Source organism: Bacteroidia bacterium, from assembly GCA_041391665.1.
Taxonomy (GTDB): domain Bacteria; phylum Bacteroidota; class Bacteroidia; order J057; family J057; genus JAGQVA01.
Window position 1 is genome coordinate 57,672 of the sequence record JAWKNO010000001.1, and the last position, 57,671, is coordinate 115,342.

The 57,671-nt window shown below is 45.2% G+C and carries 55 protein-coding genes; 32 read left to right on the forward strand and 23 right to left on the reverse strand.

What is annotated here, in order from left to right; translation table 11 throughout:
* Positions 1-31 precede the first annotated feature (31 nt).
* Positions 32-1,513, forward strand: coding sequence for a hypothetical protein (locus R3D00_00255; GenBank protein ID MEZ4771576.1), 1,482 nt, complete (start codon positions 32-34; stop codon positions 1,511-1,513).
* A gap of 8 nt (positions 1,514-1,521) precedes the next feature.
* On the opposite strand, the gene R3D00_00260 is transcribed toward R3D00_00255, so the two are convergent.
* The 5 genes from R3D00_00260 to R3D00_00280 all read right to left on the reverse strand — a co-directional run bounded on the left by R3D00_00260 (position 1,522) and on the right by R3D00_00280 (position 10,342).
* On the reverse strand, positions 1,522-3,675 hold the full coding sequence (locus R3D00_00260) for an FN3 associated domain-containing protein (GenBank protein MEZ4771577.1): 2,154 nt from the start codon (positions 3,673-3,675) through the stop codon (positions 1,522-1,524).
* Positions 3,675-5,129 carry a DUF1501 domain-containing protein gene (locus R3D00_00265; GenBank protein MEZ4771578.1) on the reverse strand — a complete coding sequence of 485 codons (1,455 nt, stop codon included), beginning with the start codon at positions 5,127-5,129 and terminating at the stop codon, positions 3,675-3,677. The genes R3D00_00260 and R3D00_00265 overlap by 1 nt, the downstream gene beginning before the upstream one ends.
* A gap of 26 nt (positions 5,130-5,155) precedes the next feature.
* Positions 5,156-7,510, reverse strand: a complete 2,355-nt coding sequence (locus R3D00_00270; GenBank protein MEZ4771579.1) for a PSD1 and planctomycete cytochrome C domain-containing protein — start codon at positions 7,508-7,510, stop codon at positions 5,156-5,158.
* Between the two features lie 80 nt (positions 7,511-7,590).
* The gene (locus R3D00_00275) at positions 7,591-8,079 is read right to left on the reverse strand and encodes a M23 family metallopeptidase (protein ID MEZ4771580.1); all 489 of its coding nucleotides are present in this window, start codon (positions 8,077-8,079) and stop codon (positions 7,591-7,593) included.
* Positions 8,080-8,143: 64 nt separating this feature from the next.
* The gene (locus tag R3D00_00280; protein MEZ4771581.1) at positions 8,144-10,342 is read right to left on the reverse strand and encodes a T9SS type A sorting domain-containing protein; all 2,199 of its coding nucleotides are present in this window, start codon (positions 10,340-10,342) and stop codon (positions 8,144-8,146) included.
* Positions 10,343-10,594: 252 nt separating this feature from the next.
* Between R3D00_00280 and R3D00_00285 the strand changes: the two genes are divergently transcribed.
* From R3D00_00285 to R3D00_00300, 4 genes are all read left to right on the forward strand, one after another.
* Positions 10,595-11,185: a helix-turn-helix domain-containing protein gene (locus R3D00_00285; GenBank protein ID MEZ4771582.1), complete on the forward strand. Its 591-nt coding sequence runs from the start codon at positions 10,595-10,597 to the stop codon at positions 11,183-11,185.
* 23 nt (positions 11,186-11,208) lie between these two features.
* Positions 11,209-11,748, forward strand: a complete 540-nt coding sequence (locus tag R3D00_00290; protein ID MEZ4771583.1) for an AraC family transcriptional regulator — start codon at positions 11,209-11,211, stop codon at positions 11,746-11,748.
* A gap of 122 nt (positions 11,749-11,870) precedes the next feature.
* The gene (locus R3D00_00295; GenBank protein MEZ4771584.1) at positions 11,871-12,191 is read left to right on the forward strand and encodes a hypothetical protein; all 321 of its coding nucleotides are present in this window, start codon (positions 11,871-11,873) and stop codon (positions 12,189-12,191) included.
* A 69-nt stretch (positions 12,192-12,260) separates the two neighbouring features.
* Positions 12,261-12,473 carry a hypothetical protein gene (locus R3D00_00300; protein MEZ4771585.1) on the forward strand — a complete coding sequence of 71 codons (213 nt, stop codon included), beginning with the start codon at positions 12,261-12,263 and terminating at the stop codon, positions 12,471-12,473.
* Positions 12,474-12,577: 104 nt separating this feature from the next.
* On the opposite strand, the gene R3D00_00305 is transcribed toward R3D00_00300, so the two are convergent.
* Entirely contained in the window at positions 12,578-13,249 is a 672-nt protein-coding gene (locus R3D00_00305) for a porin family protein (GenBank protein MEZ4771586.1), read from the reverse strand.
* A gap of 78 nt (positions 13,250-13,327) precedes the next feature.
* Entirely contained in the window at positions 13,328-13,990 is a 663-nt protein-coding gene (locus tag R3D00_00310) for an OmpA family protein (GenBank protein ID MEZ4771587.1), read from the reverse strand.
* A gap of 323 nt (positions 13,991-14,313) precedes the next feature.
* On the opposite strand from R3D00_00310, the gene R3D00_00315 reads away from it, so the two are divergent.
* The 11 genes from R3D00_00315 (at position 14,314) to R3D00_00365 (ending at position 20,224) form a co-directional block, all read left to right on the forward strand.
* On the forward strand, positions 14,314-14,499 hold the full coding sequence (locus R3D00_00315; GenBank protein ID MEZ4771588.1) for a Thivi_2564 family membrane protein: 186 nt from the start codon (positions 14,314-14,316) through the stop codon (positions 14,497-14,499).
* 177 nt (positions 14,500-14,676) lie between these two features.
* Positions 14,677-14,832 carry a lmo0937 family membrane protein gene (locus tag R3D00_00320; protein ID MEZ4771589.1) on the forward strand — a complete coding sequence of 52 codons (156 nt, stop codon included), beginning with the start codon at positions 14,677-14,679 and terminating at the stop codon, positions 14,830-14,832.
* A 64-nt stretch (positions 14,833-14,896) separates the two neighbouring features.
* Positions 14,897-15,172, forward strand: a complete 276-nt coding sequence (locus R3D00_00325) for a YtxH domain-containing protein (GenBank protein ID MEZ4771590.1) — start codon at positions 14,897-14,899, stop codon at positions 15,170-15,172.
* A 105-nt stretch (positions 15,173-15,277) separates the two neighbouring features.
* Positions 15,278-15,616, forward strand: coding sequence for a hypothetical protein (locus tag R3D00_00330; protein ID MEZ4771591.1), 339 nt, complete (start codon positions 15,278-15,280; stop codon positions 15,614-15,616).
* Positions 15,617-15,628: 12 nt separating this feature from the next.
* Entirely contained in the window at positions 15,629-16,057 is a 429-nt protein-coding gene (locus R3D00_00335) for a hypothetical protein (protein MEZ4771592.1), read from the forward strand.
* A gap of 7 nt (positions 16,058-16,064) precedes the next feature.
* Positions 16,065-17,168, forward strand: coding sequence for an AI-2E family transporter (locus R3D00_00340; protein MEZ4771593.1), 1,104 nt, complete (start codon positions 16,065-16,067; stop codon positions 17,166-17,168).
* A gap of 224 nt (positions 17,169-17,392) precedes the next feature.
* Entirely contained in the window at positions 17,393-17,740 is a 348-nt protein-coding gene (locus tag R3D00_00345) for a cupin domain-containing protein (protein ID MEZ4771594.1), read from the forward strand.
* Positions 17,741-17,856: 116 nt separating this feature from the next.
* Positions 17,857-18,666 carry a DUF4065 domain-containing protein gene (locus tag R3D00_00350; GenBank protein MEZ4771595.1) on the forward strand — a complete coding sequence of 270 codons (810 nt, stop codon included), beginning with the start codon at positions 17,857-17,859 and terminating at the stop codon, positions 18,664-18,666.
* Entirely contained in the window at positions 18,647-18,997 is a 351-nt protein-coding gene (locus R3D00_00355) for a hypothetical protein (GenBank protein ID MEZ4771596.1), read from the forward strand. The genes R3D00_00350 and R3D00_00355 overlap by 20 nt, the downstream gene beginning before the upstream one ends.
* Positions 18,998-19,075: 78 nt before the next feature.
* Positions 19,076-19,876 (forward strand): DUF4065 domain-containing protein, encoded by an 801-nt coding sequence (locus R3D00_00360; protein MEZ4771597.1) that lies wholly within the window; start codon positions 19,076-19,078, stop codon positions 19,874-19,876.
* A 3-nt stretch (positions 19,877-19,879) separates the two neighbouring features.
* Positions 19,880-20,224, forward strand: a complete 345-nt coding sequence (locus R3D00_00365) for a hypothetical protein (protein MEZ4771598.1) — start codon at positions 19,880-19,882, stop codon at positions 20,222-20,224.
* 15 nt (positions 20,225-20,239) lie between these two features.
* Here the strand turns inward: R3D00_00365 and R3D00_00370 are convergent, their stop codons facing one another.
* Together R3D00_00370 and R3D00_00375 are read right to left on the reverse strand one after the other, a co-directional pair.
* Positions 20,240-21,010, reverse strand: coding sequence for an HNH endonuclease (locus tag R3D00_00370; protein MEZ4771599.1), 771 nt, complete (start codon positions 21,008-21,010; stop codon positions 20,240-20,242).
* Between the two features lie 14 nt (positions 21,011-21,024).
* Positions 21,025-22,056, reverse strand: a complete 1,032-nt coding sequence (locus tag R3D00_00375; protein MEZ4771600.1) for a hypothetical protein — start codon at positions 22,054-22,056, stop codon at positions 21,025-21,027.
* 246 nt (positions 22,057-22,302) lie between these two features.
* Here R3D00_00375 and R3D00_00380 point away from each other — a divergent pair, with 246 nt between their 5' ends.
* The gene (locus tag R3D00_00380) at positions 22,303-24,603 is read left to right on the forward strand and encodes a gliding motility-associated C-terminal domain-containing protein (GenBank protein ID MEZ4771601.1); all 2,301 of its coding nucleotides are present in this window, start codon (positions 22,303-22,305) and stop codon (positions 24,601-24,603) included.
* Here R3D00_00380 and R3D00_00385 read toward each other — a convergent pair.
* Entirely contained in the window at positions 24,587-26,188 is a 1,602-nt protein-coding gene (locus R3D00_00385; GenBank protein ID MEZ4771602.1) for a peptidoglycan-binding domain-containing protein, read from the reverse strand. The two genes, R3D00_00380 and R3D00_00385, sit on opposite strands and share 17 nt — an antisense overlap.
* Before the next feature lie 102 nt (positions 26,189-26,290).
* Between R3D00_00385 and R3D00_00390 the strand changes: the two genes are divergently transcribed.
* The 4 genes from R3D00_00390 to R3D00_00405 are packed head-to-tail and all read left to right on the forward strand — an operon-like array spanning position 26,291 to position 32,768.
* Complete coding sequence (locus R3D00_00390; protein ID MEZ4771603.1) at positions 26,291-29,056, forward strand: TonB-dependent receptor; 2,766 nt, start codon at positions 26,291-26,293, stop codon at positions 29,054-29,056.
* Complete coding sequence (locus tag R3D00_00395) at positions 29,053-30,234, forward strand: DUF4249 domain-containing protein (GenBank protein MEZ4771604.1); 1,182 nt, start codon at positions 29,053-29,055, stop codon at positions 30,232-30,234. Before R3D00_00390 ends, R3D00_00395 begins: the two co-directional genes overlap by 4 nt.
* Positions 30,235-30,243: 9 nt before the next feature.
* Positions 30,244-32,031 carry a hypothetical protein gene (locus tag R3D00_00400; protein ID MEZ4771605.1) on the forward strand — a complete coding sequence of 596 codons (1,788 nt, stop codon included), beginning with the start codon at positions 30,244-30,246 and terminating at the stop codon, positions 32,029-32,031.
* A gap of 11 nt (positions 32,032-32,042) precedes the next feature.
* Positions 32,043-32,768, forward strand: coding sequence for a hypothetical protein (locus R3D00_00405; protein ID MEZ4771606.1), 726 nt, complete (start codon positions 32,043-32,045; stop codon positions 32,766-32,768).
* Here the strand turns inward: R3D00_00405 and R3D00_00410 are convergent, their stop codons facing one another.
* From R3D00_00410 to R3D00_00440, 7 genes are all read right to left on the reverse strand, one after another.
* Entirely contained in the window at positions 32,769-33,998 is a 1,230-nt protein-coding gene (locus R3D00_00410) for an aldo/keto reductase (GenBank protein ID MEZ4771607.1), read from the reverse strand. It abuts the gene before it with no gap.
* 47 nt (positions 33,999-34,045) lie between these two features.
* The gene (locus tag R3D00_00415) at positions 34,046-34,459 is read right to left on the reverse strand and encodes a hypothetical protein (protein ID MEZ4771608.1); all 414 of its coding nucleotides are present in this window, start codon (positions 34,457-34,459) and stop codon (positions 34,046-34,048) included.
* Positions 34,460-34,471: 12 nt separating this feature from the next.
* The gene (locus R3D00_00420; GenBank protein ID MEZ4771609.1) at positions 34,472-36,928 is read right to left on the reverse strand and encodes a penicillin acylase family protein; all 2,457 of its coding nucleotides are present in this window, start codon (positions 36,926-36,928) and stop codon (positions 34,472-34,474) included.
* Positions 36,929-37,060: 132 nt separating this feature from the next.
* Positions 37,061-37,657, reverse strand: a complete 597-nt coding sequence (locus tag R3D00_00425) for a YdcF family protein (GenBank protein ID MEZ4771610.1) — start codon at positions 37,655-37,657, stop codon at positions 37,061-37,063.
* Positions 37,658-37,914: 257 nt separating this feature from the next.
* Positions 37,915-38,241 (reverse strand): iron-sulfur cluster assembly accessory protein, encoded by a 327-nt coding sequence (locus tag R3D00_00430; protein MEZ4771611.1) that lies wholly within the window; start codon positions 38,239-38,241, stop codon positions 37,915-37,917.
* Positions 38,242-38,342: 101 nt separating this feature from the next.
* Positions 38,343-39,383 carry a phosphotriesterase gene (locus R3D00_00435; GenBank protein MEZ4771612.1) on the reverse strand — a complete coding sequence of 347 codons (1,041 nt, stop codon included), beginning with the start codon at positions 39,381-39,383 and terminating at the stop codon, positions 38,343-38,345.
* Positions 39,384-39,405: 22 nt separating this feature from the next.
* Positions 39,406-40,143, reverse strand: coding sequence for a carbohydrate-binding family 9-like protein (locus R3D00_00440; protein MEZ4771613.1), 738 nt, complete (start codon positions 40,141-40,143; stop codon positions 39,406-39,408).
* A gap of 426 nt (positions 40,144-40,569) precedes the next feature.
* Here R3D00_00440 and R3D00_00445 point away from each other — a divergent pair, with 426 nt between their 5' ends.
* The 3 genes from R3D00_00445 (at position 40,570) to R3D00_00455 (ending at position 42,896) form a co-directional block, all read left to right on the forward strand.
* Entirely contained in the window at positions 40,570-41,331 is a 762-nt protein-coding gene (locus R3D00_00445) for a class I SAM-dependent methyltransferase (GenBank protein ID MEZ4771614.1), read from the forward strand.
* Between the two features lie 113 nt (positions 41,332-41,444).
* Positions 41,445-42,518, forward strand: a complete 1,074-nt coding sequence (locus tag R3D00_00450; protein ID MEZ4771615.1) for an adenylate/guanylate cyclase domain-containing protein — start codon at positions 41,445-41,447, stop codon at positions 42,516-42,518.
* Positions 42,519-42,548: 30 nt separating this feature from the next.
* Positions 42,549-42,896 (forward strand): hypothetical protein, encoded by a 348-nt coding sequence (locus R3D00_00455; protein MEZ4771616.1) that lies wholly within the window; start codon positions 42,549-42,551, stop codon positions 42,894-42,896.
* Positions 42,897-42,910: 14 nt separating this feature from the next.
* On the opposite strand, the gene R3D00_00460 is transcribed toward R3D00_00455, so the two are convergent.
* From R3D00_00460 to R3D00_00470, 3 genes are all read right to left on the reverse strand, one after another.
* Entirely contained in the window at positions 42,911-43,783 is an 873-nt protein-coding gene (locus tag R3D00_00460) for a DUF1080 domain-containing protein (GenBank protein MEZ4771617.1), read from the reverse strand.
* Positions 43,784-43,828: 45 nt separating this feature from the next.
* The gene (locus R3D00_00465) at positions 43,829-44,425 is read right to left on the reverse strand and encodes a hypothetical protein (GenBank protein ID MEZ4771618.1); all 597 of its coding nucleotides are present in this window, start codon (positions 44,423-44,425) and stop codon (positions 43,829-43,831) included.
* Positions 44,426-44,513: 88 nt separating this feature from the next.
* The gene (locus tag R3D00_00470; protein ID MEZ4771619.1) at positions 44,514-45,098 is read right to left on the reverse strand and encodes a Uma2 family endonuclease; all 585 of its coding nucleotides are present in this window, start codon (positions 45,096-45,098) and stop codon (positions 44,514-44,516) included.
* Between the two features lie 117 nt (positions 45,099-45,215).
* On the opposite strand from R3D00_00470, the gene R3D00_00475 reads away from it, so the two are divergent.
* From R3D00_00475 to R3D00_00485, 3 genes are read left to right on the forward strand one after another with little or no spacing between them, the layout of a single operon-like run.
* A complete protein-coding gene (locus R3D00_00475; protein ID MEZ4771620.1) occupies positions 45,216-47,417 on the forward strand; it encodes a glycoside hydrolase family 3 C-terminal domain-containing protein in 2,202 nt (733 codons plus the stop codon).
* Between the two features lie 7 nt (positions 47,418-47,424).
* Positions 47,425-48,660 carry a serine hydrolase gene (locus R3D00_00480; protein MEZ4771621.1) on the forward strand — a complete coding sequence of 412 codons (1,236 nt, stop codon included), beginning with the start codon at positions 47,425-47,427 and terminating at the stop codon, positions 48,658-48,660.
* Between the two features lie 53 nt (positions 48,661-48,713).
* Positions 48,714-49,409: a hypothetical protein gene (locus R3D00_00485; GenBank protein MEZ4771622.1), complete on the forward strand. Its 696-nt coding sequence runs from the start codon at positions 48,714-48,716 to the stop codon at positions 49,407-49,409.
* A gap of 15 nt (positions 49,410-49,424) precedes the next feature.
* Here R3D00_00485 and R3D00_00490 read toward each other — a convergent pair whose 3' ends face one another.
* Together R3D00_00490 and R3D00_00495 are read right to left on the reverse strand one after the other, a co-directional pair.
* Positions 49,425-49,997, reverse strand: coding sequence for a leucine-rich repeat domain-containing protein (locus R3D00_00490; GenBank protein MEZ4771623.1), 573 nt, complete (start codon positions 49,995-49,997; stop codon positions 49,425-49,427).
* 49 nt (positions 49,998-50,046) lie between these two features.
* The gene (locus R3D00_00495) at positions 50,047-50,928 is read right to left on the reverse strand and encodes a TIGR01777 family oxidoreductase (protein MEZ4771624.1); all 882 of its coding nucleotides are present in this window, start codon (positions 50,926-50,928) and stop codon (positions 50,047-50,049) included.
* A 52-nt stretch (positions 50,929-50,980) separates the two neighbouring features.
* Here R3D00_00495 and R3D00_00500 point away from each other — a divergent pair, with 52 nt between their 5' ends.
* Positions 50,981-52,051, forward strand: coding sequence for an alanine--glyoxylate aminotransferase family protein (locus R3D00_00500; GenBank protein MEZ4771625.1), 1,071 nt, complete (start codon positions 50,981-50,983; stop codon positions 52,049-52,051).
* Here the strand turns inward: R3D00_00500 and R3D00_00505 are convergent.
* On the reverse strand, positions 52,043-53,488 hold the full coding sequence (locus R3D00_00505; GenBank protein ID MEZ4771626.1) for a hypothetical protein: 1,446 nt from the start codon (positions 53,486-53,488) through the stop codon (positions 52,043-52,045). The two genes, R3D00_00500 and R3D00_00505, sit on opposite strands and share 9 nt — an antisense overlap.
* Positions 53,489-53,681: 193 nt before the next feature.
* On the opposite strand from R3D00_00505, the gene R3D00_00510 reads away from it, so the two are divergent.
* The 4 genes from R3D00_00510 (at position 53,682) to R3D00_00525 (ending at position 57,471) form a co-directional block, all read left to right on the forward strand.
* A complete protein-coding gene (locus tag R3D00_00510; GenBank protein MEZ4771627.1) occupies positions 53,682-56,093 on the forward strand; it encodes a T9SS type A sorting domain-containing protein in 2,412 nt (803 codons plus the stop codon).
* 496 nt (positions 56,094-56,589) lie between these two features.
* Complete coding sequence (locus R3D00_00515; protein MEZ4771628.1) at positions 56,590-56,931, forward strand: RHS repeat-associated core domain-containing protein; 342 nt, start codon at positions 56,590-56,592, stop codon at positions 56,929-56,931.
* A 140-nt stretch (positions 56,932-57,071) separates the two neighbouring features.
* Entirely contained in the window at positions 57,072-57,263 is a 192-nt protein-coding gene (locus R3D00_00520) for a hypothetical protein (GenBank protein MEZ4771629.1), read from the forward strand.
* A 1-nt stretch (position 57,264) separates the two neighbouring features.
* Positions 57,265-57,471: a hypothetical protein gene (locus R3D00_00525; GenBank protein ID MEZ4771630.1), complete on the forward strand. Its 207-nt coding sequence runs from the start codon at positions 57,265-57,267 to the stop codon at positions 57,469-57,471.
* Positions 57,472-57,671 lie beyond the last annotated feature (200 nt).

Here is a 57,671-nt window from a genome sequence, read left to right on the forward strand (position 1 = left end):
TCACGATATTTATCCAAACATACCCAATAGTATGTGGAAATTTCTGGTAATTACGCTCCTGACTTCCCCTCTGCTATCTTTTGCCCTCCCGGCTGATGATGCAGCAACTCGTGCCCGGATTGAAAATAATCTGGAATTGTTTCATCTTGATGAAGCTGCTGCTCTGATTCCCAATCTGCAACATCCTGGTTACAGATCTTTCTACGAAAATACCATCCTGGTATATCGATACTTCGCAGATCAGGATATCGCCTATCTGCAAAAGATTCGTGCTGACTGGAAAACAACAACAGATAATCTTGAATCCCTTCCCGAAAGTGATTCGCTCCGCCTGGTCATGCTCTCGGAAATCCAGTGCAAACGGGCTATGCTTGAGTTTGTCGATCAAAATTACCTGACGGCTATTCGCCATGCCCGCCTCAGCAGGAACCTGATCAAAGAAAACCAAAGTCTGTTTCCCAAAAATATCAATCAGAAAAAGGTTCTCGGTCTCTTTAATGTGGTTTTTGGTGCAGTACCCTCCAAATATCAATGGATTACAAATTCTTTGGGCTATAAGGGTAATATTCAGACAGGAATCGCACAGCTGGAAGAATGTTCCAGATCGGGAACGCTCCTGCGACTGGAATCTACACTCCTCCTATACAATATAGAGCGAAATATGCTCAACCAGGATGTGAGAGCCTCTGAAAGACTGGAAAAGGAGCGAAAACGATTCGAAAAAAATATCGTCCTCGACTTATTTATGGCCTCCGGCTACCAAAGTATCAAGCAGAATGATAAATCGCTGCAGATTCTCACCCAAAGAGAACAGTACAACGACGGGAAAGTATGTTTCTTGAATTTTTGGGACTACTTACTGGGAAGAGCTTATTATTTTAAGTCCAATAATAGGGAAGCGCAGCGTTATTTTTCGCGGTTTTTAAAGGCGCACAAAGGAAATATTTTTCGATCAGACGCGCTTTTCCGGCTGGGAATGGCACTGACACTTGATGGCAGCTACCCCATAGGCCGCCATTTTTTTCAACTTGTGACCAAAGAAAAAGCCTCCGGCTTTGATGAAGATGAGTATGCCATCTATATGGCCGAAAAATTTATGGCAGCAGCGCCTTCCGAAGATCTGAAAGCACTTTTCAGGGCCAGAAATTTCTTCGATGGGGGATACCTCGAAGAATCGGTCGCGATTCTCAACAAACTGGAACCAAGGGCTTCCTTACTTTCTCCTGCCGAAAGAACCGAACTATACTACCGTTTTGGCAGAATCTATCATTCGATGGGAAAAGGTCCGGAAGCGCTGGCAGGATATCAAAAATGTATTGCCCAGCCCGCCAGCGACCAGCTGTGGATGCAGGTATATGCTTTTTACTATCAGGCCGAAATCGCCAAAGCTTTCAGTGACTTCCCGCTTGCAAGAAATCACTATCAAAAAGCGCTCTCCTTTAATGATTATTTCTACCAGGCAGGCCTCGAAAGCCGCTGTAAAGCCGCACTGGATGAGATTAAAGGAAAATAGCCTTTCTTCTAGTACCAGAAAATTTCATCGACAAATATCCATCCCTTATCGCCTGATCCACGGTGCCAGGAAGGCATTCGCTGAACAGACTGCGCGATGATCTTGTAATAGCGGTATTTGGTGGCATCAAACGCCAGATCAAGTCCTTTTTCAGAAACAGGCTCATACCCGGTAACAGGCTTTGGATCTATTCGTGCCAGCTTTTTCAGCGAATTTTCATCATCTCCTCCCCATACTTCCACATAAACCGGTGGCATAATATATGAGTCAATATTGCGCGCATAACTCATTGTCATATGCGAGATCTCAGGAGGTGTATCGCCAAAATCAAATAGTGCGATTAACGGACGATCTTTGTATCCCAGCCAAAGTGGAGATCGGAATGTGCTGGCTTTGCCCTTTTCGCCATCCATTAGTGTGCGCCCCCCGTTTCCGATATATTCGTCATTGGGTCGGGTCATCAGCGAAACATTTTCGGGATAATGTCCTTCCTTAAAAAAAGTATAAGAAACGATCCTGCTTGCCAGCCAGTTGGGATTATATGCCAGGGCCCGCACTTCCGTAAACTGATCTACAGGAAATGGCTGGGTATATGCCTCAGATGTAAGGCTGTCGGGATCTGTGCTGTCTATGGTATACCGAATAGTCACTCCGGGAAAATTGTGCTTAAGTACAACTTTTTCCCCCTCAGCCAATACGTTTGATTCATTGACCAATACCGGCGGAGTGAGGGAAAGCCGAATAGAATCCTCCGGAATATATCCATACTCAAACACCATATCCGGAAATTTCTTCGATAATTCGGAGAGATCCTTTTCTTCGACATCTGTGCTCCAAAGAAATACCGATTCCACACCGGGCAGATTACCCAGATTTTTCAGTATATTCTCTGTATTCACATCTGTATTGGAGAAAGCCAGTGCCTTTAGGTTTTTGCATCCGGAGAGATCGGAAAAAGTTGCACCCGTGATATCTGTTCCGTTCAGAATGAGTTTTTCCAGATTTTCAAACTGACCGATAGTCTTCAAATCTTCATCCTTTACCGGCATATTGGTCAGATTGAGGGTGACCAACTGGGTTTTTATAGCCAGCAATTCTGCCAGTCTTGCCGAAGTAAAAGATTCCCGTACAAAAAACTGCACGTGCAAGTCAGGAGAATGAAGCGTAGGTTGTACCACACTGCGAAAAGGATCATTGAGCTTCGCAACGGTTTTCTCATCGGCAGGAGGAAAAGCATACTTAATAGCAGGTTCTTTTTCCGAAGTTTTTAATGCCTGGGCAACCATCATTTGAAGCGTATCGCCGGGAACCAGTTCTGCAATTTTGATTTTGGCATCAGCGCCTTTGCGTATCCATGTTTCAAGCAAACTGATTTGTTCTTCTGTAAGCTGGGGTTTACCATCCGGAGGCATATGATCTTCATCGCTTACGGGAAGGTGAATCCGTTGAATCATATGACTTTCAGCCAAATCGCCAGATTTCCACGCAGGTCCATTTTTTCCTCCGGCCAGTAAGGTTTCCAGCGTGGTCATATCCAGTTCGCCTTTTTTCTTGGAACCGTTATGGCAGGAAGTACATTTATCTTCAAGAATGGGCATAATCGCCGCCGAAAAAACGGTGCTTTCTTCCGAAATTTCTACTTTTTTATCCATCATCGGCGCCCACAGGAAATCTTCGCCATGCGTGATTCCCGCACCAAAATGGCCTGCAAGGATCATAAAAGCCATACAAGCTGCCAGCAAACCATTAAACAACTTGGCGGAGTGGTCTGGATTCTGATACAGAATCAACAATCCGTAAGCCATAAAACTCAAAGCGACGCCTGTCCACTTGTGGAAATCCATCAATCTGGATTCATATCCTCCTTCACGGGAAAGGAAAAAGCCCATAAGCGCAGTCAGAGAGGTGAAAACAACCGTCAGGTATAAAGTAAACCGTTGGATTTTTTCGAAACCTTCCCCTTCAAAGTTTTTCCTGAGAAACTGGGTCAACGCCAGAATAATCAGAAAACCAATGGGCAAATGAAGAATCAAAGGATGCATTCTTCCGAGCGGCTGAAGCCAGACGGGAAGCGCCACTTTTGCCTCAAAGGCAAGCAGAAATACCAACAGAATCTGTATGGCAAATACTGTATTGGAGATAATAGACTCGAATTTTTTCATCAGGCGATAATATCCTTTACAAGTTTTCCGGCAACATCGGTCAGGCGGTATCTTCTGCCCAAATGTTTGTAGGTAAGTCTTTCGTGATCAAGTCCCAGCAAGTGAAGGAAGGTAGCGTGGAAATCATTGATATGGACAGGGTCTTTCACAATATTATAGCCCAATTCGTCCGTTTCTCCATACACAATTCCGGGTTTCACCCCGCCTCCTGCCATCCAGATTGAATAGCATCTGGGGTGGTGATCCCGTCCATAATTGTCGCGGGTGAGTGTGCCCTGGCAGTAGTTTGTGCGGCCAAATTCTCCGCCCCAGATTACCAGTGTTTCATCGAGCAGCCCACGCTGTTTGAGGTCTTTGACCAATGCGGCAGAAGCTCTGTCAACGTCTTCAGCCTGAAGTGGCATTTCAGATGGAAGCTGGCCATGCTGATCCCAGCCCTGGTGATACAACTGCACAAATCGTACGCCCGATTCGGAGAGTTTACGGGCAAGGAGACAATTGGCGGCAAATGTACCGGGTACGAGGCAGTCAGGGCCGTACATCTGAATAATATGTTCGGGCTCTCTTTTCAGGTCTGTAATTTCCGGTACGGCTGTTTGCATCCGGTAGGCCATTTCATATTGCTGGACTTTGGTTTTAATCTCGGGATCTCCCAGTTCGTCAAATTCCATCTGATTGAGCTCGGCCAGCTTGTCCAGCATTTTTCTGCGGCTCTGCTTGTCTGTGCCGTCAGGGTTTTTCAAAAACAATACAGGGTCTTCGCTATTGCTAAACTGCACGCCCTGATGTACACTATCCAGAAATCCATTGGTCCACAATTTAGCATATACACCTTGTCCGTTTCCCCTGCCTCTGGACAACAAGACACAGAATGCGGGAAGATTTTTGTTTTCACTTCCCAGACCATAGCTTGCCCACGCGCCCATGCTTGGCCGGTTTCCCTGCTGTGCGCCGGTCTGCATAAAAGTAAGCGCAGGGTCATGATTAATCGCCTCCGTGTGCATCGTGCGAATGATACACAGGTCATCGGCTATGCTGCCAATATTGGGGAGAAGGTCGCTGATCCATGCTCCCGATTTTCCGTATTGTTTGAAGTCAAAATAAGACCCGACCAGTGGAAATTTGGTTTGATTGGATGTCATACCGGTAAGTCTTTGTCCCATCCTGATGGAATCCGGCAGATCCTCCCCATGCATCTTGCGCAACATGGGTTTGTAGTCAAATGTTTCCAATTGAGAAGGCGCGCCATTCTGAAAGAGGTAAATGACTCTTTTAGCTTTGGGTGCAAAATGGGTGAACCCCAGTGACATTGCGTCTGTGGCAGCATCTCCTCCGCTGAAAAGATCAGGGATCAACAGAGAGCCCAGTGCTACACTACCGATTCCAAGGCCAAGTTTTCCCAGAAAATGGCGGCGGTTTACGTTCAATCGGCTTTCGAGAAATTCGTTTGACATGATATATTCAGGTTTGGGGTTGGGGTTCAGGATTTTGTAATGGCTTCTTCCATATTGTAGATCGTGTGAATCACCTGCATAAGTGCTGCAAGAGAGGCTTTATCTTCTACTGGTGCATGGGGATACTCTCCTACGGCCAGCGATTTTTCTGCATTGGATTCATCTTCAGCAAAAGCTATTTTTTCTTCAGAAAGATAATTGGTCAACAAATCCAGCTCTTCCTTTTTAGGTTCCCGGCAAATGATGAGGCGAAAGGCCGTTTCGACCATCTGAGCGGGAGCAATATTCTTCTGGATCAGCTTTTCTGCCAGAACGCGGGAAGCTTCGAGCACCTGCGGGTCGTTGAGCATGACAAGTGCTTGCAGCGGCGTATTTGTCGCGATACGGCGCACTTCACACTGATCCCGGTTTGATGCATCAAACATCAGCATGACAGGCGGGGGAACGGTCCGTTTGATAAACACATACATTCCCCTGCGGTAAAGATCTTCATTGTGATCCTGTACATAGTTCATGAGAAGTCCCCGGCCAGAGGTGGCGGCCTCCCATAAGCCCTTGGGCTGATAGGGTTTTATACTCGGTCCGCCGATGGTTGGCGTAAGCAGTCCGCTGCTGGCGAGTACATGATCTCTGACGATTTCTGAGGCAAAACGAATCCTCGGAGCCCGGGCCAGATACAGATTTTCCGGATCTTTGTCAAGCATTTCGCGGCTGACCTCTGAAGACTGGCGATAAGTAGCGGACATAACGATCATCTTCATCAGCCGTTTGATATCCCAGCCATTTTCCCGAAAATCTACAGCCAGCCAATCCAGTAGTTCAGGATGTGTGGGGAGATCGCCCTGCATACCAAAATCACCAACTGTTTTGACGATTCCCCGGCCAAATACTTCCTGCCAGATGCGATTGACAAAAACTCTTGATGCGAGCGGATTTTCAGGAGCAAACAACCATTTTGTCAGTCCCAGCCGGTTTTTTTCAAAACGGGTGGTGTCAAAAGGCATGATCGTTTGGGGTGTGGCAAAACTCACCTCATCAGCAGGTGCATCGTAATTGCCGCGGTTTAGGATATGCGTGGAGCGAATGCCTACCGAATCCTTCATAATCATGACCATCACTGGCGCCGTATCTTTTTTATTAATGAAACTGAGATAATCAGCAACATCGGCTTCGGTGATCTTCATATTTGGCGGGTCTGCAAAAGATGCATCAATCGTACCTACCAGGCCTTTTTCCGGCACCTGATTGAAGAAAGAAAAAGTGCTGTAATAGTCTTTCTGAGAGATAGGGTCATACTTATGATCATGGCATTTGGCACATTCAAAAGAAAGGCCCAACATAGCTTTGCCAAAGGTATTGGTGCGGTCGGTCACATATTCAATCCGGTATTCTTCATCAATCACTCCGCCTTCCTGAGTGATTTTGTGGTTGCGGTTAAACCCTGTGGCGAGCAGCATTTCTTTGGAAGGTTGGGGGAGAAGGTCGCCGGCCAACTGCCAGGTAACAAATTTATCGTAGGGATAATTTTCATTAAAAGCGTGAATCACCCAGTCGCGCCAGGGCCACATGGTGCGGAGTCCGTCGTCCTGATACCCGTGAGAATCAGCGTAGCGTGCAACATCCAGCCATTGAATCGCCATTTTTTCTCCGTATGATTTGCTTGCGAGCAGTTCGTCAACCATTTTCTCGTATGCATCGGGAGAATTGTCGGCGAGAAAACGGTCTTGCATTTCAATCGTAGGTGGCAGGCCGGTGAGATCCATGGACACCCGTTTGAGCAGCCTTTCTTTGTCAGCTTCAGCATTAGGTTTAAGGCCAATTTCCTCAAGGTGCGCGAGCACAAATGCATCTATTTCATTTTTTACCCACTTTTTATTCTTCAATTTTGGGAGTGGTGCTTTTTCAGGGGGGATAAATGCCCAGTGCGGCTTGTATTCAGCGCCTTGTTCAATCCATTTTTTTATGAGGAGGATATCTCTTTCCGAGAGTTTCAGTTTGGATTCAGGGGGAGGCATTCGTTCGGTAGTGTCTGTCGCCACGATGCGGTGAAAAACCGCAGATGCATCAGGGTTGCCGGCAACAAGGGCAAACTGATCGGGCGTTTCTTCCAAAGCGGCGAAGGCGCCTTCTGGCGTATCAAGCCGGAGGCCGGCTTTTCGCTGTTTGGCATCAGGGCCGTGGCATTTAAAACATTTATCGGAAAGAATCGGCCGTATATGCCGGTTGAAATCCACTTTTTCCGGGAGTGAATTTCCGGAAGAAATGAAAGTGTGTGCATTCAGCGTAAACAGTAGTACACAACCAACGATACCCGCAACTCCGGCAATGAGCCACCTGGTACGCTTCTGTAAAGCTTTGAGGACTGATAGTAGGTTAGACATGTTAGTAGTATCCTGGGTAAATCAGCAAATCTTGTCCTAATTTAAAAAAATTCCCCACAAAAACGCGTTCATCCACAAGATCAATCCACAGAAACTCCTGCTTCTTCGACTTTTACGTCTTCGGGCAAATAGATCATTGGATCGACTTTTTCTTTGTCATGGATGACTTCGTAGTGCAGGTGCGGCCCGGTGGACAGTCCGGTATTTCCAGAATAGCCAATCAATTGGCCGGCGATCACCACTTCTCCTGCGGTAACAACCATTTTTGACAGATGGGCATATCTGCTTACGTACGAATTGTCATGGTGAATATCGATCATCATCCCATAACTGCCTGAGGTTTCGACTGCTTCAAGTACAATACCCGAGCCTGCGGCATACACTGCGGTGCCTTCCTTCGCTCTGAAATCCACCCCCTGATGCATTCTTGATTCCTGCAAAACCGGGTGCATACGCATACCAAAACCCGACACGACCAATCCATTTTTTACCGGAGAGAGGTAGGGCATATAGAGGTTTGAGGAAGCAGGAGTAAAAGACAGATACACGGTGCCCAGTACCAGGGCCATTAACCAGGTACTTTCATGCAAAAAATTATTGCTGCTACCTCGTTTACTCATCACACAACGGCTATCACAAGACCTGAATTTTATGCGCATTGGAGAAGGTATCTCCCGTAATGCGGATAATATATGTACCGGGAGAAGTTTCATTTGGAATATCGAGTATCCATTCAAATCCCGATTTCAAGAATTTAACTTCGATCTGTCGACCCGCAAGGTCAAACATTTGTATATCTATCATATCGGTAAGCACATTTACCCTTACTGTCATGTTCTCAGTCGCATAAAGCGGGTTGGGGAAAAGTTGTGTTGCTGGTGGTTCGGGCGCATTCGGCGCATTCCCGGTGAAATATTTTTCTGCTAAATTAAAGGCTTCCACCCCGATTTCCATTCCCATAAACCTGCCGGGAATATCATCCATCGGCGGATGGATTCCGCCCCAGATACGCGAGAGGCTCGTCTGATCGGAAGCATCGCGATAAGTTGCCCATTGGAGAATCACATCCATACTGGGACCTTCTTCAAACACCAGAAACTCATTTTTCTTTGCCACAAATCCGCTCATTCCTCCTGGAAAATACTCATCGCCCGTAAGCATTGTCATCACCTCCGCGGCAGCCCGTGAGTAGGTAGAATGGCCCGAAACATACCCGGCAAAAGGGGGTGTCACAAATGTAGGGCGCTGATAGGGCCACCAGTTTTCGGCCAGAATCCAGTCCACACCGGCTTCATCGGTTTCCGGATCAAAGATAAAATCCGGGCCTTTCCACGCAAACAGTTTGATCTTACCTACATTTTTATTGCCGGCTCCCGCCAGCGGGTCTCCGGCTTCCACAAGTTCGACAAAACCAGGAACCAGAGGGATTCCCGCGACATGATAATTGGGCAGTGTAGGATCGGAGCTTTGGCCCCGGTCGGCCATATAGCGAATGGCCGATACCGGGCGGGTATAATCGTACCACCCTTTGACCCCCCAGGCAGAAATGGCGACATCGTGCATGGCCCCTCCCATCAGCAGGTAAGCTTTGACATCCCATTCCAGATCATCGAGTACGTTTCCCTGGCCTTTAAATCGTTTTTGAAGGGCGGGGTGATCATTGACATAGTTGAGGATGGTAAACCAATGCCCGGGAGGCGTTTCAGATGCCGGACCATCGGCCCAGAACTCAGCAAGTACACGGGCATAGTCTGCCCGGGGCACATATTGTGGTTCGTAGGGCTGACCGGTATAGGGGTTTATTTCCCTTCCCCGGCTGGCATCACCACCATTTATCAGATCATAAAACGCAGGATAATCTTTAGCACTGGTGGGATAACTTTCAATATTACCGATAGAAGCAGGAGAAATATCCCACATCACACTATCGCGGGGGTCGAGGTGTCCTGACCATACCGCTACCAGGTTAAATCCCCACATATATTCAGCCGATCCATCGCCACCATTTTCCGGATCGATATAAGACGGTGGGCCCGGATCGTGATAGACCCAGTATTCATTTCCATCCCGCTCGTAAATGGTAAGATCCTCTTCTGTGAGAGAGAAAGGCGTCACTCTTCCCCATTCGGGGCTGAGAAAGGGTTGTGTACGACCGGGAATAGGGTTTCCTGACTGATCGATAAAAACCTCCAGAGAAATAGGCTGCCAGCGATTGGGATCCTGAATATAGGGGTTGCCGGGAATGTCGGGGGCAATGGCAGGATTTACAGGTTCGTAGAAACGGTTGGCATATTGATTTTTTTCATTGGAGCCATCCTGAAGGCCAAAGTCAATGATTCTTTCGGCGATATAGTTTCCCAGTGCGGCCGGGTTGCCGGTATTGTAATTAATACTGGTGAAGGTCGGGTCATAACCCAAAGCCTGGAACAACGAGTCACATTCATCGATAATTTTCGCGGCGCTGGGAGATTTGGCAAACCGATGGCGCAGTACACGGTAAACCGCGTAGCTGATCGCCTCTTCCTGCGCGGCTTTCACATTGGCCGGAGCGGGTACCCCTGTAAAGGAGCAGGTATAATTGCCGACCGTTTTTCCCAGAAAAAAAGTCTCCGCCACGGGGTCATACACCGCCCAGGCATCGTACATGGCGAGCGAAGTATGAAACAGGTTTCGGGCATGAACGGTAGGTCTTGCAAAATCGCCCCGTATCGCATCCAGAAGTACTTCATTCCACTGCCGGGCGACAGAATGCGGTTGTGCAAAAGAAGACGGGAGCAACCCGTACATCAGAAAAAATACAACAAAATACGATGGGTAAAGTAGTTTTTTCATTTGGTTGAGTGGTTAGGCGCGAAGGAACGAAATGAAGGGACTCTCAATCTCAAATTTACTAAAATATCGGCGGATGTTAATAATCCGGAGATAAAATTTGAACTTACCGCCAGAGGCATTTAGAATAAAAATGAGGATTATATTGAAGTATTGACAATTTTAGCCGACCTTACACCTACACCCCTCTAAGACAACAGCATCAACCAATTTTTACCCCCCATAAAAAAGATCTGAGCGCTTCAATAAACGAATATGGTACTATACATAAAATACATGGTCAGTCTGCGCTGCAAAATGATTATCAAGGAAGAATTGACAAAACTGAAACTGTCCTATACACTGATTGACAATGGTAAAGTTGAAATCCGGGAAGCGATCACGACTATACAGCGCGAGCAGCTTAAAAAGAGCCTCCTGAAATCAGGGATGCAATTGCTCAATGACGCGGATAGTATGCTTATAGAAAAGATAAAAAATGTGCTGAAGGATATGATTTATAATTCCAACGAAATAGATGAAAAACATTATGCCGACCACCTTAGTGATAAATTAAACTGCGATTATCACTACCTCTCCAGCCTGTTTTCAGAAATAAAAGGCCTTTCCATCGAACATTATATCGCCATGCATAAAATTGAAAGAGTAAAGGAGCTTTTACTATATGAAGACCTGAACCTGACTCAAATTTGCAATAAACTACACTACAAAAATGTAGAAAACTTATCCTACCAGTTCAAAAAAATTACAGGTTTGACGCCTTCCTTTTACAGACAAGTAAAACAGAAGCGTATGAACGTCCGCCATCAATATGAGACTATTCCCAAACCACCAACGCCTCGATAATATTGAAGTTATACATCAAATATATGGTTAGCCATCGCTGTAAGATGATCGTGGCGGAAGAACTGGTAAAACTGGGGATTCGCTATTTCAGTATTGACCTTGGCATGGTTGAACTTTTTGAAGATATTACAAAAAAACAGCACGAGGAGCTGAAAAAAAATCTCATGGCAGACGGTTTGGAGTTGTTGGAAAGTAAAAAGAGCATTCTTGTTGAAAAAATAAAACATGTGGTCATAGAGATGATTCATTATATGGACGAATTGCCAAATGTGAATTACTCAGATTATATCAGTGAAAAGCTGGGCTTCGATTATACCTATTTATCCAATATATTTTCAGAGGTGAAGGGTATCACCCTGCAGCAGTATATCATCATCCACAAAATTGAAAAGGTCAAAGAATTGCTGTTATATGACGAGTTGAATCTGACCGAGATTTCCTATAAAATGCATTACAGCAGCGTAGCACATTTGTCCAACCAGTTTAAGAAAGTCACAGGCCTGTCTCCTTCCTTCTTCAAAAAGCTAAAACATAAGCGAGAAGTCAACCTGGAAGACCTGTGATATATGTAAAACTCCCTTATAAGTATGTAACGATTGACGTAGACAGAGTACAGATATTTGTACTGTGAGAGTTCCTCATAACCTGACCCGCCAGCTTTCGGGAAGATAAAATATTAAACCAAATGAAAAAATTATCTGTAATCGCAGCAGCATTGCTGTTGTTCGCATCTGTCCCCCTATCCTTGTCCGCTTCTACTGAAGCAACCGCTATTTCGCTGCCTTCGGATAAACCAAAACCGGTTGAATCACCCGAAAATACAGCTTTAATCAACCGTTTAGACGAAATTAAAGCAATGGATAAATCAGAGATGACTTCGGCGGAAAAGAAAGAATTGCGAAATGAAGCAAAAGAGACTAAAAAGAATCTCAGACTGGGAGGAGGGGTATACCTTTCAGCCGGCGCATTGGTGCTAATCATTGTTTTACTGATTGTCCTTCTCTAAATGTATCAATAAAATGGCAGTTTTCAGAAGTCATTCCATGACTGATTTAGAACCACCCAAAGACAGGCAATGAAAAAAATAGGCATCATCATTTTTGCAATCGGTTTACTGATTACCATTTACACCGGATTCAATTTTGTAACAAAAAAGAAAATCGTGGATGTAGGTGAAATACAAATCACCCAAGACAAAAACCATACAGTAACCTGGTCACCCTTAGTCGGTGTTGCAGTGATGGTTGTGGGGGGAGGTATGTTTTTAGTCGGGCAAAAAAAATCATGACAGAAGTAAGTAAGAGAGATTCATCATCAATCTTATTAACTTAAAAAATCCGCCACATTTTATCCAGACTTATATAAGTCTGGATAAAATGTGGCGAAACCTTATTATAGACGGTACCCAAGGGAAAGTCCAAAGCCGGTGTTTTTTACAGATGTTTTATCACTGCCGGTTATTCGGTTGTCTTCAGGGTTAATTTTAATCATCCCCAGTTGTGTATTCAGTTGGAAAAATATCCCGTTTGCCAACTCATATCCGGCAAAAACGTTTCCGCCTACATCCAGGGGTTTAAAATATACTACGGTAAGGGGATCCGTTACTTCCACAACGTTTTGGAATTTAACCGGAGTATCAAGCGTGATCGGTCCACCTTCCGTTTTTACCTTACCTCCGATACCATAACCAACGTACGGTCCGAATCCCACCATAACATATCCGGAACCCAGCAAACCTTTGTAAACTAAATTCAAAGGCAATTCCAGATAAGAAAGATGGTAAGTACTTGTTAGTAACGCATTTGTACTTTTCGCCCCTTTTGTGGAAAACAGTAAGCCAGGTTGAAAATAAAATTCCGGAGCAATGGGTATCTGAACATTGATACCTGCGTGGAAGCCTACAATCAAATCATTTTCAAGGGTACTTTCATCCACATCTTTTCCATTCAAATTCTGAAGATTCACACCGCCAAGAACGGCAAAAGCGGTTTTTGTACTTTGTGCATTTGCCATTGGGGCGAAAAACATAAGTATTCCTATAAAAACATATAGTTTGGTATTCATTGTGATTTGTGTTTAAGTGATTGTATAATATTTGATTTTGATGTACCGATTTGATTCGATACCATCGGTGAATCTGTTTTATTTAAGGGCTTCTTTTTCAGCCTCAGCTTTCATCTTTTCATTTGCGGTGATCAGAAACTCAGCCCGGCGGTTTTGTGTGCGTCCTTCTGCGGTCTCATTGTTATACTTGGGCTCTGTTTCCCCAAATCCTTTGATATCAAGCCGACTGGCCTTTACACCTTTGGCCTTCAGATAATCGGATACATTTGTAGCCCTTCTTTCCGATAAGGATTTGTTATAGCTTACACTTCCTTTACTGTCAGTATGTCCCTGTATTTCAATGTTGGTATCGGGGTAATCGTTCAGAACAAGAACCAGTTTATCAAGAGTATTTTGAGAATTATTTGACAAATTAGATTGATCAAATCCAAATAGCACGTCGCTGCTAAATTCTACCACGATGCCTTCACCTACTCGTTCAACCTTTGCATCGGGAACCGTAGTTTTTATTTTGTCAGCCTGCTTGTCCATCTGACGGCCAATCACCGCACCGGTAGCACCGCCGGCTGCTGCACCGATAATTGCCCCCAAAGCTGTATTGCCGGAAGCCTTACCAATCACTGCGCCCATTGCGCCACCTGCTACTGTTCCACCTGCTGCCCCTTTCTGGGTTTTGGTTAAGGCACAACTGGAAAATAGCAACACTATGCCTATCATTAGAATCCAATTAAAATTTTTCATACTCTGTCTGTAGTTTAAGAATGGCCAGCACTTGCGCTGGTTGTAACTAGTTTATTTTAGTTCCTGTAAAGGTAGATGGGTTCGTGCCGGGAAGTATTGCATAACTCCGATGGAAGTTTACATCATTCACACATTTTATTTTCTTAATAATTATCAGTGTATAAATTTTATCATTCGATTTTTTTTAGCGGCTACCGGAAATCTGTGAATTATGTAATCTTCTCATATTATTCTGTAACACTTCCGGTAGTCAAATTATTCATCTTTGCTGAGTAAAGATGAATCGTCAATACGTCCATAAATTCTAATCACAGAATATTATTATGCCTTTATTAAATCTTTTAATCGTACTGATTGTAGTAGGAGTTTTACTCTGGTTAGTAAACGCCTATATACCCATGGATGGTAAAATCAAAAAAATCCTCAATGTAGTTGTACTGATTGTGGTTGTCATTTGGTTGCTCCAGGCATTTGGAATTTTGGATTCTGTAAAAAGTATCCGCATTTAAGCGTTCAGTGGGGAAATACCGCCGGGTAACACCGACCGGGATACGCCCCAATTTCCTCACTAGCGTACGAATATGTGATATCTATAAGAACTTCCTATAGATATGTAACACTTTGACTGTTGAATACAGCCACCTTTACAGGATAAGTATTAAGATTAATATTCAAATTAAATTATTATGGGAAATCTGCTTTATGTTATAGCTGTCGTTCTGCTCATTGCATGGGCAGTAGGATTTATTGGTTACAGTGCAGGTGGGTTGATACATATTCTGCTGGTGATTGCAATTGTAGCTGTCCTCCTTAGAGTTATTCAAGGAAGAAAAATTCTTTAAATCTGACGATTGCACTCGGCATTGTTGCATGAATAAAAACCACTTTATTAAAATTATACCAATCATGAGTACAGGAAAAGTAGTATTAGGTGTGTTGGCCGGGGTTGCCGTAGGAGCTTCATTGGGAATATTATTCGCTCCTGATAAAGGTTCGTCTACACGAAAAAAAATCTCAAACAAAAGTGATGAATACGTAGGAGAATTAGGCGAAAAATTTAATGGCCTTATTGACACACTCACCAGGAAGTTTGAAGCGATGAGTGAAGAAGCCATTCGCCTGGCCGAAAAAGGAAAAGTGAAAACGGAAATGCCCGTTGCCACAAACGAAAAACCGCGATAAACACAGCTAGTCTTCAATCTGCAAAATGCAATAAACATCAGACTTCGATCTGATGTTTATTGCGTCCTGCAGATCCAATCCTTCCCATGCTAAAAATCCCCAAATATGGAAACCCCGGTAAGTTTAATTGAAACCTTATTTGAAAAAACGGAGGCATATAGCAAAACAACTTACGAGCTTTCCAAACTCAAATTATTGGAGACAACGACGGTCGTCGCCACCTCTCTCATATCCCGTCTGAGCGTAATCATCGCGATTTCGTTGTTTGCGATTACTTTCAACACAGGCCTTGCACTGCTATTGGGTGAGGTATTGGGTAAATCTTATTACGGGTTTTTTATTGTTGCAACGTTTTACCTTTTAGCAGGGATCGTATTGCATTTTTTCCTCTATAAATGGATTAAAAAACCCGTTAGTGAACTAATTATTGACCAATCGCTTTAATAAAAAGGTATTATGCAAAAGATACATTCGGAAGTTGATCTCAGATCGGTGATTGAGCAATTGGAAAATAAGCAGGCCGAAGAAGGGAAAATGCTTAAGCAACAGTTTAATCTCGCATACGAAAGCATTCAACCCATCAATCTCATCAAAAGTACGCTTCAGGAAACCGCCAAATCGTTAGAGATACGGGAATATATATTTAATACATCCGTTGGTTTGGCTGCTGGTTATCTGTCTAATCTATTATTTGTCCGTGTATCTAAAAATCCGTTTAAAAAGCTTCTGGGAGCCGCATTGATGTTTGGTGTAACAAACGTGGTAACACATAATCCAAAAGTAATTAAATCACTGGGAGCAGAATTGTTAAAAATGATCATAAACAGGCCGAAGCTCGGTGAGATTGAAGTTGAGCATAAAGCAATCCATGAAACCATTTCCTGAATTTATTATGAAAACACGTGTTCAACTCCCTCTATATGCAAAAGCCTCTATTCTTATTGTCGGATTATATTTCTTAGTCAGTATTTTGGCTATCGCACGGGATCTTATTCTTCCCTTTATTTATGGCACGATCTCCGCAGTTTTGCTAAGTCCTACGGTGGATTTTATGGTGAGAAAAAGAATAAATCGAGTCATATCTGTTGTTATAGTTTTATCCATCACCCTTCTAATACTACTCGCGATTATTGGCTTATTATCCTCACAAGCCAGTAGATTGATGGATGCATTGCCCCAGCTGATGCAAAAATTTCAGGACCTGGTCCACGCTACCGTTACCTGGACTTCAGGCTATTTTAATATCAGTACACGGGAGATCAATACATGGATTTCCAATTCCATGAGTGAATTTATAAACAACAGCAGCAGCAGAATCGGCATTACCCTCTCAACCATGGGAGGAGTATTGGCAACCGTTTTTATAACTCCGGTTTATATCTTTATGATCTTACTTTACCAACCACACCTGGTCAAGTTTGTCCATAAACTTTTTGGGGTCGGGAATGATACTGAAATAAGCGAAATCCTTGTTGAAACAAAGGGAATTATTCAAAGTTACCTGGTCGGTCTTTTTATAGAATTTGCCATTATCGCCCTCTTAAATTCGGTAGGACTTTTGATAATCGGAATAGATTACGCGATTCTGCTTGGCATTACCGGAGCACTCCTGAATGTGATTCCCTACCTGGGAGCAATGATCGCAGTGTCGATCTATATGGTGATCGCCTTAGTCACCAAAACCCCCGTTTACTTATTTTATATTCTGATACTTTATGGCTTTGTCCAGTTTATAGACAACAACTTCATTGTTCCCAAAATCATCGGATCAAAGGTGAAACTCAATGCGCTTATTTCCCTTATGGCTGTGATCTTCGGAGCCGCTTTATGGGGCATACCAGGCATGTTTCTTTCGATTCCTGCCGTAGCCATCATCAAACTCGTTTTTGACCGCATAGAGCCGCTAAAAGCCTGGGGATTTTTGCTGGGAGAAATTTTATCCCCAAAACTAAAAAAAGATGAATTCCCGATCCCCCCCCCTATTCAAAATCTGTGAATCATGTAATTTTTTACCCGAGTTATGTAATACTTCCCTGCTTGTGATCAGGTACCTTCATTCATCAACCAAACTCTTAGCACAAACATTCACAAGGTCCCGGCCCGGGCAACTACAGTAATTCCGCCTGTATCGAACCTCTTTATTAACCTAATTTTACCCCAAAAGGGCAGAAGTCCAAACCTTCTGCCCTTTCTTCTAATCCCTTTAACTATCACTCCGAAATGGAAAATACTGAACTTGAAAAATCGAAAGTCTTTATCATTGTTGAGATCATTGAATACATTTCGAACTCGGTAGTGATTAAAACAATCATCAGAAAAACAACCGGAAATGTGAGCGCAGTCTCTTTTGACTCAGGAGAGGCCTTAACAGAGAGAAGCTCCGCCTACGACAATTTCATCCATGTGATTGACGGAAAAGCTGAAATATTAATAGATGGAACATCTCATTTACTTGAAACCGGGGATTCAATCATCATACCTGCCAATCACCGCAATACCATAAAGGCTAACGTACGATTCAAAATGCTCTCAACGATTATCAAAAGCGGATACGAAGATGTGAGCTGAGCGGGATATATTAGAAATTTATAAACATAAAATTGTTTTAAAATAGAACAATTTTATGTTTCATATTCAAACATTTTATATATTTGTTGGATAGAAAACAAACCGATCATCCAACAATGAATCAGCCTCTCTCCCCCCAACAAATCGGTCAGCGAATCGCCCGTCTCCGCAAGAAAAGGGGATTTTCGCAGGAAGACCTGGCGCGTGAAATGAAAATTTCACGGCCCTCGCTCGCACAGATCGAGCGGGGCAATCGCAACCTGACCGTTGTCGAATTGCAAACGCTGTCGTTTATCCTGCGGTTTTCACTGAATGAATTTGTGGCGGAGGAAAGCAAAACCGAAACGGAGAATATTTTGCAGGAACCTGTCGCAGTCTATGCGTTAAAAGAGCGGATTTCCACACCTCAACTGAATGAGGTTAAGTTTAAAAACGTACTGCTTTACCTGCTGGAACGCTGCGCAGGCAAACCCAACCTGGACGAAACCGTCCTCGCCCGGCTACTCTATTTCTGCGACTTCAACCATTACGAAATGTATGAAGAGCAACTGACCGGAGCTACGTACCGCAAAGTACCTTACGGCCCCGTGCCCGAAGAAATGGATACGATCATCGGGCAGATGATCGCCGCCGCACAAATACAAAAACTCAAAACCACCTATCAGGGGCGCACCCTGACCCGGTACATTCCGCTGGAAAAAGCCGACCTCACTACCCTGAAAGCCAGCGAGGCGGATATCATAGACAAAATCATTCTGCAAATGGGGGACTGGCCCATCCATCGCATCCACGATTATTTGCAGGCAGATAAACCCTGGAAAGCCAGCGCAGATTATGAGCCTGTCGATTATGAATTAGTTTTTTACAGAAAGCCGCCTTATACCGTGAGAACTTATCCGGAAGAAAATGAACAGGATATTATTTGAGGAAGTTCCGGAATTCAGGAAAGACCTGAAACATCTACTGAAAAAGTACCGGACACTGGAGGAGGATTTGGCAGTAGTAAAAAAAGTCCTGAATGACGAACCCGAAGAGAACCCTCCTTTCAGCTTCCGGATCAATGGTCTGGGCACAGAAACCTGCGTGATCAAAGTAAAAAAAATCGCCTGCAAAGCCCTGAAGGGCAAAGGCGTCAACAGCGGCCTTCGGTTGATCTATGCGTGGTTTCCGGAGGAGGAGCGCATCGTTTTCATCGAAATTTACCACAAAAGCGAAAAGGAGCGCGAAGATCGGGGGAGGATATTGGGGTGGGGATAAAAATGTTCTTTTTTAAACCATTATTTTGTGATAAATTAGAACATTTTGCATATTTAAGACTCACTGACAACCCTTTCTATGAATACCCTCTCCCTCCAACAAATCGGTCAGCGGATTACAAATCTCCGTAAACAAAGGGGATTTTCGCAGGAAGAACTGGCACGTGAAATGAAAATTTCACGGCCCTCTCTCGCCAAAATCGAACGGGGCAATCGCAACCTGACCGTTGTCGAGTTGCAGACCCTGTCGTTGATCCTGCGGTTTTCTCTGGATGAATTTGTAGCGGAGCAAAGCAAAACCGAAACGGAGAATATTTTACAGGAGCCTGTCGCAGTCTATGCGGCAAAAGAGCGGATTTCCACACCTCAACTGAATGAGGTTAAGTTTAAAAACGTACTGCTTTACCTGCTGGAACGCTGCGCAGGCAAACCCAATGTGGACGAAACCGTCCTCGCGCGGCTACTCTATTTCTGCGACTTCAACCATTACGAAATGTATGAAGAGCAACTGACCGGGGCTACCTATCGCAAAGTACCGTACGGCCCCGTGCCCGAAGAAATGGATACGATCATCGGGCAGATGATCGCCGCCGCACAAATTCAAAAACTCAAAACCACCTATCAGGGGCGCACTCTGACCCGGTACATTCCGCTGGAAAAAGCCGACCTCACCACCATGAAAGCCAGCGAGGCGGATATCATAGACCAGGTCATCAATCGGATGAGCGAATGTACCGCCGAGTCGATCACTTCGTATGCGCAGGGGGATTTACCCTGGGAAGTAACTGAGAATGGGCAAGAAATAAAATACAACCTCGCTTTTTACCGGGAAACCCCATATGCAATCAGGGTTTATGACGAAGATACAACCGAAGATTGAGTTATGAGGTTTGAAACACTCCCAGGGTTTGACAAAGATTTTAAAAGACTTCAAAAAAAATATCGAAGCCTGGAGTCTGATATAGAGACCATGAAAATCCTACTCAAATCCAGGCCCAATGCCCGTCCGCCATTTAGCTTTAGAGTTGATAATCTGGGCATTGATACTCCTATTATCAAAGTGAAAAAAATCGCCAGCGACAGCCTGAAAGGCAAAGGCGTCAACAGCGGCCTCCGCCTGATCTACGCGTGGTTTCCCGAAGAGGAGCGCATCGTTTTCATCGAAATTTACCACAAAAGCGAAAAGGAGCGCGAAGATCAGGGGAGGATATTGGGGTGGTTGGGGTAGTGGGATTTACAGAAATTATCCCCTAAAAATACAATCCCTATGATATTCCAAGAACTCCTTTTTAGGATTATATTTCTGTGGACTCATTATTCTAGTACCAGCGAGATGAGAAAAATATCTTGAATAATAGTCCTTGTTTTCTTTTTCCTTAAGCACGGAAGAAGTTAGTATTTCAAACTTGTCATTGATACCAATATACCCTTTGTCAAAGGCCTTATCATACAAAGCTGATAAACAGATACCGTTTTCAGGGTTTAGGCGTTCCTCTTCATTTTTTGACCAGGGTACAATATGACTCGCGACAAGTAAGTCAGGAATGTCAATTCCGGAAATAGCACATTTACCGGAATAATTTACAACCACGACCTGACGGAAAAAGCTTTGATTGACTCTGACTTTCACTTCCCGGAGTCTCGTTTCACCCTTTAAATTTTTGAGATCGCTAAGTATTGGTTCAAATTTAGCTTCTAAAGTTTGATTCTCCATTTCGGCTAAAATTCTTTCGCTTTCAAAAACTAATTTCTCCTTGTCATCGATAAATTCATTCCATATAGGCTCAACTTGTTTTCTTCCACCAGACATCCCATGTATGCCTCTTTTCTGATGATAAGGGTCAACATGTGCGAAGTTTGCCAAGCGTATTGCCACAGCGTTTGATGTCCGTCCCAGAATACTAGCCAATTTTATTACTTCTGGGGTACGCCTATCCAGTTTTCCAAAAGGAAGCTTCATATAAAGATTAAAGGCGAGGATGAGTTCATTGCGTGTCCAAAGGTTTGTTGCCATATAACCTGCTTCAATCAATTTGCCAAATACGCTTCTTCGCGGTTTCGGACACTCATTTTATTTACAATTCTTGTATCCCATTCCTGGTTAACCTGTATCGCAGTTATCTTAACTATCACGTCAATTGGCTCCATAACATTGTCATTAATCAGTCCAATATATATCTTTCCAGTAAGGGGGGATTTCATTTGTGAGGCATCATTAACGACATCTCCTTGTTTATACTGGTAATAAGTATTTCCTGATTTGAAAAGTAAAACATTCTCCCAGTCTGTAATAAAACGGTATTTTACATTATCTTCTCCTTGCACTTTACTAAAGACGTTTAAACCATAAAGTGCCAGCGCTGCCATTGTTCCATAGCCCGGTATCTTCATAGCAGAAGCTGCCGCCGAATTCATGAATTTATCCTTCGCATCTTCGTAAGCTTTTTTGCCTTCAGTGCCGACACCTATATAAAATGCCCAACTGACTGTTCTTTCAGGTAATACACAATCAACAATGTTAATATTAGTATTTCCATTTAGTGCATTTCGGGAAGAGATTTTAGCAACTTGATCTACTACCGTAATCACGACGGTATCACTTTTAACGAGATACTTTTCCTCAACCGGAGTATAAGTTGTATCTGAAATTGTTCTCCATAACACACTTGGGTTAAAATTTACAGTATTCTCACTCGCAGGTATTCTTTGAATTTTGAATTTACATACTCGTCCTCCTACAGCTGAGTTGGAAAAGCGAAATTTATAAATGCCTGTTCGCTGAATATTAATTGACTTATTTTCAATTTTATTCGTTTTATAGTCCATAAACTTGGAGGAGGAAGGCAATTCTGTAATTTCAATCTCTTTTAATTCTTTTCCGTTAAGTTCTTCAAAATTGAAGATGAGTTGATCGCCCTCTGCGAATCCATAATAAAAAACCTCTTCGCCAAGACCTCCTACCTTAAGGGTCGATTCTGCTACATCAATGGGAGTTTGTCCAAAAATTTGTATTGTGCGAATTGTAATTAGGACAAGAGACCCTAAAATTGACTTTTTCATACTTATTAAGTTTTGTGGTTGCGATTTATCAAAAGATCTTTTCAAACAATCTTCAGATACTAATTACAAATTCTATCTGAGATTTGCGACTTCTTGGCAGATTTTATTCAGTATAACCCAAAATACGATATATCCCCTCCCCACAATCGTTTCCTCCATTCGGTAGAATTCGATTTTTAGGAGTATCTTCATTTGTTTTATATTTGGGATAATAGGTTGATACAGGAGAGTCTAATTTAATGCCTTATGTTATATAATACGCTGCTCCGCTCTCCCTTTCGTTGGTTGTTTTGCCTGGCCTTTTTTTTCGGGTCCGGGCAAATGATGCTCCACGCTCAATCCAACGAAGGTACCGAGTTCTGGTTTGGGTTTATGGAGCACCGCGATATCGGGGCGAATACGCGCGTGGCTATGCTTACTTCGCGCTTTGATACACAAGGAACCATCAGCATTCCGCGATACAACTGGTCTCAGTCCTTTTCTATCCCGGCCAATGATGTTACCATCATTTCGCTGCCTCCCTATACCGAAACACTTGGCTCCGAATCGACCTCCGTCAACGGCATAAAGGTGGTCTCCGATCTGCCGATATCGGTCTATATTCACCAGTATTTTTCCCGCAGATCGGAAGCAACGGTCGTTCTCCCAACCGTTTCGCTGGGCCAGGAATACCGTGTGATGACTTATACCGGGTATGCTGCCCAAAATCAGGTTTACCCGGCTCAATTTTTACTTGTCGGCACCCAGGACAACACGCAGATCACCGTAACGCTCAGCGCCCAAACCCAAAAAGGGAAAAGTAGTGGCTCTTCTTTTTCCGTCAATCTTGATGCAGGCGAAACCTATCAGGTGCAGGCGCAATCGGCCGCTGGCGATTTTACCGGTACGCTTGTGACCGGTGATAAAAAGTTTGCAGTATTTGGGGGAAATCGCTGGGCAGGTACTCCCGCAGGCTGTGGTACATGGGACAATCTGCTGGAGGAAATGTACCCGGTTCCAACCTGGGGCAAACAGTTTGTAACCGTTCCCAGCGCGAAGATGGCGTATGATGTTTTCAGGATTCTGGCTTCGGAAGACAATACGCAAGTCACAGTCACCGGCAGCACAACTTCTTCCTATAACCTCCAGGCGGGAAAATTTGTCGAATATAAACTCGCTGAAGCTTCCCTTGTTCAGGCCAACAAACCCATACAGGTGGCGCAGTTTCTCGTCGGTCAGCAATGCAATGGCTACAGGGTAGGGGACCCTTCGATGTTGCTGCTCAACAGCGTGGAGCAAAGGCGCGATACCGTAACGCTCTACAACTCCCGCCTCGAAAATATCACCGAAAATTATATCAATATCATCATGTCTTCAGCGGATATTCCGCTGATTACTTTTGACAACCAGCCGATCGTGAGCATGCCGGGACTGGATTCGGTGGGGGCGAATAAAAACTTTGCTTATGTCAGCATTCCGGTCTCCACTGGCGCGCATACCATCATCTCCCAGGGCTGCGGAGTGATCGCCACAGCTTACGGTTATGGCGACGCAGAATCTTATGCCTATGGCGGTGGGGCTAATTTTAAAAATATCAACCTCAACCCGATTCCGGAGGGTGGCTGCCTGAATGATACCATTGTCTTTGACACCAAACTACCGGAATCCCGGTACAGCTTTTTCTGGAACCTGGGCGACGGGACGACAACGTCGGAGGCCGTTTTTACCCACATATACCACGACCTGGGCACATTCCCGGTTTCCCTGATCCTGACCGATCACTGCCAGAATACTTCAGATACCATCTACCGCGACCTGCTGGTGAGCTTGCGGCAACCGCTCGATGCTTTTGGCGATACAACGATATGTGAGGGAGAATCCTTTTTTCTCTACGCTCAGGACCTCGCAGGAGCCAGCTACGAATGGCAAGGACCCATGAGGTTCTTTTCAGAAGCACAATTTCCTCACATCGATAATGCCGTGGAAGGAATGGCGGGAAACTACGCAGTCAAAGGAATCATCTCCGGATGTGCTACGTTTCCGCAGTATGTATATGTGGATGTAATACCTACGCCTCAGCCCGATCTTGGGGCAGATACTTTGTTTTGCGGGAAAGAATTGTTTCTGTCTCTCGACCCGGGAGAATATGATTCCTATCTATGGCACGATGGCTCGCGGCAAAGGGTGTACGAAGCGACAAGAGAAGGCGTTTATACGGTAACCGTATTTGATTCTTACAGTTGCCAGGGCAGCGACACGGTCATTCTACGGGAGGTCTGTCCTCCGGATATTTACATGCCCAATGCATTTTCCCCCAATGACGACGGGCACAATGATCTTTTCGGCATTCACGGTCAATATCTGATCCGCCAGCATCTGACCATATTCAACCGGTGGGGACAAATGATCTTTGAATCATTTCAGATCGATGACCAATGGGACGGTAGCATGGGGGGCCGCCCCGCTACGGAAGGGGTGTATGTCTGGCAGGTTGACTATGATGCCTACACAGAAGATGGGGAAGTGTATTCCGGGCGACTTGCCGGAACGGTTACGCTGATTCGGTAAAGTTTTCTATCGAATCGGTAAATATCATATTCGCCCCTGAAGCTCTCCGGTTTTCGTATTCCTCAAAATTGACCGGCGGATACAGTTCTTCGATATCCATAAACATTCCCCGCGAACGCTGTTCTTCGAGCACAAACGAATGCCGCTCGCCGCTGAGTTCTCCCCGGTCGAGGAAGCCTTTGATTTGCTCGGCTCTGTGCTTTGAGTCAGTCATTGATGACGCAAAACGAAGCGGCAGATAAGCGTCTATCAACTTCATCTCTTCGGCTGTAGTCCATTGTTTGGGGTCGGTATTGTCCAGTCCGGCATTTCGCATAGCCTGGCCGAGAATATCTGTTTTGCCGATTGAAAAGCTCATCAAATGTCCGGGACGGTTTACACTATGGTCGAGGATCAGACACATACCGTATTCGGAAGTGATCAGGTCGCCGATATAAAACTTATCGAGCGGGCGGTAGCTTCTATGTTCCCGGAAGGAATTGATCCGGTCGAGTGCGTGTTCGATCTGCACCATCTGGACTTTGGCGTCCAGACCTGCTTTCCAGAAGCGGAAAGCCCAGTTCAGTTCGCGAAATTGCGCTTTTTGTTCTGGTGTCTGAATTTTCTGGCCGTTGAGGGTCATAAATCCGGAGGTTTGGTTTGTGTCTGTAAGGTCAATCCCAAAACGCCCATAGTAGTCCTGAAAGGTATCGGGAAACCGGTTTTTAATCCGCTGTAAAAGGGCGGGAAGTTCGCCCCCGCTGCTTTCTGTTCCAATGGTCCACTGCAACATGCCAAAAGTGAGGAATGCGTTGTCCCAGGTATTGATTGCGTCGAGATTGCCTTCATTGGCAGATACCGGTGTGATGACCCGGATGGCAGAGTCAGAAAGCCCCATCTCGTGTAGTGCGCTGCGATGTACTGTAATAAAATCCGAAGGGCGGTCATTGCCTATCGTTGCAATTCCGGGGTAAAATGATCCATCCTTCTTTTTCACTTTGATAAACCGGGTTTTGAGCCAGGAGTCGCTGACCTCAAACGTTTTTTCACCTACCGGCTGAACTTCGGTTTCAGACCGGCGCTGACCTTCAGCCGGGGCGTCCGTGGCGGAAAACCAGCCATCGCCATATAAAGGCGCAATTTTTGCCAGCAGGGTTTTGGCTTCTTCGGGAGAAAGGACAGAATCCGAATTGGTGATTCCGGCAACGTTAAACAAACGGTCAAGACCTGCCATCGTTTCAGCAGATGCAGATACCCGGTTATAGGTAGTCGCTATGGTGCCCTGGTCAACGGCCTGTTTTAATAAGCGCAGAGCAGATAGCAGCGTGTATCTGTCCAGCATGAGTTTTACCAGTTCCGGACTGGCGGTTTCCCCGTCTCCGGAAAGGCCGTTTTTCTTAAGGAAAGCGAGAATTGCAGTTGTCGTTCCCCCTCCATAATCACCATCTGCGCGATATTTGTCCCAGCTGAGTTCAGCCCCAAAACCGAGACTGTAAAGCAACATCTGCAGGGAGCGGATATAGGGTTTGGCGGGAGATTTCCTTTTTAAAAGAGAAGAATCCTGCGCATCATTAATTAATTGAGAGAGGGTCTGGGAGAATTGCATAATGTGTACTTTGTTAGAAGCTGCGATCTATTGGGAGAAATCATTTCCATTTATCCAACAAACTTCAAAATATACATAGATTTTCTGCTATTTTCCGCCCCTATGAAGACTCCGATAATATTTTTTTCTTTTCTGGTTTTCTCGGCAACTATTTTGTCAGCACAAAATGTAGATGAGCTTCGAATATCTGCCCATTATTCGGATCTGTCATTTAGTGAGCTTGTGAATGATATAGAGGCGCGTTATTCCGTGCGATTTTTTTATGCAGAAGAGTGGACTGACAGTCTGAGGTTTACTTTTTCAGGGGAGAATATTCTTTTAGGGCAGTTTTTAACCCAAATTTTTAGTGATACCCGTCTCCGGTTTTATATAGAAGATAAAGGGAAGATCTTTATTACCCGGGACTATTCTGTATCTGCTCATTTACCGGAAGATTATTTTTCGGGGCGTCTGCCAGCTAATCAGTCACCAGCCGAACCGGGAATTTTTGCACCCGAAGAAAAAACCGAAGCCAGTCCCTCGCTATCAAATATAGAAAACACACTTATCAAAATAGGCAGCAAAGGGCCGGGCTCTTCCGCAACTATTGCAGGTTATGTCCGTGATATAAAAACAGGAGAGCCACTGGAAGGCGTGACAATATTCAAACAAAATCCTGTGCAGGGTACCATTACCGATGCTTACGGATATTTTGTTCTCACCCTGCCAAAGGGGCAGTACGATTTACTTTTTCGATATGTGGGGAGAAAAAATACCCAGCGGAAAATTGACCTGTTGGGTGACGGCAAACTCGACGTGGAGATGGAAGAAGAAATCATTGCGCTGAAAGAGGTGCTTATCGTAAATGAGCGCAGCAGTGTCGAGCAGGTCAGCACTGGTGTGGCCAAAATTAGCCTTCAGGAGATCCGAACGATTCCGACTGTACTGGGAGAAGCTGATGTAATGAAAATCACCCTTACCCTTCCGGGTGTACAATCTGTAGGGGAGGGCGCCTCCGGCTTTAATGTAAGGGGCGGAAACACCGACCAAAACCTCATCACCATTGGTGATGGGGTAGTTTACAATCCCAATCACCTCTTTGGCTTTTTTTCCGCATTCAACCCGGAAGTTATCAAAAGCGCCAACCTCTACAAAAGCGGCATTCAGGCGCAGTATGGGGGCAGGGTCTCTTCAGTCTTTGATATTGATATTCGGGATGGTAACAAAAAGGCTTTTTCCATGGCCGGTGGCATTAGTCCAGTTACAGGAAAAATCACACTGGAAGGCCCATTGAAACACGACCAAAGTTCGTGGATTTTGGGAATACGCAGCACCTATTCTCAATGGCTGTGGGGGTTGCTCGAAAATGCGAATATCAACAACAGCCGCGCTTTCTTTGGTGATGTGATTGGAAAAATCCATTATCAGATTAATGATAAAAATACATTTTCCATCTCAGGATATACGAGCAGGGATAATTTCCGGCTCAATACAGATACTACTTTCCAGTATGCCAATTACAATGCTACCGCCCGGTTCAGGCATATGTTCAACAACCGCTTTTCCGGGCTTTTTTCGGCCGGATATACAAATTATGGTTATCAGATTCAAAGTGAAAAGAACCCGGCTACCGCGTTTGAGCTAGGCTATGGCATCAACCAGTTTTCGCTGAAAAATGATTTTGAGGTTTTCCCTCATCCTGACCACCGGGTGAAATTTGGTGTACAGGCCAATATGTACTCACTGCGTCCGGGAAGTATCTATCCCACAGGGGATTCATCGGTCATAAAACCTGTGGCCATTTCTCCGGAAAACGGGGTAGAGCCCGCCATTTACATTGGTGATGAGTATGAAATTTCTACCCGGCTATCTGTGTATGGTGGCCTGAGAGTATCGGGATTTGCTTTGCTGGGTCCCGGAGAGGTTTATACTTATGACGAAAATCTTCCACGTGAGACAGATTTTATTACCGATACCACTACTTATGCGTCCGGGAAAATCATCAAAACGTATGGCGGCCCTGAACTTCGAATCTCGGGTCGGTACAAACTCAAAGAAGAGCTGTCAGTGAAATTCAGTTATGATCAGAACCGGCAGTATATTCATATGCTTACCAATACCGTTGCCATCTCCCCGACGGATACTTGGCGCCTGAGCAGCCCCTACCTGAAACCTCAGATTGGAAATCAGTTTGCCACGGGGCTCTATAAAAATATCCCTGCCCAGGGGCTGGAGTTTTCGGTTGAGGTTTACTACAAAATTTTGCAAAATCTTCCGGAGTATAAGGCGGGTGCTGACCTTGTGGTCAATAAGGTAATCGAAACTGATATTATCAGCGCAAAAGGCAAATCATATGGAGTTGAGTTATTTCTACGGAAAAAATCGGGAAAACTCAACGGATGGGTAAGTTATACCTGGTCACGCACATTTGTAAAGGCAGACAGCCCATTCCCGTCGGAAAGGATTAACAATGGCAGGTTTTACCCTTCCAATTTTGACCGTCCCCACAATTTATCGGTCATCACCAATTACAAAGCCAACCGGAGGTTAAACGTTTCCTTAAACTTCACCTATATTTCGGGCAGACCTACGACGATTCCGATCACTCAATATCAGCTTTCCGGGGCATCTTTACCGTTTTTCTCCGAAAGAAATAAGTACCGGATTCCCGACTATATACGACTTGATGCAGGGTTGAATCTGGAAGGGAATCACAAAGTCAATAAGCTCATTCATAGCTCATGGTCACTTTCTGTCTATAATGTCACGGGAAGAAATAATGCCTACTCTGTTTTTTCGACTGTCACAAACGGCACTATTTCCACCTACAAACTTTCTGTTTTCAGCCAGGCCATTCCTACTCTCACCTACAATTTTCGATTTATATGAACCCACTTCACATTGGTATATCTTTGTGGATCGTTTTATGGTTGCTATGCGGATGCGTGGAGCCGATAACCATACCCATTGAAGAGGAGGCCAGCCTGTTGGTGGCAGAAGGCATAATAACGGATGCTCCCGGCCCTTATCAGGTAAAACTCTCTCTTAGCAGTCCGCTCAACCAACGCCAGGACAATCCGGAAACAGGAGCAGTTGTATTCATTGAATCAGAGGATGGGGAAAAGGTCCGCCTTAATGAAACGAAAGCCGGCATCTATCTTACAGACTCAACGGCGATTCGCGGCAAGGCTGACAAAAAATATCGACTGATTATCAACCGGAAAAATGGCGCTGACTATGAATCTTCATGGGAAACCTTGCGTCCGTCGCCTCCGATTGACAGCGTATATTTTCGAAATGAAACCCATATTATCAACAATTTACCTAAACCTGGTTCGCAGATATATATCGATTCTCATGACCCTGAGGGTAACAGCAGATTTTACCGCTGGACATGGAAAGAAACCTGGAAGTATAGTGCGCCTTTATCTTCAGCATTTGCCTATGCCGGCAACCTTAATGTAGTCCTGATTGAAGAAAAAAAATTCTGCTTCATGCGAGACAGTTCGCGGCTGATCCGGGTGGGGACTTCTACCGGGAATAGTGAAGACATTATCACCAATCAACCATTGGCTTTTATTACAGGTGAGACCACAAGGCTGAGGCACCGGTATTCTATCCTTGTGCAACAATATGTGTTGAGTGAAGAAGAATATATTTTCTGGAACAGCATCCAGGAAGCAGCAGAAAATACAGGTACTTTATTTGACCGGCAACCGCAGTCCACAACAGGCAATATTAAAAATATTAATGACTCAGAAGAACCTGTTCTGGGATATTTCAGCGCTTCCGGAGTTACTGAAATGCGCGCCTATGTCAACAACATAGATTTAAATTTTGATGTAGACGTAACATACCGGGAGCAATGTTATCAAAATATTGATACAATCCCTCTCGGCCCTAATTCCGACATACAGGTTTTCCAGGCAATAGCAAACGGAGGTGTGTTTTATAACTATTATATTCCATTTGTGAATATCGCAGGATTTCTGATTACCACACCCGAATGTTACGACTGTACGGTAAGAGGCGGTACGAGGCAAGTACCTGATTTCTGGGAAGAATAATGTTTACGTATGAAAAAGTTTGTTTTGTTGCTGATTTCATTCTTCGCGTTGACGGTTACCGTTAAAACACAACAACCCTCACTGCCCGGCGGCCATTCGGAAAATGATCGTGCTTATTTGACGCAGGAAAAGGTTTTTCTTGATACAGATAAAAATTTTTATCTGACGGGAGAGACCATTTGGTATAAAGCCTATTGTATAACTTCCGGGAAAGACGCGCCAGAGGCTATCAGTTCTGTTTTATATGTAGAACTAATGGACACCAGAGGCAATGCCCTTTTACAGGAAAAAATTCTTCTGGAAAATGGGCAGGGAAAAGGACATTTTTTTATTTCCGGAGAGATGGCCAGCGACGCATATATTCTTCGTGCTTATACTTCCTGGATGAAAAATTTCGATCCGAAATTGTTTTTTCGACAGCCCATAACCATCCTGAATCCTTTTTCCCCGACAGGAAAGGAAATCCACGTGGTATCAGACAGCGGCAGTTATTTGACACGCGATTCCAGGGATAATGTAATTGTATCTTTACCGCCAAAGAATTATTCCGGCAGGGAGAAAGTTATGGCAAATATCAGCCTATCTGCCGAATTAAACAGGTCAGCCAGGGCGAACCTTTCAGTATCTGTTTATAAATATTCGCCAGGGTTAGATCCATATTTGGGGACAATTAAGGATCATCTGAACAGCCTTGTTTCATCCCCTGTAAATGCCAACGATTCACAAGTTTTTAGTCATGCATATCTCCCCGAAATCCATGGACCATTGATTCAGGGGACAATACGCCCGTTGGGCTCAATACCCGTTCCGAAATATTTTTATATTTTATTTCCAGGCAAATCATCGTATCTGTACACTGCAGAACCCGAAGATAATAACACTTTCGCGATTGAGATTTCCCCTGAAATCCGAACAACAGACATTCTGTTCTGGGCAGAAGAAATCGATATGAACCAGTTTGAAGTTTCAATACTCCCTGAATTTTTACCAGAAACGGCTGCACCTCTTCTTCAAAAAACACCGATAAACGAGGAAAACCGACCCTATCTGGAATCCTTAAGTGTCAATACACAACTAGCTAATGCCTATCTTCCTTTTACGAATGTCAGAGGCATGGATGCTCCCGGAAACCAACCGGTATCCGCTTTTTATGGATCAGGTGATATTATCTATAATCTGGATGAATACACCCGTTTTCCCACCATGGAGGAAGTATTTACAGAATATATTCGCTTTGTGATTGCCAGGAAAAGAAAAGATGACACACAACATTTTTATCTATGGGATTTGTATGCCAATAACATTTCGATTTCAAACTCGATTTTCTTCGATGAACCCGCGCTTACGATGATTGACGGTGTACCTGTGGGAGACATTGAAACAATCTGGAACTTTGATCCTCGAAAGATTAAAACTATTGAGTTGGTCAACAGAAAGTACCATGCCGGGAAAAAAATATTCTCCGGTATCATCTACTTCCAAACCTATAAAGGAGACCTGGCAGGAGAAGCCTTGCCAAAAGATATTATTAAGGCAGAATATAATCCTGTTCAGGAAATACGCTCATTTTCCTCACCTGATTACGATAAATCCGAGCAAAAAAACAGCCGGATTCCCGATTATCGCACCTTGCTTTACTGGAACCCGGAAATGTATACTGATGCCTCGGGAAAAGTTTCTTTTTCCTTTTTTACGGGAGATGATACCGGAAAATACCGGATCGAAGTATCCGGAATTTTACCAGATGGAACACCCGTTTATGGTACTACAGATTTTGAAGTGAATGGTGATTGGTGAACGATATTACTATGAAAAAAATTACCGGACTGTCTTTGCTGATGTTTCAGGTTTTTATATGCCTGGCTCAACCGAATGTAAATGACACAGGCATATCTGCGGTCAAAGAGCTTTATTACAAACATATACCCACAAATCAGTTACTCCGAAGTGGTCGTTCTTACGAACATTTTTACCTGGCTACCGAGGGAAATCAGTATTTAATTGATGCACTGGCCCATAGCGGGGAGTTGCGCTATGAAGGGATGATATATAGAGATGTACTGCTCAACTACGATATTTACAATCAACTGATTTTTGTCTCTTTTGCTCGTGAGGGGTATCAACGGAGTATTATTCTAAACGAAAAACGGATAACTTATATGGATCTTCTGGGAATGCGGTTTGTATATCTTCCAGAAGATTTCGATCCGGAGATACCAGAGGGGATATATCAGGAGGTTTTTAAAGGAAAAGATTACGGATTCTGGGTAAAGCGAAGAAAAAAGTTAAATAAGCAGACCACCAATTCTTCGGGAGGAAACCGTCATACATTCACCCAGGAAGACCTCTACTATATCAAAAATGGCGGGGAGATAAGCCGTTTTTCCAATAAAAAAGAATTACTGAGCGCATTGGGAAACACGCAGGAGGCCATAGCTCTGATCAAAGAGCATAACCTGAGTTTCAACAAGAGAAAACCGGAGTTTGTACAAAATACGGGAATCCTGCTCAGCCTGCTGGAAAAAGACCGGTGATCATCCGGGCTGAAGCTGTACTTTTTTCCCGACGATCGAGAGGTTTTCCTCTACATACTTTTCGTCCCAGAGATTGGAGATTACGGCGGAAATATGGGGATTCTGCAATGCCCAAAGATACGCTTTCAGCGGCGGCTTCATATCACCAGGGACGATGCGATCGACTTTGTCTATCCGCCACTGGGGCACAGGTTGAAGGGCTTTGTGGTGCGTTGCCACAGCCATTGCTACTTTCATGCCGATGATTCCCATCCCACTCTTATAGGCCTGTCTGATCGCATCTTCCAGATAACCGCCATTGACGATATTGTAAGCACACATTACGACGTCGTACTGACCGGTTTCTGTAGCAGCGCGCAACACGCCTGCGGGGTCATTGTGGGTAGAAAGCCCCATAAACCGCACTTTGCCCGATTTTTTCAATTCTTCGAAAGCACGATAGGTTTCCGGAATCTGTACTTCTTCCGGACAATCGGCTCCATGCGGGCACATCACGAGATCAAAATAGTCTGTTTTTACGCGTTTCAGGCTCTCTTCTACCGACTGTATGATCGTTTCAATATATTTTTTACTGCCATCTACTTTATGGGCATAATCAGGCATCATGGCATTGGCGAGATAACAGGCATCCATAGAGCTGTCCTGCCCTGGCCAATAGGTAAAATAATATCCGGGCTTGTCCACCCCGCGTTCTTCCCGCATTTCTCTCGCACGGCTAAGAATTTTTTCTTTTTTCTCAGAAGGAAGACCGTCAAAGATGTCTTTATACATCCGGTTGCGCACATTTTTAAATGCACTGATCTTCGTATTCATAAATACCTTCTCCCGTTTGGAAGAGCTGTCGATCACCTTGCTGTAAGCTTCTTCGCACTCACCGTTTCCATAGGCGGGCGCCATATCCAGATAATTGAGTCCTTTTTCCAGGGCGAGTTCCACCTGTTTGTAGCTTCCCAGCCTAACAGGATCACCGCCATTCACTACTTCAGAGACCATCATGCCTGTCCGACCCAATTGACGGTAGGCCATACCTTCCTGTCGGTTTCGCCATTCTTGTTTGACGGGTGGGTGGCTGAGGTTCTCTTGCTGGTGGCTGAGGTTCCCGAAGCCATCGGTATCTGCCGCGAGGGTCCCGAGCGACATTCCCCCCAAACCGACGGTTGCGGCGGAGGTAAGCGAAATAAAATTGCGTCGGGAAAGAGATTTGCCGGATTTTTTGTCTGTATTTTTCATTTTTGGAGGGGTTGGAGGAATCAATATAGCAAAAAACCCGTCATGATTCAATCCTTTTCCTGTCCTCTGAACGCCTCTCCAAGAAGATTACCGGTCATGGTACTAAACCCGCCAACAAGTCCGCCAATCAAAGCCGTGGCCAATAGCATAAGCCATGCCCGAGAAATGATTATTTCCCCTTCAGGCACAACCAGGCGGGAAATTTTTTCACTTAGCAAGGAGTCATTCTGAAAATCGCTCCAAAATGCAATTCCGCCCCACAAAAGAAAAATGGCAAGAAATCCCGACAAAAATGCCTTAGGTGAAGGCGGCTGTTTGCCAAATAATCTTCTCCGTTTTATTTTCTCGCTCAGCAGCAGGCCCGTAACAAAACCCACGATGGCGACTGACCACCAGGGAAACCGGGTAGAAGCCAGATAACCAAACACAAGAATCAATACCAACCGTAAAAAAAATTTCATTCCGCCTGTTCTTTATTGTGATTTTGCCGCTGCCGGAACCAGTGATTGCCGGGCAAATACGTCTCCGTTTTTGTCTGCTTCACTGGTCATAAACCATACCCGATAGTATTTTCCTACTGCCCAGTCGTCGATAAATGCGTCGTAGGCTTTGCTCCCGGGATTGCCGGTCTGCCCTCCGGGATAAATCGCCCATGCTTCAACTTTGTCGCCGAGTGCGACCACCATTCTCCAGGAAGGGCCATTGCGGTTTCCCGTAGCATTGAGTATATGGCCGTTTCCGTCAGTAGGGATATTTAATCTGCTGAAAGGTGCCAAAACCCGCGTAATATGATGGATGTCGGTCTGCTTATGTTTGGCCCAGACCCAATCAGAATACTGAGGGAAATCACCGCTCAGTTTGCTGATGATCCGGTCAAAGGACAAGTTGATGAGTGATTTCCGATCTTTTTTCAAGGTGTCATTTTCATCCTTGTAAAAGGAAAATTGAGTACTGTCCCGTAAAATGCCAATGGTCGTACTCATATCCGGCCAGGGTACCGGAAGGCCGGAAGCATTCATTTCGTCCTGCCAGATTTCCCGATGAAGTTCCTCCCACCAGTTTTCATACAAAGTGGGAGCGATCTGATCTTTGTCGTAGTTGAGATCCCACTCTTTCAGCATTTTCAACGCATCTTTTTCTATCTGGGTAAAATCGGTTGTATCCAGATCATTGAGTAAAATGGGCAGAAGATCTGCCGCCATTAACGCGTAATTGTCCAACTGGAAATTTTTCATATCATCCACGCTGTACTTCTCCTTTTCAGACAAAAGCTGATTGAGCCGGCGGTTTCGGTATTCCTCAAAATTGCCATTATAATAGTAGGGGTAGGCAGGCGAGGTAGGATGCTGGTTGGCAGAACTGACAAATCCTCTTTCGGGATTTATAGCGTGCGGCTGCTGGTCAGTTGGGATAAAAGTTTTCCACTGATAGTCCGACTTTGTACCGTCCATGACAAATTTCCCCTGGCCGGGCCATTTGTTGACATATTTTCCGGCCTGCCAGATCGCGATATCACCTGTGTGGCTGGCAAAGACAAAGTTTTGTGCAGGACATACCCAGTACTTAAGCGCTTCTTCGTAGTCTTGATAATTTTTGGCGACGTTCATTTTAAGGAAAAACATCGGGTCTGCCGAACGTTCATACGCCATCCAGTTCATCGCCAGGGGCACGGGCTGGCTGCCAAAATGTTCATCAAACATCACCGGCCCAAAGTGCGTGTAATGGACAGAATCCACAAATTTCTCTCCGCCTTTGACGATATACTCCTCTACCCGAAGGGTAAAGGGCTCCCATTTTCCATCAAAAAAATAATTTTCGCCCGTTTCATCAGGTACTACACGATAATAGTCCATCACATCCATGCCCGCATTGGTTGACCCCCAGGCTATGGAATCGTTAAATCCCAATATCACTCCCGGACTGCCGGGAAACCCCACGCCATAGACATTTATCCCCGGAGCGTTTAACTGCATTTCGTACCATATAGCGGGAAGGGAAAGTCCCAGGTGGGGATCATTGGCGAGGATAGGTTTTCCGGTTACAGATTTTGCTCCCGAGACGGCCCAGTTGTTGCTGCCGAGTCCGGGGTCAGGCTGCGAGGTAAATACACGGGCAGGCTGTTGCAAAATAGAGTCGGGATGATAGTTGGCCGGTACAGGAGGTTTAGGGTCGGCGGTTCGTGCATCCCACCGGGTGTCGCCCGGTACGATAGGATCTTCGGCATAACTAAATTCGGGAAACAAAATATTATACATATTCCGTCCCCAAAGCATCAGCGCATTGGTGCTGCGGATATCATCTGCTCTGGCCGCCAGCATATTGGAAAGGTATTTTTGGAGAATCCAGGAATTAAAACTTTTCCAGGGCTGCGGTTTATAGTTGAGTATTTTATATTCCAGAGGAAGATCTGCGGGCTTGAGAGAAGAAATCCATTCATTTACGCCCTGGGCATATGCATCCATGGCGGCAGTCAGTTCCGGGTAGTCTTTAGAAGCTTCATAAGAGCGCTCTGCTGCAAATACAAGACCTTTGCGGCGGTTGGTGCGGTCAAACTTCAGCACAGAGCTGTCAGGCCCCACACCGATGATTTCAGTGAGGCGGCCACTTGCACCGAGAATTTGAAATTCCATCTGCCATAGACGGTCGCGCGCCATGACATACCCCTGGGCATAGTATAAGTCCTCTTTATTTTGGGCGAAAATATGCGGCACGCGCCGTTTGTCGTAGATAACTGTGACAGGAGCCTTAAGCCCCGGTAGATTCAGTAGGGGAGATACATCAGGATTTGCCGGTTCGGCATTTGTCCAGAAGCCGGAAAAAGGGTTAACAAATTCACCGACAGGGAATGAAATTGTTCCCCATGGCCGATTTAAAGCCCAGATCAGAAGTAAAGAAATAGCAGCAGAGAGAAGTAACTTTAGCCAGCGCATAGGTATCCGGAACCAGGGAGTTGTATATAAAGCCGGATAATAAAGATTGTGCGCCTAAAAAGCAAAAAAAGACGTGAATGTCAACGGAAATAATGAAAGGAAACTAAATTTTTCTATCAGTTGGCAACTGATTCAATTATATCTTCCGGCGATTTGGCCTAAGCTAAAATAGAAAGACTCATATACTAATGAATTGCATTTTGAAATCCAGGATCGGTACATTGACGTGGGAGTTGGAGAAGGGTATCCATTTATTTCAATGGATTTACACATCGCCATAGATCTTTTCATATGGTATGGATCCGAAACAATCAATGCTGACAGCAGGTTTTTTTCTTTCATTATTTGCTTCGCATTCTTCAGGTTATCAAATGTAACTGTAGATGCCTCTTCTATATAAATATTATCAGCCGGAATCCCCTTTTCAATTGCATAATTTTTTGCTGCCATACTATCTGATATATTCTCTCCGACTCCAAATCCACCTGTAAACAGGAGGAATGATACTTTTCCTGTCTTATACAAGAATATGCCATGATTAATCCTTTCCCGAAATACAGGTGAAACTTTTCCGTTACTGGATCCTGCACCTAATACGACAGCCACATCAGTATTTTCGATAACGTATTTTTTTGAATAATTATAGATTTCAATGGCATTATAACTCATCCACAATAGTGGAATTAAAAGGCCTGCAAAGGCAAGTCTTATTTTGGAATTCCTCTTCATTTGCAAAGATTCCTCAAACCTGCTTTTAGTTAATATACACTGACTTGATAACAGACACCCTGATGTAATTTAGCTTAGTGGGTCTATCTTATGAAAAGATTCTAATTTTTCTCCTCTTTGCCAATTTTCCACCAAATTTTAAAACCTTCAAGTGGTTTTATTTTTTTAACTCATGCATATACCCTGCTTTTTGCTTTTACCCAAACCCCAAAAGCTAAAAGCTAAAGGCCAAAGGCCAAAGGCCAAGAACCAAACCCTCACACCGAAAAACTCTCCCCGCAGGCGCAGGTACGTGTAGCATTTGGGTTAGCAAAATGGAATCCTTCGCCTTTCAGTCCGCCTGTATAGTCGAGCTCTGTACCGACCAGATACAGGAGGCTTTTCATATTCACAAATATCTTTACGCCTTTGTCTTCGATTACATGGTCGCCAGGCTGCTCCTGGCTGTCAAAATCGAGTTTATAGGAAAGTCCGGAACAACCGCCGCCGACCACACTTACCCGAAGGCCGTAGGAGTCGTCATATCCCTGTTTTTCGCGCAGTACGCCGATATGTTCCAGCGCGCTATCGGAAACTTTGATCATTGAATCCTGCATATACTTAAAACTTTGTACAAAGGTAACAACTCTCTTGTAAGGAAAAAAGTTCAATGGTCTTACGAGATCGCCGGCTGAAAGTTGGAATATCAGTCAACACGCCTGACTCTGATCTGGTATGCTTCCGCCGGATTATTAACCAGCAGCTGGGTCAGTTCGTCTTCACTGAACCCTGCTACCTTCAACGCCGGAATGACCTGATCGAAAATCGCTGTATAGGGCTGGTATTTACCGCCTTCCGGTTCGCCAAATGTATACCAGCCGGCATCATGTGAAATAAGCAGACGCCGGAGCTGGTGGTTTTCTCTCATATTTGTGATCATCTCCACATATCGGGCTACTGTCAGCGCCTGCGGATCATTGACAGAATCTGGCGCCATCCAGCCCATTCCATCGAGCGAAACCCAGGCACCCATGCTGGCGGCCTTCACATGGGATGCCATTGTACCCTGTTGTGCATGGGTCCACACGAAAGCCGAGGGATCTACCCCTTCTTCTCTCAAAAGTGCTATCTGCGCAAATGCAGGGGCATCCGGACCGGTATGCCCGACAATGGTTAGTCCCGTATGTAGATGTGCCCTGGCAGCGGCCTTTACGATTTTTTCATGCATACCAGATAGTACAGAGTCACTGTCAACACCAATCTTGATAAAGCCCGGTTTTACAGATGTTCCTGATATTCCATTTTCCCACTCGTCCACCCATATTGCTGCGAGGTTGTCAACCGAAAGCGAAAATGCAGGCGCAGGGATATATTTGTTTTTCCGAGCGCCATAGTAGCCTGTATTGGTAAGGATATGTATTCCTGAAGAATCTGATAATTTTTTCAACAGAGCCGGGTTACGACCTAAATAGGCAGGCGTACATTCCAGCATGGTCAATACCCCTTTTTCGCTGGCCTGAGTCAGATAGGGTAAAATAGCGGCAAAGGCAGCATCGGAATCCCATGCTGCGGGATTTATGCTGTCTGCCCCTGTCCAGTCGAGAAATACATGCTCATGGATCAGCGATTTTCCCATTTCTTCTACAGACAAAGGGCCGTTGACTGTCATGATATAGGAATGGGGCTCCGGCAATTGACAAGCGGCGAACAAAATCGCAACTGATACGCAGCAAACAGCGGTTTTCATTTTTGTATTTTCTACACTGATTTTATTGGGTCAACTCAAACCACCCAAAAGCGCTCGGTATATGAAAGTCAGGTTTGGGTGAATCAGGAATGATCCAGCTGATCCAGTTTTGCGCTACAGTGCCATCGTCATTGTGAGAAAATTCTGCGCGGAAAACGCCACAGTTCAGGCTGGTTTTGGCTTCATTTCTCCAGAGATTCAGATCTGTAAATGACTGCATCGGAATGCTTCCTTCCAGTATATACCCATCAGAAGTCAGGCTGGCAATGGTCTGAAGTCCGGGCCATTGCCATGAAGGATCGATCTTGCGGGGAAATCTGCCGATAGAGGAAAACACCCAGGCGCGGGGATCCATTTCCAGACTATAATAAGGATTGAGGGAATCATTTACTGCAAAAAACAACTCGACCCGGTCAGAACCGAGCACAGACCGGTTTTGGGTTGTATCCTCGTGGATGACGACATCTTCGTCCACTACGACAAACTGGAAAAACAAATAGTTTTCATTCCACAAGGCGCGAAACTCAGTGTGAGGCGTAGGGATTTCAAGCCAGGGAAATCGGAAGGTGTCCAGCACTACCGCCTGCTGCCAGGCCGGGTCAGAGCCTTTACCGTCGAGGGTAACAGAGCCCGCAAATTTCTTCACCTGATAAGTATTGGGAGGCAGGGCAGATTCAGAAGCAGGTTCCTGGTCGCAGGAAGAAGTAAACATAGCCATGATCAGCAGGGTAAATAAGGTTAAGAGGGAAAGGTTTTTCATTTTGCAGAGTGAGTTAATAATCCAATTGCCCTAAAATAAAAAATTCTGGGATTTAAATGGAGATTGACTGGATTCTACAACAGTTTTGTATATTATCACAATAGAAAAATCTTCAGAAAGGAAGAAATTTCAGCAATTGCTCAAAATAATATTACGTAACGGAATTATAAACCTATTGGGAGGGCTCATAAAATACACTTCTGCATCCTCATATGGTTGCAACTTAATGAAACTGGTCTTCGATCTGAGATAATAGGGTTCACGCAAAGTCCGCAAAGGAATCGCAAAGTTTCACAGAAACTCCCTATTACTTTATAATTCCGTTAAGGAATTAAGGTTTACTCCATGAAATTCTGAATGTTTTAACTACTGATATGTCCTACCTCTCCTACATAAGATCAAAAATTGGCAGTGGAAAGTTTACCTATGGAAAAAATTCAACCTTCCTTCATCAAAAACCAATATCGGAGTGGGGTAAAAAGTTATTCCGATTTTACCCGCGAAGTCGGCCTCTGGGAGTCAGAAAAGTATGTTTTTCAGAAATACCTCCGCTCCGAATTTCGTATCCTTGATCTGGGTTGTGGCACGGGTCGCACCACCATTCCGCTTTTCCGGATGGGTTACAGCCATATTACAGGCGTTGATCTCACGCCCGAAATGATCGCTGAGGCAAAAAACCTCAACCGGCACTTTGAGACAGATATTGAATTTCAGGTCGGAAATGCCTGTACACTTTCCTTCCCGGATGCAGTTTTTGATGCAGTTATTTTTTCCTTCAATGGTATTATGTCCATTCCCGGGCAGGAGAACAGGAAAACAGCACTGCGGGAAATTCACCGCGTTCTGAAGAAGGAGGGAATATTTATTTGCACCACCCACGACAGAGACGCAGACCCCAATTTTTTTGAATTTTGGAAAGAGGAAACCTTGCGGTGGGCGGAGGGCAGGCAGAATCCCGCGTTGTATGAGTTTGGCGACCTGCTGACCATTTCCAAAAACGAAACGAGTGAAATATTCCTCCATATTCCCACTTTCTCCGAAGTCAAAAACTGGCTGACAGCGGGAGGTTTTGAAATAATGGAAACCTTTTACCGCAACGAGAAATTTATAGAAAAGGAAAATGTGCTCGCCAAATCCGGGGAGTGCCGGTTTTGGGTAGTGCGGAAGACCGGTATGAGGGCGGAATAGAAATTCTTTTATAAGCTGGAAAAATTTTTTACTCGACGAACTTTCAGCAAGAGGTTATACATTTGTAAGAATAGATCGTTTATTAGCCGAGGAGTACAGAATTTAGCTTACCTATGTTTCACATTTCCTATAAAACCCGCCGTCAACTTACCGATATATTTTGGGCAGCCGTTTTTTTTCTGATAGGCGTGAATGTGTATAGCATGATCCGCTTTTGGGAAAGGTTTGATTACCCCGTATCAGAGTTGTTGGGCGATGCGGCTACGGCCACAATCGGAGGAATCATCGGTGGGATTTTACTCGGACTATTTCACCAGTTTGTCATCGGCAACCGATTCCGGAGGAAACCTTTTGGCGTTGTCATTCTCTCCGAAACCTTCATCGACCTGTTTGTAATCATTGCGGTTTTTATTCCCGTAACCACGGCCTCCGGGGTATGGTTTTCAGGACGCACCTGGCCGGAATCCTTTGCGTACAACCTCGACTACATGTCCACGCTTACGTTTATGGGATTGGTGATTTACCTGCTGGTGCTGAGTGTTTTGTACAATTTCATGCGGCAGGTAAGCAAAAAGTTTGGCCGGGGAGTCATGCTGGGAATGTTGCTGGGCAGGTATCATCAGCCACGGGAAGACAACCGGATTGTGATGTTTCTCGACCTCAAATCCTCCACTACTCACGCCGAAAGGCTGGGGCATATCCGTTACTCCCGGCTGTTGCAGGACTGTTTTTTTGACCTAAACCGGGTGCTGATATCCTATGAAGCGCATATTTACAAATATGTGGGCGACGAGGCCATTATCAGTTGGTCAGTAGAAGCCGGAATCAGGGACAATATCTGTTTGCAGATATTTTTTGGTTTTCACCGCAGGCTGGAAGAGCGGCGGGATTGGTACGAGTCCCAATATGGCATCCTGCCAGAGTTTAAGGCAGGCATGAACGCCGGCAGGATTACCGTCGCCGAAGTAGGCGAGGATCGGCGTGAAATTGAATATCACGGCGACGTATTAAATACCGCCGCGCGAATTCAGGGACAGTGCAATATCTATGGAAAAAAAATGCTGATCTCACAGGATCTCGCAGATACGCTCAGCGACCTGGGCGGATATGTTTTTGAAGAAATCGGCGAACTGGAGCTCAAAGGCAAAAACCAGAAAGTCAGAATTTTGAGTGTGGAGGAGCGGTAGCCAAAAAATCGACTGATAGCCAAATTTTTCATGCAATTGGGAAGAGTGGACGAGCCAGGCTCAGGAGTTCTCAATGTTCATAGATTTATAAAGGCATATTCCGGTAATGGTCAGCCACAATTCTTTGAAGGGCCAACATTTAAAATGATGATCCCCATTCCGGAAACACACTCTTATAGATTTCCTGCTGAATCTAATGATATTGTACAAGAAAGTGCTATTGACGGTGCTATTGACGGATCATTTGATGGATCATTTGATGGTATAACTCAAAATCTCAAAAATAAACTAAAGCTACTGTTAAAAACTATTACCCTGAATGAAGGGAAACATTATCTAACCTTATCATTAAAAAGTAAACTTTGGCCTTCCGGATAATAAGCACCCCTATATCAATACTTACATTTCTCCGGCGCCGACTTTATATAATAAGACTTATAGTTCACTGCCTTAGGATCCATACATCCTTCCAACTCCAGCAATTCGATATTGCGAAAATCAATAGGATGGCTTTCGGCCTGAAGGGCGATATAACCGGATGTCAGCGGGGTTCCGTCTTTCTTTTCCCATTCCTCCGGATTGGGTACGCCGGCTTCTACCCAGTTGTAATTGTCCTTACTCACAAATGTTCCGTCAATCTGGGGCTTGTTATAGGTCAGTACCGTATCCGGCCCGATGATATGATGAATCACGGAGTCGCCGAGTACAACTGCTTCTACAGCCACCCACTGGTCGCCGTCATAGGTTTTTGAATGGGAATCGATACAGTGATCGCGAGTGAGCTCTCCGCCTATTTCCACCATAGTCCCTGGCGTACAAAGATTAGCCGTCGTACGCGGACCGTCGCCCAATCCGCCCAGGGTCTGCAATTCAATCGATACGGGAAAATCCTGATCCATACCCATGCTTGCGGCGGATTGAGAATGCAGCATGACCCCGCTGTTTCTATTGTTCCAGACGGCGCCGCCGGGGGTTTGTTCTCCTAAAAACCGATACTCAAATTTTAGTTTGTAATAACTGTAAGGCTTCTGATAATACAAATGCCCGAAGTAAGTGCCAAACTGGTCATACTCATCGTAACTGATACGAAGCATACTGTCCTCCACCCGAAAAGTATTGAGGAAATTGTCATTGATCGGCCTCCCGGTGATTTTGATGTCCCATCCTGTGAGATCTTTGCCGTTGAAGAGAGAAATCCATTCTTCTTTATTGACATCCGACTGTGGAGCGGGCGTCGAACAAGCCAGAAAAAAAACCAGGCACATACAGATTGAGGGGAGGAAGTATTTCATATTTCAGGAATTAAATATTCATTGCCTTTTCCGGACGGCAGGCATCAGTATATCTTCATAGAGAAAATCGAGTGTTTTCTCGAGCCATTCGTTTTTTACAGATGCCTGCCCTGCATTTTCGGTATTTTCTTCCACAATTTCCTCATTTTCCTGTGTCATGGAAGAAATTTCTGAAATATTTCCGGATGAAATCTTGCCGGAAGGAGATTCTTTTCCAGCGGATACATCCTCATTTGCCGATTCTTCCGGATCAGAACCATTACCCCCACTGCGTTTACGCGCTCTGTACTCTGCCAGCATCTGGCGAAACTGTTCGGCCTGGGTTTCATCAAGCGCAGCAGTAACACCAGACTCCATATTTTGCATAATCTGTTGACGCTGGCGGCGGAAAGCATTTCTGTCGGTCTGGCGAAGCGGGCGGATTTTGTCCAGTTGGGAAGCAGTAGCGGTCAGAACCGAACGAATCTCGTCAGACTGTGCGTCAGTGAGATCAAAAATCTGATGCATCCCCTCCATTTTTTTATCTACACGGGGATCCGATTGGGCCGGGAGGTTGATTTGTAAGCCCAGAAAAAGGAAGAAGAAAGCAGGAATAAGAGATGGATACTTTTGCATAATGTTACAAATTTATGGACCAATGGTTATAGCGGAGATGTTCGCCTTTTATACAGCATTGGTTCTTCATATCCGACAAATTGTAACATTATTCATCCATTCCGGGAACCAGCCGGTAAATGTCAGCCATTCTTATTTCACAGTCCAGGGATTTCAACTGAACCATTTCCTCCTGGCCGATGATTGTCCTGATTTCCCATGTACCATCATCAGTCCTGAAGTAAGTATCTACCATTGCTTCGGTCTGACTGATGAGGACATATTCTCTAAGAGAAGAAAGTGTTCTATAATGAGAAAATTTTGCTCCCCTGTCAAAAGCAGCGGTACTTTCCGAAAGAACTTCAAGAATAAGTACCGGATTAGTAATAGCCAGCGGATCCCGTTGGCTTTTTTCAGGTTTTTCACATACAACCGAAGCATCGGGGTAATAGGTGCGATGAGATGCTTCAATACGAATTTTCACATCACTGCTGTAAGTGATGCAGGCTTTTCCTTTTTTTTCAAGTTCGTTGCCAATCGCCCTGGAAAAATTCATTCCTATTTGTCCATGTTCAGGAGATCCACCTGCCATGGCGACAATAAAGCCGTCATGAAACTCATATTTCCCGTCTGACTGCTTTTCCAAAGTCAGATAATCCTCATAAGTATATCCAGAAAATGCCGCTTGTCCCATTACAAACTCTTGAATTAAACTTCAATAAATATACTACACAAAGTTATTTGATCAAATAACCGGGAAACCCTATCTTGATGCACGGATTATTCACGCAAGAAAAATACTATGACTACTATGCTTTTCACCAGATTGATGTTTTGTCTCCAGACATTACTTTTCCTTTTCTCGCAGGCTTTTGGGCAAACCAAAGTTGTGGAGACACCCCGCTACCTCAATCCCGATATTTCTTTTGAAGAAAGAGCAACCGACCTGATAGGCCGCATGACGCTGGAAGAAAAAATCAGTCAGCTCAACTATACCTCCGATGCGATAGACCGGCTTGATATTCCGCAATACAACTGGTGGAATGAAGCCCTTCACGGAATAGGCAGAAACGGCAGAGCGACGGTTTTTCCTCAGGCTATCGCACTGGCAGCTACTTTTGATACAGAACTTATGCACAGAGTCGCTGATGCGATTTCCGACGAAGGCCGGGCCAAGTACAACGCTTCCATAGCATTAGGCAACCGTATCAGGTATTCAGGCCTCACATTCTGGTCGCCCAATATCAATATCTTCCGCGATCCGCGGTGGGGCAGGGGACAGGAGACTTATGGAGAAGATCCCTATCTCACCAGTCGTATGGGTGTAGCTTTTGTTGAAGGAATGCAGGGTTTTCACCCCAAATATCTTAAAACAGCAGCCTGCGCCAAACATTTTGTTGTGCACAGCGGCCCTGAAGGCGACCGGCATGAGTTTAATGCAAAACCCTCACAAAAAGATTTTAGAGAAACCTATCTTCCTGCTTTCGAAGCGCTGGTAACTGAAGCACACGTAGAAGCAGTCATGTGCGCCTATAACCGTACGTATGACGAACCCTGCTGTGGAAGCAACTTGCTGCTGAAACAAATCCTTCGGGATGAATGGGGTTTCCAGGGACATATTGTCTCCGACTGCTGGGCACTGGTGGATATCCATGCCACGCATAAAGTCACCGCCAATGCCGCCGAATCCGCTGCTCTGGCTTTCAAAAATGGCGTCAATGTCAATTGTGGCAGCACTTCTCCGGCACTTGTTGATGCTGTAAAACAAGGCCTCATTACAGAAGCGGAAATAGACCAGGCGCTGAGACCGCTGCTGATGACCAGATTCAAACTCGGGCTTTTTGACCCGGAAGAACTGAATCCCTACAACGCCATTGGCCCGGAAGTCATCAACAGCGACCAGCACCGCCAACTGGCAAGAGAAGCAGCCGAAAAAGCCGCTGTATTGCTGAAAAATAACGGCATTCTTCCCCTCTCAAAAAATATTAAACGCCTGCATGTACTGGGTCCGAATGCAACCAATACAGACGTTCTGATGGGCAACTATCACGGTGTTTCGGGAAATATGCATACCATTCTTGAAGGAATAGTCGATAAAGTAAACCCCGGTACACAACTGCGCTACAACTACGCATTTCTGCAAGACAGGGAAAATATCAATCCGATCGACTGGTCCACAGGCGATGCTCAGGAAGCGGACGTGATTGTGGTTGTGATGGGACTTTCAGGCCTGCTCGAAGGAGAGGAAGGCGAATCGCTGGTTTCTCCCACCAAAAGCGACCGTACCGATATTGCACTTCCCCAAAACCAGATCAACTACCTGCGCAAACTGCGGCAGGCCGGAGACAAGCCCATTGTCGTAGTCCTCACCGGAGGTAGTGCTGTGGCTATCCCCGAAGTAAACGAAATTGCGGACGCGGTTCTCTACGCATGGTATCCCGGAGAAGAAGGAGGAAATGCTGTGGCAAATCTGCTGTTTGGAGAAACCAATCCTTCAGGAAGATTGCCGGTAACATTTTATGCATCGACCAGCCAGTTGCCTGCATATAATGATTACTCCATGAAAAACCGCACGTACCGTTATATGACCGAAACACCGCTCTATCCCTTTGGATTTGGACTGAGCTATACCACATTCTCCTACAGTAACCTCACGCTCGGCAGCGAAACCATCAAATCGGGTGAAAACATCTCCGTTTCCGCAACTGTTACCAATACAGGCTCACGCGCAGGAGACGAAGTCGTGCAATTGTATCTCACCGACGTAAAAGCCAGTGTGGATGTTCCCAAATCTGCACTAAAAGGGTTTAAGCGGGTCTCTCTCCAGCCAGGCGAGTCAAAAGTAGTACATTTTACCCTTACACCAGCCGATATGGAAGTGGTAGATAATGCGGGTATTCGCCTGCTGGAAAAAGGAGAGTTTTTGGTCAGGGTTGGCGGGGCATCTCCGGGTGCTCAGGCAGAAAAACTGGGTGGAGCCAAACTTGTAGAAGGAACATTTAAGGTAAAATAATCATCACATGAAACATCCAATCCTGCAGATTCTGTGCCTGACAGGCCTGCTGCTTGCAGGCCAAATACAATCACTCCCTGCCCAAAATGGCGGTGTGTATTTTCCCGGCAGGGGAGAAGACTGGGAAACCAAACTCCCGGAATCTGTAGGTATGGATGATTTGCGGCTGAAGAGCGCCATTCAATATGCCATCGATCAGGAAAGCACTTCGCCCCGGAACCTGGAGCAAAACCACTACCAGACTTTTGGGAGAGAGCCATTTGGCGATGCCGTCGGACCGCACAAAGACCGTGGCGAGGCCACGGGAATGGTCATTAAAAACGGCTATATCATAGCAGAATGGGGAGATCCCTACCGGGTGGATATGACTTTCAGCGTGGCTAAAAGTTTCCTTTCCACGACCGTAGGTCTTGCGTGGGACAGAGGATTAATCAAAGACGTGCAGGACAAGGTTCACCCCTACATGGCACCGGTTATCTTTTATGATCCTGATGCCGGACACAGCAAAGCCGAAAATATGGGTCAAAAAAAGGTATTCGAGCCATTTGCCGAATCATTGAACAACACCATCACCTGGGACCATCTTCTGAGACAGACCAGCGGCTGGCGGGGAACGCTCTGGGGGAAACCCGACTGGGCAGACCGGCCAGATAACGATCCTTCCACCTGGCTTACCCGTCCGCAACCTGAGCCGGGAACCGTCTATGAATACAATGACGTCAGAGTCAATCTGCTTGCCCTCGCTTGCCTCAATATATGGCGACGCCCGCTTCCCCAGGTGCTGAAAGAATACATTATGGACCCGATTGGCGCGTCGCCCACCTGGCGGTGGCTGGGATATGAAAACTCCTGGGTAATAATGGACGGTGTGGCCGTACAATCTGTAAGTGGCGGCGGCCATTGGGGCGGGGGGATGATGATCAGCGCACGTGATCAGGCCAGATTTGGCTACCTGACACTCAGAAACGGCAAATGGAAAGACCAGCAACTGCTTTCTGAAAAATGGATCAGCATGGCCCGCACACCTACACCAGTGATGAAAACTTACGGTTTTATGAACTGGTATCTCAATACAGATAAAACATTACTGCCCAGTGCCCCGGAAACCGCATTTGTCCATATTGGTGCCGGTACAAATATGATTTACGTCGATCAGGCAAACGACCTCGTAGTTGTCGCCAGATGGATCAACTACGCATCTATGGATGAATTTATCAAACAGGTTCTGGCAGCAATGAAATAGACATTTTTTTGTACCTTACCCAGGCAACAATTGCCACCAACGCCTTATTTTTTATGAAATTGCTCTCCGTCTGTTTAATCGCACTTTCTCTGTTCAGTTGTCAGAACGATAATACAGCTTCCGAAGAAAACCTTCAGGAAGCAACCGCAACGGCGCCCAGTCAAACAAATTATGTGATAACCGATATCAGGATGGATACTGATATCGATCAAAGCAAAACACCTTATCTTGGAGAATTGCGAAATTCCGCTTCATGGACAGATAAGAATGGTTTTAATACTCTGATTATCTCCGGTAAAGATGCGGTCAATGAAGAAAATGCAGAACTTTTCGCCTATGTATATGTCGAAAAGGATGGAGAAACGAAAAAGCTGTGGCAGATTAATGACTTTGTAAATGGCCCTTGTGACCGCGATATTTACCCGGTTCCCAATTCGCTGGAAATCGTCGATCTCGATGAGGACGGTGTTGCCGAAAATCTTTTTATGTACATCCTTGCAGATAACTGCGACGCCTCACCGGTCAGTACAAAACTCATGATGCATTCGGGAGAGACAAAGCTCGTCATTCGCGGACTTACCAAAACTTTCCTCTACCCGGTACCGGAAGTCATGGCCGAAGCCAAAAAGATTGACCCGGCATTTGATACTGCCAACCCGATATTTAAAGTGTATGCCTCCGGCAAATGGGATACCTACGTACAAAAGGAAACAAAAGAATTTCACACAGCAATGGGAACAGAACCGTGAAAATCGCGCAATTCCTTAATGCGTAATATTACACTTCGGTAACCTTGCCGCTGCCAGTTCAATATCGTAAGCCGTCATCAGATTGTAGGAAATATCCAGCGTTCTGAGTTTGCTCAGACCCCCGACCCAGGCAGGCATTTCTACCAGCTTGTTTCTTCCTAGATAAAGCTGAGTCAGATTTTCCAGCTCGCGCATACTCGCAGGAAGTTCTTTCAGGCGATTGTTGGCGAGGATTAATACCTGTAAATGTTCCAGTTCGGCGAGTTCATCCGGCAGTGTTTTTAGCTTATTATGGCTTAGATTCAGAACCTGCAGGTTGGGAAAACGCGAAATTTCTGCCGGCAGAAACTTCATATTCTTATCTTTCAAAGAGAGTTTAAATACTTTTTCAGGCTCTCTTATCGCCTCGTCTATACTGTAATACCATTTCTCACGCTCAAGCTGATGGGCGTTGAGCAAGGGAGAGGTGGGACCGGCAAGTTCTGGATTGGAAGATATCCCTGTTTTGACTTCAGCAGAGTCCGTCTGCGCAAACAGGATACCAGTAAAAGAGATACAAACAAAAAAGGTCAAAAAGATTCTTTGCATTGCTTTTGCTTAAGATTCATTCAAATTTAATGAAAGATATGAATTTTCATTAAACGACATCTTTCAAAGCCAGGCGAACATCGGGAAAACGGAAAACAAACTGCATTTGCTGCAATTTTCTTGGAATCACTTTCTGACCTCCCCAAAACAACAGGCTCCGCTCCCCAAACATCGTCTGTAACACAAACTTAGGGATGACAAACAAATCCCATTTACCCAAAGCCTTTGAAAGAAACCCCGAAAAAGTAGCCTGATCTATAAGATGGGGCGCAACAATATTTACCGGGCCCGAAAAATCTTCCTTGTCAATCAAAAATGATACAGAACTGATTAGGTCTTCTATGTGTATCCACGGGAAGCCCTGTTTTCCTGAAGCAAACCGGCCACCCAAACCCTTTTTGTAAATGGGCAACATTTCTTTCATTGCTCCGCCATTTTTCCCGATCACAACCCCAATCCGAAGAATCACGGTGCGGGTCTGCGCTTTTTGCGCCTCGGCTTCCCACACTTTACACACTTCTGCCGGAAAATCATTCCCGGGCTTTCCTCTTTCGTCGATTTCGTCAGCTTTTTCCGTACCGTAATAACCAACTCCTGAAGCCGAAATAAATACAGAGGGTGGATTGGGGCTCGAATTAATAAACTCCACACAGGCACGCGTAGCATCTACTCTGCTGTCTGTAATCAGCTTTTTGTTTTTTTCTGTCCAGGGAAGTAAACCAATGCTCGCACCTGCGAGATTGATTACAACATCGTATATGCCCATTCCGACAGGCATTTTTTTACCATCCCACGCTTTTAGCGTCACATTCCGGTTGGACGAACTTTTTTTCTCCCGGGTAAGTATAGTTACCAGATGTCCTTTTTCCGTAAGAAATCGAACCAGACGCTCTCCAATAAATCCGGTTCCTCCTGTAATTAAAATATTCATTTCCTAAATATAAGGATTTGTAATTAATTAGTACGATTCTTTAAACTATTCTATGGCATATTTGTTCACTCCCGGCCCTGTTCCTGTTCCCGCATTTGTCATGGAGGCAATTGCCAGGCCAGTGATTCATCACCGTACTGAGGCGTTTACTACATTATACGCGGGAATACAGGCGGGTTTGCAATATATTTTTCAGACAGATGGGTTTACCGGTACAATGATCGGCAGCGGCACTTATGGTGTCGAGTCTGCGATTTACAGCCTTTTTCGCCCAGGCGAAAAAGTAGCAGTCATTCAGGTTGGGAAGTTTAGCCAGCGATGGGCTGATTACAGCACCCTTACGGGTCTGGAAATAATCGCCTTAGAAAAAGAATGGGGGAAAGGAATTACTTCAACGGAGGTGGTGGCCCAACTGGAATCCTATGAAGCTATCGCCGGAATTGTCATCACCCACTGCGAAACTTCCACCGGCGTATGCCTTGACCTGGAAGAAATTGCGCTGGCTGTAAGGCAAAAATTTCCGGATATCTGCATCCTCGTCGACGGCATTACGACCGTCGGTGCCATCCCTTTTTATATGGACGAATGGGAAATTGACTTCGCCGTGGTCGCCAGTCAGAAAGCCCTTATGAATCCCGCCGGTACCTGCGCTTTTGCTGTAGGAGAAAGGGCGCTTCTGCGCCTGAAATCCACACATTCCTCCGACTTCCGCAATCTGTACAATTACTATCAGGCCGGCTTGCGCCACGAATACCCCTTTACCGCCCCGACTCAGTTGCTCTATGGAATAGGCGCCGCATTGCAAATCATGAAAGAAGAAGGGCTTCCGCTTATCTGGAACCGCACACATCACGCAGCGAAAGTCTTCCGGGACGGTGTGGTAGCGCTCGGCGGAGAAATCGTTGCAGAAACGCCTTCCGATTCTCTTACTGCTTTCCGTTTCCCCGGCAAAGACAACAATTACCTCAAAAAGCAACTGGCTGAGAAATATGATATACACCTTGCCGGCGGACAAGGCCCGATGAAAGGTGAAATCATGCGATGCTCGCATATGGCGGGAATGGATGCGGAAATGATGCAAATGGTACTGGAAAAACTGGAAGCCATCCTTCATTTACCCTGAAAACTCTGCCAGTTTCTTTTTCAGCCATTCGCTCTGTGTCAGCGCTTCTTCACCATCGATTTTTTCCGCCAACCGGTGAATTTTTTTAGTCATCACGCCGATGGACTCGAAGTACAGGCGCTCGCGAATAAACTGCAATCGCCTCACAAATCTGATCAGATTGAGGTGAACGGTTCGCTGGTAAGGCGAAATCGTCTTGTTGCGGCGCAGCGATTCGGAGAAAGCATGAAAAAGTGAATGTAAGGCTTCGTTTTCTTCGAGTTCGTAGTAAATTTTCAATAAAAGCGTTTTGGCGCCGAGATAGTAATATACATCTTCCAGCTCCACCTGAGTAAGCAAACGCATAGCCTGGCTGTATTCTTCTTTTCCGTAATGCAATTGCGCCCGGTTGAATATCAGCGCATTCTCGCGAAAAGAGGGTTCGAGACGGGGAGAAAATCGTATGATAAAATCGTCGGTCCAGTCAAATCTTTGCAACCTAACGCCCAAAGCCACGATATTCTTAAAATCCCAGGGAGAAATCCATCCGTCGTGGTAAATCAGTTCCATGTCTATCATCCGGATAAAAACATTCAGCAATTCCTCCAGAAATTCGGTCCGCCCCCGGTTGCTTTGCCTGATACAATAGTTTTGCGCAAACTGATACATCGGCTTGAGTTCTTCCGCATCTATTTTTTCTCCGAATGTGGAAAGCAAATCCATGAGTTCGTAAAAATGCCGGGACGCGTCCGGACGGGTCAGGGTGAGCAAAATCCGGTAGTAAATATTGATAAATGGTTGTGATTGGTACCGCAGATGATGTGAATGAATAAAGGCGACAAACTCATCTATTTCCGCTGGCCGGGCATGGGAATGAATGATATTTTCCTGATTCAACCGTTGGCAAACAGTTTTGAGCATAGAAGAAACAAAAAACCTGTCGAGTGCAACAATTTTTTCATCCAACCGGGAATTTTCCTGGCGCTGCTCTCTGGAGACTGAAAATATATTCCGCTCATCTTCTAAAAGGTAGTTCTCATAACTGGTCTGTGGAGTGAATATTTGTATTTCGGCTATGCTTTTCTCCATTTTTTTCTCGACAGCATTGTACAACTTGTCCAACCCCTTCTCCCGCCCCGAAACCAACAGAGCATAATGCTGTAAAAAAGGATGCTGGTTTGTATATTCTGCTATCAGAAAAGATTCCATCAGTTTCATCAGGTCAGAGAGCAGGTTACTGATGCGGAAATAATCAAAAGTTTCTCCGGGAAATAGCAGAGCATCTAAACTTTCCCGGGCTGGCGGCAACGGATAGGCCCGGTTTAGGGCTTCGGCTAATGCAAGGAGCTTTTGATCGGAATTGTAGTAAGGAGAAGAAACAAACCGTATAAACCGGTTTCTTTCCGGTAAATCTAACCGCTCAAACGTAGCCCACAGTTTGGAATCAGAAAAATTCATCTCCTAAATATTAATTAATTTTTGCAAAAAAATATGCAAAAAAATCACCTAAACAGCTATTTATGAAAATGCAGCACATTATCAATTCCTAAAAACAGGAAAAAAATTGGTTTAATCCGGACATATACTGAATTATGTTTGTAATGTGTTTGATTATCTATTGGCAAATATTCTCCATCAAAACCTAAAGACCATGATTCGACTATTGACTTTTCTCATAACTATGACTTTGTTCGGCTCCCTCACAGCGCAGACTTTCGAGTGGGCGGAATCGTTTTATTCGACCGGTTATTCCTATGGAAACAAAATCCATACTGATCCGGAGGGCAATTCATGGGTTGTGGGTACTTTTTCCCAAAACCTCACACTGGGTGCTGTTTCGCTCTCATCTACCAACAATACTGGCCTGGTTACCAGTGTAGATGCAGCGGGCAATTTTGTGTGGGCAAATAAGGTTTCCGGTGCGGCGGTGTTATCAGGTATTACCGCCGATACTGCGGGTAATGCCTATGTGATCGGAACCGCATGGGCTTTCCCGGTAAACTTCGGGACAATTACCCTCACCAGTGGCGTGACGCCGATGATGTTTATCGCAAAATACGATACTATGGGCATTCTGATCTCCGTAGATACCCAGGAAAAAACAGAAGGTCTGGTCATTGATGCCAATGAGAGTGGACAAATCTATGCAGGTGGGAAATTTACCGGAACCATTCAACTGGCAGGCGTGAGTACAACAAGTAGCGAGAACGGGACATTTTCCAGTCTGTTACTCGCCAGCTTCGACACACAGGTCAATCCTGTCTGGTATAAACAAATCAACATTGCCTCCATATCCTCGAATCCCAGTCACTATCTCACTTTAAATGAAATAGAGACAGATCATGACGGGAATGTATATGTCGCAGGGGAATGGGCAAATTCGTCTTTGCTCGCTGGAGGAGTTTCCTATACAAATAGCATGGACAGCTCCGATATATTTTTGTCCCGTTTTAATGTATCGGGCATCTATGAGTGGACCGTTACGGCTACGGGCCCCGGACACCAATCGCCACATGCTCTCAGCACGAGTGCAGCCGGTAATGTCTATCTTTCTGGTTGGGCAACCAATTATACAGATTTTGGCGGAGGAACTATCCTGACACCTACGATCGCATATCCTCAGCTGTTTGTAGCCAAATATGATTCTGCAGGCACATTGGCATGGGCCCTACAGACGCCGGGAACGAGCCTCCAGTCTGCCGGAGGATTGGTAGCTACCGCCGCTGACGAAGTCATCGTCGGGGGAGGATTTGCCGGTTCGATCACCCTTGGAAGCCAGACATTTACCTCCTCCGGATTATTTGCTCACGATATAATGGCATTTAAGTGTGATCCCGCAGGGAATATCATCTGGGCAACTCAGGCAAGTGGTGCCTCCAACAATGTTACGGAGGAGATATATAGTATGGGCGCTGATTCCTACGGAAATTTGTATTTCACAGGCACTATGGGCACTGGAACTACCTTTGGCAGCATAGCTCCGGCTACTGGTAGTGCGCAGACCCATGGCATGATTGTAAAAATGAAAGATACCACTTTCGTTTTCCCTGCCGACAGTGTATGGCCTGGTGACGCCAATTATGACCTCGTCGCCGACAACAATGATCTGCTCAGCATCGGTATTGGCTACGGTGCGACCGGACCACTACGACCTAATGCCTCACTTGTATGGACGGCACAACCCTCTTACAACTGGTCTTCATCCCTCTCGACGGGCGTCAACTACAAACACCTCGACACCAACGGCGACGGAATCGTCGATGTCAACGACACCCTTGCCATCAGTCTTAACTACGGGTTTTCCCACAATAAAACTGACCATACAGAAGGAGGTACCGGGGCACCTGTTTATTTTGAATTCGAACAAGACAGCATTATGGCCGGGGATACTGTGGATGTATTAGTCAAACTCGGTACAGACCTCTCGCCGGCGTCTATGATTTATGGAGTGGCGTTTTCTGTAGCCATCGACAGCAGCCTGATTGATCCTGCCAGTGTGAAAGTAAGTTATGTAAACTCATGGCTGGGCACAACCGGGCTGGATATGATTACGATGGACAGAAACTTCCCCCTCGACGGAAAGCTTGACGTCGGTATGACCCGCATAGACCACGTGGATGAAAACGGCTATGGCGAAATTGCCCGGCTATCCATTATCATGGTGGATGACCTTACTGCGAAAACGCTGCTTAGCGAAGTATTAAAAATCTCCTTTAGCAGCGTTTATGTTATATCCTCTGACGAGTCTGAAGTACCTGTAACGCCACTGGCAGACTCCATCGTCGTTTTTCAGGACGACGGACAAAATACTGCTATCAACCCCGAACTCAACGCCGCTGTGAAGATTTATCCCAACCCCGCCCAAAGCGAAATTACCATCGAAATGGACCAGATTATGGGACTAGGCTGGAAAATCACAAGTCCGCTGGGACAGACGGTCAGCGCTGAAACAACGAAGTTTTACACAAAGGAAATTAACATTAGCGAGTTGTCATCCGGGATCTATTTCCTCACCATCCAAACAAGCAAAGGAGAGATCGTTAAGAAGATTTTGGTAAAGTGATACAGATTTTCACAAAAACAGAGCAGCCGCCGGGTCAATGATTCGGCGGCTGTTTTTGTTCAACGAAATGTCAAAAAGAAATACGAGCAGGAGCATAAAGCCGGGAATCCAACCGGGGGAAGACCGCTTCCGGTTGAATGGGTGCAATCGCAATTCTCGTTTAGCGCGCAATGGCGCGCCCTATAAAAAGGTAAAAAAGGGGGTAACCGTCGGCTGCACTTGTCCTGAGGCACCCAAAGGAACCACCTCAACAAACCCTATACATTACTTTCACCAGCAGCGCCAATATCAACCATCCCCCGACCTGTTAGGTCAAACGATAGTGTTACTTGCATTTGACCTAACAGGTCGCAGCACCCACTTCCCAAAAATTATTATATTGAAGCCCGTTAAAGTTCTTTCACATGGAATAAGGCAGGGTGCAGCTCGACGGCTCCGACTGGGTCTATGAGTATCAGATCAAAGTCGAAGATCCCATTAAGGGAACGAACTGGGGCTGGGGTGGTATGATTATGGTTTTCGGTGGTACGACCCGGAAAAGGCGAGGTTTGTGTCGGTGGATCCCTTAGGGGAGAAGTTTGTGTACCTGACGCCGTATCAGTATGCGAGTAATACACCCATTCAGGCGATAGATTTGGATGGAGCGGAGGCATGGTTTCATCAGTTGATGACAAAGGAGAATGCGCAAAAGACGAGTGCTACCTTAGGCATTACGAGTGTGGAGGGTAAAAAAGCAGTGGAATTCACCTTTGGCCTGATGAAAAGCCTTTCGGTCAACGGCGAAGATGCGGTGAAAGATATCGTCTCCGGAACCCTAAACCGTGCGGGAAGGGAGTAGCAACGGAAGCCGGAGCGGTAGAAGGAAGCCTCGAGGTAATAGCCGCTAAGGGGGGAGGGTTAGGAAATCCATTTAAAAATACTACTCTTAATCAAGTAGATGACGCATTCCAGGCTCACATTCAAAGCGGAAAATTACAATTGAAATACGTTAATCAAAAAACAGGAGCAAAAGCATATCAAAATACAAAGTCAGGTTATTCATACAATATTGACCCAGGAGGTATGTATGGGAAAAAACTAGAATTACCTCATATCGATGTAAATTATCCCAATCCCAAACCGCTAAATGTTACACCAAAGAAAAAGCTATCAGTAGCAGGAGGATTCTAATATGATAAAATTTGAAATAGATAACAGCAAAGAAGGAGTTGAAATTCTTCTTGATTCTCTGGGAGTAGATGAGTTGATAAATTATTTACATTTCATAAAAAATAACCAGGAAAGCATTCATTTAATTGCTGGTAATGAGCTAAATGAAGAGATGAGCCAAAACGAAAAAGAGATTATTAGACATGTGAAACTGGTGTATTTAGAATAATGTCGCTAAGGGGAGGATGGTTGAGATTCTGTCCTCTTCCCCTAAGCCGTAACAGGTCTAAAGTAGAAATTCTGCTTGAAAAATTCTACGACCTCCTCGGTCAAATGCCTAGCAAAAACCTCGGCTACGACGCCGGGACGCAATTCCTCCAAATCGGCGACTACCAGTACAACATCCGCATGCGGCTATATGCAAATTTA

Bases quoted from the DNA above. Each gene is read 5' to 3' on its own strand.
- R3D00_00510 (MEZ4771627.1), top strand. From the start codon at position 53,682: ATGATTCGACTATTGACTTTTCTCATAACTATGACTTTGTTCGGCTCC.
- R3D00_00410 (MEZ4771607.1), bottom strand. From the start codon at position 33,998: ATGAAAAATACAGACAAAAAATCCGGCAAATCTCTTTCCCGACGCAAT.
- R3D00_00425 (MEZ4771610.1), bottom strand. From the start codon at position 37,657: ATGAAGAGGAATTCCAAAATAAGACTTGCCTTTGCAGGCCTTTTAATT.
- R3D00_00290 (MEZ4771583.1), top strand. From the start codon at position 11,209: ATGGTTAGCCATCGCTGTAAGATGATCGTGGCGGAAGAACTGGTAAAA.
- R3D00_00315 (MEZ4771588.1), top strand. From the start codon at position 14,314: ATGCCTTTATTAAATCTTTTAATCGTACTGATTGTAGTAGGAGTTTTA.
- R3D00_00525 (MEZ4771630.1), top strand. From the start codon at position 57,265: ATGATAAAATTTGAAATAGATAACAGCAAAGAAGGAGTTGAAATTCTT.
- R3D00_00495 (MEZ4771624.1), bottom strand. From the start codon at position 50,928: ATGAATATTTTAATTACAGGAGGAACCGGATTTATTGGAGAGCGTCTG.
- R3D00_00430 (MEZ4771611.1), bottom strand. From the start codon at position 38,241: ATGATCAAAGTTTCCGATAGCGCGCTGGAACATATCGGCGTACTGCGC.
- R3D00_00400 (MEZ4771605.1), top strand. From the start codon at position 30,244: ATGAAAAAGTTTGTTTTGTTGCTGATTTCATTCTTCGCGTTGACGGTT.
- R3D00_00435 (MEZ4771612.1), bottom strand. From the start codon at position 39,383: ATGAAAACCGCTGTTTGCTGCGTATCAGTTGCGATTTTGTTCGCCGCT.
- R3D00_00455 (MEZ4771616.1), top strand. From the start codon at position 42,549: ATGCAATTGGGAAGAGTGGACGAGCCAGGCTCAGGAGTTCTCAATGTT.
- R3D00_00500 (MEZ4771625.1), top strand. From the start codon at position 50,981: ATGGCATATTTGTTCACTCCCGGCCCTGTTCCTGTTCCCGCATTTGTC.
- R3D00_00310 (MEZ4771587.1), bottom strand. From the start codon at position 13,990: ATGAAAAATTTTAATTGGATTCTAATGATAGGCATAGTGTTGCTATTT.
- R3D00_00375 (MEZ4771600.1), bottom strand. From the start codon at position 22,056: ATGAAAAAGTCAATTTTAGGGTCTCTTGTCCTAATTACAATTCGCACA.
- R3D00_00370 (MEZ4771599.1), bottom strand. From the start codon at position 21,010: ATGGCAACAAACCTTTGGACACGCAATGAACTCATCCTCGCCTTTAAT.
- R3D00_00475 (MEZ4771620.1), top strand. From the start codon at position 45,216: ATGCTTTTCACCAGATTGATGTTTTGTCTCCAGACATTACTTTTCCTT.
- R3D00_00415 (MEZ4771608.1), bottom strand. From the start codon at position 34,459: ATGAAATTTTTTTTACGGTTGGTATTGATTCTTGTGTTTGGTTATCTG.
- R3D00_00305 (MEZ4771586.1), bottom strand. From the start codon at position 13,249: ATGAATACCAAACTATATGTTTTTATAGGAATACTTATGTTTTTCGCC.
- R3D00_00285 (MEZ4771582.1), top strand. From the start codon at position 10,595: ATGGTACTATACATAAAATACATGGTCAGTCTGCGCTGCAAAATGATT.
- R3D00_00405 (MEZ4771606.1), top strand. From the start codon at position 32,043: ATGAAAAAAATTACCGGACTGTCTTTGCTGATGTTTCAGGTTTTTATA.
- R3D00_00345 (MEZ4771594.1), top strand. From the start codon at position 17,393: ATGGAAAATACTGAACTTGAAAAATCGAAAGTCTTTATCATTGTTGAG.
- R3D00_00465 (MEZ4771618.1), bottom strand. From the start codon at position 44,425: ATGCAAAAGTATCCATCTCTTATTCCTGCTTTCTTCTTCCTTTTTCTG.
- R3D00_00320 (MEZ4771589.1), top strand. From the start codon at position 14,677: ATGGGAAATCTGCTTTATGTTATAGCTGTCGTTCTGCTCATTGCATGG.
- R3D00_00460 (MEZ4771617.1), bottom strand. From the start codon at position 43,783: ATGTGCCTGGTTTTTTTTCTGGCTTGTTCGACGCCCGCTCCACAGTCG.
- R3D00_00395 (MEZ4771604.1), top strand. From the start codon at position 29,053: ATGAACCCACTTCACATTGGTATATCTTTGTGGATCGTTTTATGGTTG.
- R3D00_00450 (MEZ4771615.1), top strand. From the start codon at position 41,445: ATGTTTCACATTTCCTATAAAACCCGCCGTCAACTTACCGATATATTT.
- R3D00_00280 (MEZ4771581.1), bottom strand. From the start codon at position 10,342: ATGAAAAAACTACTTTACCCATCGTATTTTGTTGTATTTTTTCTGATG.
- R3D00_00505 (MEZ4771626.1), bottom strand. From the start codon at position 53,488: ATGAATTTTTCTGATTCCAAACTGTGGGCTACGTTTGAGCGGTTAGAT.
- R3D00_00265 (MEZ4771578.1), bottom strand. From the start codon at position 5,129: ATGTCAAACGAATTTCTCGAAAGCCGATTGAACGTAAACCGCCGCCAT.
- R3D00_00340 (MEZ4771593.1), top strand. From the start codon at position 16,065: ATGAAAACACGTGTTCAACTCCCTCTATATGCAAAAGCCTCTATTCTT.
- R3D00_00480 (MEZ4771621.1), top strand. From the start codon at position 47,425: ATGAAACATCCAATCCTGCAGATTCTGTGCCTGACAGGCCTGCTGCTT.
- R3D00_00365 (MEZ4771598.1), top strand. From the start codon at position 19,880: ATGAGGTTTGAAACACTCCCAGGGTTTGACAAAGATTTTAAAAGACTT.
- R3D00_00300 (MEZ4771585.1), top strand. From the start codon at position 12,261: ATGAAAAAAATAGGCATCATCATTTTTGCAATCGGTTTACTGATTACC.
- R3D00_00275 (MEZ4771580.1), bottom strand. From the start codon at position 8,079: ATGGCCCTGGTACTGGGCACCGTGTATCTGTCTTTTACTCCTGCTTCC.
- R3D00_00445 (MEZ4771614.1), top strand. From the start codon at position 40,570: ATGGAAAAAATTCAACCTTCCTTCATCAAAAACCAATATCGGAGTGGG.
- R3D00_00485 (MEZ4771622.1), top strand. From the start codon at position 48,714: ATGAAATTGCTCTCCGTCTGTTTAATCGCACTTTCTCTGTTCAGTTGT.
- R3D00_00335 (MEZ4771592.1), top strand. From the start codon at position 15,629: ATGCAAAAGATACATTCGGAAGTTGATCTCAGATCGGTGATTGAGCAA.
- R3D00_00390 (MEZ4771603.1), top strand. From the start codon at position 26,291: ATGAAGACTCCGATAATATTTTTTTCTTTTCTGGTTTTCTCGGCAACT.
- R3D00_00260 (MEZ4771577.1), bottom strand. From the start codon at position 3,675: ATGAAAAAATTCGAGTCTATTATCTCCAATACAGTATTTGCCATACAG.
- R3D00_00270 (MEZ4771579.1), bottom strand. From the start codon at position 7,510: ATGTCTAACCTACTATCAGTCCTCAAAGCTTTACAGAAGCGTACCAGG.
- R3D00_00255 (MEZ4771576.1), top strand. From the start codon at position 32: ATGTGGAAATTTCTGGTAATTACGCTCCTGACTTCCCCTCTGCTATCT.
- R3D00_00440 (MEZ4771613.1), bottom strand. From the start codon at position 40,143: ATGAAAAACCTTTCCCTCTTAACCTTATTTACCCTGCTGATCATGGCT.
- R3D00_00490 (MEZ4771623.1), bottom strand. From the start codon at position 49,997: ATGCAAAGAATCTTTTTGACCTTTTTTGTTTGTATCTCTTTTACTGGT.
- R3D00_00420 (MEZ4771609.1), bottom strand. From the start codon at position 36,928: ATGCGCTGGCTAAAGTTACTTCTCTCTGCTGCTATTTCTTTACTTCTG.
- R3D00_00470 (MEZ4771619.1), bottom strand. From the start codon at position 45,098: ATGGGACAAGCGGCATTTTCTGGATATACTTATGAGGATTATCTGACT.
- R3D00_00295 (MEZ4771584.1), top strand. From the start codon at position 11,871: ATGAAAAAATTATCTGTAATCGCAGCAGCATTGCTGTTGTTCGCATCT.
- R3D00_00330 (MEZ4771591.1), top strand. From the start codon at position 15,278: ATGGAAACCCCGGTAAGTTTAATTGAAACCTTATTTGAAAAAACGGAG.
- R3D00_00350 (MEZ4771595.1), top strand. From the start codon at position 17,857: ATGAATCAGCCTCTCTCCCCCCAACAAATCGGTCAGCGAATCGCCCGT.
- R3D00_00385 (MEZ4771602.1), bottom strand. From the start codon at position 26,188: ATGCAATTCTCCCAGACCCTCTCTCAATTAATTAATGATGCGCAGGAT.
- R3D00_00355 (MEZ4771596.1), top strand. From the start codon at position 18,647: ATGAACAGGATATTATTTGAGGAAGTTCCGGAATTCAGGAAAGACCTG.
- R3D00_00325 (MEZ4771590.1), top strand. From the start codon at position 14,897: ATGAGTACAGGAAAAGTAGTATTAGGTGTGTTGGCCGGGGTTGCCGTA.
- R3D00_00380 (MEZ4771601.1), top strand. From the start codon at position 22,303: ATGTTATATAATACGCTGCTCCGCTCTCCCTTTCGTTGGTTGTTTTGC.
- R3D00_00360 (MEZ4771597.1), top strand. From the start codon at position 19,076: ATGAATACCCTCTCCCTCCAACAAATCGGTCAGCGGATTACAAATCTC.